At 47.3% G+C, this 49507-nt stretch carries 43 protein-coding genes (1 of these 43 cut by a window edge); 16 read left to right on the top strand and 27 right to left on the bottom strand.

What is annotated here, in order from left to right:
• Positions 1–522 precede the first annotated feature (522 nt).
• The 4 genes from FCL47_RS17055 (at position 523) to FCL47_RS17040 (ending at position 2890) form a co-directional block, all read left to right on the top strand.
• Complete coding sequence (locus FCL47_RS17055) at positions 523–1023, top strand: transposase (RefSeq protein WP_167496542.1); 501 nt, start codon at positions 523–525, stop codon at positions 1021–1023.
• Positions 1020–1331, top strand: a complete 312-nt coding sequence (locus FCL47_RS17050; RefSeq protein ID WP_136814740.1) for a hypothetical protein — start codon at positions 1020–1022, stop codon at positions 1329–1331. Before FCL47_RS17055 ends, FCL47_RS17050 begins: the two co-directional genes overlap by 4 nt.
• A gap of 12 nt (positions 1332–1343) precedes the next feature.
• Entirely contained in the window at positions 1344–1784 is a 441-nt protein-coding gene (locus FCL47_RS17045; RefSeq protein ID WP_136814739.1) for a DDE-type integrase/transposase/recombinase, read from the top strand.
• A 743-nt stretch (positions 1785–2527) separates the two neighbouring features.
• The gene (locus FCL47_RS17040; RefSeq protein WP_136814738.1) at positions 2528–2890 is read left to right on the top strand and encodes a fibronectin type III domain-containing protein; all 363 of its coding nucleotides are present in this window, start codon (positions 2528–2530) and stop codon (positions 2888–2890) included.
• A 514-nt stretch (positions 2891–3404) separates the two neighbouring features.
• Here FCL47_RS17040 and FCL47_RS17035 read toward each other — a convergent pair.
• From FCL47_RS17035 to FCL47_RS17010, 6 genes are all read right to left on the bottom strand, one after another.
• The gene (locus FCL47_RS17035) at positions 3405–4559 is read right to left on the bottom strand and encodes a glycosyltransferase family 2 protein (protein WP_136814737.1); all 1155 of its coding nucleotides are present in this window, start codon (positions 4557–4559) and stop codon (positions 3405–3407) included.
• 51 nt (positions 4560–4610) lie between these two features.
• Complete coding sequence (locus FCL47_RS17030; RefSeq protein ID WP_167496541.1) at positions 4611–5264, bottom strand: exosortase C-terminal domain/associated protein EpsI; 654 nt, start codon at positions 5262–5264, stop codon at positions 4611–4613.
• Entirely contained in the window at positions 5228–6064 is an 837-nt protein-coding gene (locus FCL47_RS17025) for an exosortase/archaeosortase family protein (RefSeq protein ID WP_167496540.1), read from the bottom strand. The genes FCL47_RS17030 and FCL47_RS17025 overlap by 37 nt, the downstream gene beginning before the upstream one ends.
• Before the next feature lie 38 nt (positions 6065–6102).
• Entirely contained in the window at positions 6103–6981 is an 879-nt protein-coding gene (locus tag FCL47_RS17020) for an XrtA system polysaccharide deacetylase (RefSeq protein ID WP_136814734.1), read from the bottom strand.
• A 120-nt stretch (positions 6982–7101) separates the two neighbouring features.
• The gene (locus tag FCL47_RS17015) at positions 7102–8508 is read right to left on the bottom strand and encodes a hypothetical protein (protein ID WP_136814733.1); all 1407 of its coding nucleotides are present in this window, start codon (positions 8506–8508) and stop codon (positions 7102–7104) included.
• A 24-nt stretch (positions 8509–8532) separates the two neighbouring features.
• Positions 8533–9249, bottom strand: a complete 717-nt coding sequence (locus tag FCL47_RS17010; protein ID WP_136814732.1) for a polysaccharide biosynthesis/export family protein — start codon at positions 9247–9249, stop codon at positions 8533–8535.
• Between the two features lie 258 nt (positions 9250–9507).
• On the opposite strand from FCL47_RS17010, the gene FCL47_RS17005 reads away from it, so the two are divergent.
• Entirely contained in the window at positions 9508–11787 is a 2280-nt protein-coding gene (locus FCL47_RS17005) for a tetratricopeptide repeat protein (protein ID WP_136814731.1), read from the top strand.
• Between the two features lie 54 nt (positions 11788–11841).
• On the opposite strand, the gene mnmE is transcribed toward FCL47_RS17005, so the two are convergent.
• The 6 genes from mnmE to rpmH form a co-directional block, all read right to left on the bottom strand.
• Entirely contained in the window at positions 11842–13230 is a 1389-nt protein-coding gene (mnmE, locus tag FCL47_RS17000) for a tRNA uridine-5-carboxymethylaminomethyl(34) synthesis GTPase MnmE (RefSeq protein WP_136814730.1), read from the bottom strand.
• A gap of 22 nt (positions 13231–13252) precedes the next feature.
• Positions 13253–14269, bottom strand: a complete 1017-nt coding sequence (locus FCL47_RS16995) for a protein jag (protein ID WP_136814729.1) — start codon at positions 14267–14269, stop codon at positions 13253–13255.
• A gap of 78 nt (positions 14270–14347) precedes the next feature.
• The gene (gene yidC / locus FCL47_RS16990) at positions 14348–16027 is read right to left on the bottom strand and encodes a membrane protein insertase YidC (RefSeq protein WP_136814728.1); all 1680 of its coding nucleotides are present in this window, start codon (positions 16025–16027) and stop codon (positions 14348–14350) included.
• Between the two features lie 41 nt (positions 16028–16068).
• Positions 16069–16296 (bottom strand): membrane protein insertion efficiency factor YidD, encoded by a 228-nt coding sequence (yidD, locus tag FCL47_RS16985; RefSeq protein ID WP_136814727.1) that lies wholly within the window; start codon positions 16294–16296, stop codon positions 16069–16071.
• A gap of 13 nt (positions 16297–16309) precedes the next feature.
• Entirely contained in the window at positions 16310–16585 is a 276-nt protein-coding gene (rnpA, locus tag FCL47_RS16980) for a ribonuclease P protein component (RefSeq protein WP_240744276.1), read from the bottom strand.
• A gap of 83 nt (positions 16586–16668) precedes the next feature.
• Positions 16669–16806 (bottom strand): 50S ribosomal protein L34, encoded by a 138-nt coding sequence (rpmH, locus tag FCL47_RS16975; RefSeq protein ID WP_136814725.1) that lies wholly within the window; start codon positions 16804–16806, stop codon positions 16669–16671.
• A 287-nt stretch (positions 16807–17093) separates the two neighbouring features.
• On the opposite strand from rpmH, the gene mnmG reads away from it, so the two are divergent.
• The 5 genes from mnmG (at position 17094) to FCL47_RS16950 (ending at position 25656) form a co-directional block, all read left to right on the top strand.
• Entirely contained in the window at positions 17094–19004 is a 1911-nt protein-coding gene (mnmG, locus tag FCL47_RS16970) for a tRNA uridine-5-carboxymethylaminomethyl(34) synthesis enzyme MnmG (protein WP_370459573.1), read from the top strand.
• A 25-nt stretch (positions 19005–19029) separates the two neighbouring features.
• Entirely contained in the window at positions 19030–19836 is an 807-nt protein-coding gene (gene lgt, locus FCL47_RS16965; RefSeq protein ID WP_136814723.1) for a prolipoprotein diacylglyceryl transferase, read from the top strand.
• A gap of 240 nt (positions 19837–20076) precedes the next feature.
• Positions 20077–22236: a SulP family inorganic anion transporter gene (locus tag FCL47_RS16960; RefSeq protein ID WP_136814722.1), complete on the top strand. Its 2160-nt coding sequence runs from the start codon at positions 20077–20079 to the stop codon at positions 22234–22236.
• A gap of 172 nt (positions 22237–22408) precedes the next feature.
• The gene (gene nhaD, locus FCL47_RS16955; RefSeq protein ID WP_136814721.1) at positions 22409–23833 is read left to right on the top strand and encodes a sodium:proton antiporter NhaD; all 1425 of its coding nucleotides are present in this window, start codon (positions 22409–22411) and stop codon (positions 23831–23833) included.
• A 20-nt stretch (positions 23834–23853) separates the two neighbouring features.
• Positions 23854–25656, top strand: coding sequence for a YgiQ family radical SAM protein (locus FCL47_RS16950; RefSeq protein WP_136814720.1), 1803 nt, complete (start codon positions 23854–23856; stop codon positions 25654–25656).
• A gap of 10 nt (positions 25657–25666) precedes the next feature.
• On the opposite strand, the gene FCL47_RS16945 is transcribed toward FCL47_RS16950, so the two are convergent.
• From FCL47_RS16945 to efp, 4 genes are all read right to left on the bottom strand, one after another.
• Positions 25667–26575: a polysaccharide biosynthesis tyrosine autokinase gene (locus tag FCL47_RS16945; RefSeq protein ID WP_136814719.1), complete on the bottom strand. Its 909-nt coding sequence runs from the start codon at positions 26573–26575 to the stop codon at positions 25667–25669.
• A gap of 173 nt (positions 26576–26748) precedes the next feature.
• Positions 26749–28359, bottom strand: coding sequence for a hypothetical protein (locus FCL47_RS16940; protein WP_136814718.1), 1611 nt, complete (start codon positions 28357–28359; stop codon positions 26749–26751).
• Between the two features lie 174 nt (positions 28360–28533).
• Positions 28534–29454, bottom strand: a complete 921-nt coding sequence (gene epmA, locus FCL47_RS16935; RefSeq protein WP_136814717.1) for an EF-P lysine aminoacylase EpmA — start codon at positions 29452–29454, stop codon at positions 28534–28536.
• Between the two features lie 6 nt (positions 29455–29460).
• Positions 29461–30024 (bottom strand): elongation factor P, encoded by a 564-nt coding sequence (gene efp / locus FCL47_RS16930; RefSeq protein ID WP_136814716.1) that lies wholly within the window; start codon positions 30022–30024, stop codon positions 29461–29463.
• Positions 30025–30277: 253 nt separating this feature from the next.
• Between efp and FCL47_RS16925 the strand changes: the two genes are divergently transcribed.
• The 4 genes from FCL47_RS16925 (at position 30278) to FCL47_RS16910 (ending at position 35935) form a co-directional block, all read left to right on the top strand.
• Positions 30278–30781, top strand: coding sequence for a metallophosphoesterase family protein (locus tag FCL47_RS16925; protein WP_136814715.1), 504 nt, complete (start codon positions 30278–30280; stop codon positions 30779–30781).
• Entirely contained in the window at positions 30778–31293 is a 516-nt protein-coding gene (locus FCL47_RS16920) for an HIT domain-containing protein (protein ID WP_136814714.1), read from the top strand. The genes FCL47_RS16925 and FCL47_RS16920 overlap by 4 nt, the downstream gene beginning before the upstream one ends.
• A gap of 5 nt (positions 31294–31298) precedes the next feature.
• Complete coding sequence (gene mutS / locus FCL47_RS16915) at positions 31299–33950, top strand: DNA mismatch repair protein MutS (RefSeq protein ID WP_240744275.1); 2652 nt, start codon at positions 31299–31301, stop codon at positions 33948–33950.
• Between the two features lie 167 nt (positions 33951–34117).
• Positions 34118–35935 (top strand): N-acetylmuramoyl-L-alanine amidase, encoded by a 1818-nt coding sequence (locus tag FCL47_RS16910; RefSeq protein WP_136814712.1) that lies wholly within the window; start codon positions 34118–34120, stop codon positions 35933–35935.
• Between the two features lie 186 nt (positions 35936–36121).
• Here FCL47_RS16910 and FCL47_RS16905 read toward each other — a convergent pair whose 3' ends face one another.
• The 9 genes from FCL47_RS16905 to FCL47_RS16865 form a co-directional block, all read right to left on the bottom strand.
• Positions 36122–36532, bottom strand: a complete 411-nt coding sequence (locus tag FCL47_RS16905; RefSeq protein ID WP_136814711.1) for a F0F1 ATP synthase subunit epsilon — start codon at positions 36530–36532, stop codon at positions 36122–36124.
• 158 nt (positions 36533–36690) lie between these two features.
• Positions 36691–38106, bottom strand: coding sequence for a F0F1 ATP synthase subunit beta (gene atpD / locus FCL47_RS16900; RefSeq protein WP_136814710.1), 1416 nt, complete (start codon positions 38104–38106; stop codon positions 36691–36693).
• A gap of 49 nt (positions 38107–38155) precedes the next feature.
• Positions 38156–39025 carry an ATP synthase F1 subunit gamma gene (gene atpG, locus FCL47_RS16895; RefSeq protein WP_136814709.1) on the bottom strand — a complete coding sequence of 290 codons (870 nt, stop codon included), beginning with the start codon at positions 39023–39025 and terminating at the stop codon, positions 38156–38158.
• 126 nt (positions 39026–39151) lie between these two features.
• The gene (gene atpA / locus FCL47_RS16890) at positions 39152–40675 is read right to left on the bottom strand and encodes a F0F1 ATP synthase subunit alpha (RefSeq protein WP_136814708.1); all 1524 of its coding nucleotides are present in this window, start codon (positions 40673–40675) and stop codon (positions 39152–39154) included.
• Positions 40676–41221, bottom strand: coding sequence for an ATP synthase F1 subunit delta (gene atpH / locus FCL47_RS16885; RefSeq protein ID WP_136814707.1), 546 nt, complete (start codon positions 41219–41221; stop codon positions 40676–40678). It lies immediately after the preceding gene.
• Complete coding sequence (locus FCL47_RS16880; protein ID WP_136814706.1) at positions 41218–41910, bottom strand: ATP synthase F0 subunit B; 693 nt, start codon at positions 41908–41910, stop codon at positions 41218–41220. The genes atpH and FCL47_RS16880 overlap by 4 nt, the downstream gene beginning before the upstream one ends.
• 2 nt (positions 41911–41912) lie before the next feature.
• Positions 41913–42338, bottom strand: coding sequence for an ATP synthase F0 subunit B (locus FCL47_RS16875; protein WP_136814705.1), 426 nt, complete (start codon positions 42336–42338; stop codon positions 41913–41915).
• Positions 42339–42625: 287 nt separating this feature from the next.
• A complete protein-coding gene (alaS, locus tag FCL47_RS16870) occupies positions 42626–45274 on the bottom strand; it encodes an alanine--tRNA ligase (protein ID WP_136814704.1) in 2649 nt (882 codons plus the stop codon).
• 223 nt (positions 45275–45497) lie between these two features.
• Complete coding sequence (locus tag FCL47_RS16865; protein ID WP_136814703.1) at positions 45498–46067, bottom strand: isochorismatase family protein; 570 nt, start codon at positions 46065–46067, stop codon at positions 45498–45500.
• Positions 46068–46420: 353 nt separating this feature from the next.
• On the opposite strand from FCL47_RS16865, the gene FCL47_RS16860 reads away from it, so the two are divergent.
• Together FCL47_RS16860 and FCL47_RS16855 are read left to right on the top strand one after the other, a co-directional pair.
• Positions 46421–46708 (top strand): helix-turn-helix transcriptional regulator, encoded by a 288-nt coding sequence (locus FCL47_RS16860; RefSeq protein WP_136814702.1) that lies wholly within the window; start codon positions 46421–46423, stop codon positions 46706–46708.
• Positions 46709–46724: 16 nt separating this feature from the next.
• Positions 46725–46937 carry a DUF2892 domain-containing protein gene (locus FCL47_RS16855; RefSeq protein WP_136814701.1) on the top strand — a complete coding sequence of 71 codons (213 nt, stop codon included), beginning with the start codon at positions 46725–46727 and terminating at the stop codon, positions 46935–46937.
• A gap of 16 nt (positions 46938–46953) precedes the next feature.
• Here FCL47_RS16855 and FCL47_RS16850 read toward each other — a convergent pair whose 3' ends face one another.
• On the bottom strand, positions 46954–47178 hold the full coding sequence (locus tag FCL47_RS16850; protein WP_136814700.1) for a hypothetical protein: 225 nt from the start codon (positions 47176–47178) through the stop codon (positions 46954–46956).
• 457 nt (positions 47179–47635) lie between these two features.
• On the bottom strand, positions 47636–49507 hold the 3' portion of the coding sequence (locus tag FCL47_RS16845) for a PEP/pyruvate-binding domain-containing protein (RefSeq protein WP_136814699.1). Its footprint extends 2406 nt past the window's final position; 1872 of the gene's 4278 nt are visible here — the last part of the coding sequence; its start codon lies beyond the right edge, outside the window; its stop codon occupies positions 47636–47638.

The following is a 49507-nucleotide window of genomic DNA, read 5'->3' as shown; positions in this document are numbered from 1 at the left end:
AAGAAAAAGGAGGGGAAGAAGATTGGTTTATTTTAATTTTTAGGAAGAAAATCAAGAAAAGGAAAAAGAGAGATTATACATTTTCAAACCGCTGAAGAAAATACACTTTCAGATCGCCGCTGACAGCTTGGTCCCTTTTTAAAAAGCAACTGTCGTGACTTTTTGGCGGTTAGCTGGAAGATCGTTTTAAGATGAAACATGCTAGACAGTCAGCGAAAAGAAGCGCAACGTCTTTGTGCCTTCAACCTTGGGCTTCTTTTTTCCTTTTCCAAAATGTGGATAGTGCTAAGCCAGGCGCACGGCAGCATTCTTTTTGCGCTAAATCGCTGTGCAGACGATCTTCAAGGTGTTGCCGTCAGGAGTGCCTGCTTTGACTCTTTCTCCATCTTCTGATTCACGGCTGACATGACATGCCTCCTGTATGTTTTGGCATACGTGAACATGTCGGTAATGGATGGGCCCCCAGTGTCAGGGAAGTTGCCGCATGAACTAAAACCCATGATAAAAGGGGGCAGGAGGTTCATGCATGAGATATTCACCGGAACGAAAAGAGAAGCTGTGTTGAAAAAGATGATGCGACCGCGCAACCGGTCCATCAGCCAATTGGCAAGCGAAGAAGGCATCAGCGAGGCGACATTATATAACTGGCGTAACGAAGCCCGAACAAAAGGCATCTTGTTACCGGATGGCGATACTGGCCCTGAAGGCTGGAATGCCCGGGACAAGTTTGCGGCTGTCCTTGAAAGTGCGTCCCTGAATGAAGAGGAGACTGCCGAATACTGCAGACGCAAAGGCATTTATCCTCACCACCTCAAACTGTGGCATACGGCCTGTGAAGCCGCCAACGACAGGGAAAAGCAGGTCAACATCAAACTGAAGTCGGAACAAAAGGCCAACCGCAAACACATTAAGGATCTGGAAAAAGAACTGCAGCGTAAGGAAAAGGCCCTTGCCAAAGCGGCAGCCTTACTGGTGTTGCAAAAAAAAGTGCAGGCGATCTGGAAGGACCCAGAGGACGAATGATCAGCACCCCTGATCGCCGCAGAATTGTTACGCTGATTGATACTGCACGCCAGGCTGGTGCTCGTCTCGCACCAGCCTGCAAGGTAGTAGAAATTGATGTTCGAACCTACCAGCGCTGGACGAAAAATGGCGAGATCAGGCCGGACAAGTGGCCGATAGTGCCACGTCCGGCACCAACGAACAAATTGACACCTGAAGAAAGGCAATCTGTGCTGGATACCTGCCATCATCCTGCGTATGTCAGTATGCCGCCCGGGCAAATAGTTCCTCGTCTCGCTGATGAAGGGTGCTATCTTGCCTCAGAATAAACCTTTTACCAAATTCTTCATGAAGCAGATGAACAACACCATCGGAATCGTAACGTAAAACCGCATCGCCATATTACTCCGCAGGGATATTGCGCTACAGATCCCAATCAGGTTTGGAGCTGGGATATCACCTGGCTGCCGTCACCGATCCGGGGTCTATATTTTTATCTGTATATGATTGTGGATATCTACAGCCGCAAAGTCGTTGGCTGGGAAGTTTATCCCGTAGAAAATGCTGATGTTGCGGCAAAGCTGCTGCACAAGGCAATCCTGGCTGAGGGTTGCCTGCTCGATCCCCCGGTATTGCATGTAGACAATGGTGGCCCGCAAAAGGGCTTTACCATGAAAGCCAAGCTGGAGGCACTGGGAGTTACTCCGTCATACAGTCGCCCACGGGTCAGCAATGACAACCCCTATTCGGAGTCCCTGTTTCGCACCTGCAAGTACCGGTGATATCAAGGGCGCGCAGCTTGCTGAGCGTTTATCTTGCCCTTGATATTGCCAATGCTGGAGCCTACCCCCGGTTGGTATCCGGGAAATCGTCTCCGAATTAGAGCTGTTTGATGAAAAAAATGCGGCAACTATCCTGAAAAATAGCGTGGGGTAGATGGTGTTACTGTAGCGCGTACTATATTAAAGGTCCTACCTAAATTTCCAGGGGAAGAATCGCTTCTGCCATTGAAACCCGACCTACCATTCTGTTACCCAAACCTTTCAATTACTATATAGTAATCCTTGTCCTGTTAAACTTGTAGGTATGTCTGGCGAGAGAAACGATTGCTACAATTTTGCTAACTTATTAAAATAACATATTTTATATATTTCTTCAATTACACCACTGAGCCCGATATTGACTGGCACAATTCATGCTTGTTGTAAGAAAAAGAATAGGCAGTGAGAGGTTTACTGAGCAGTAAGGGAAATTTCTTGCAACTAGAGCGTATTTTTTGCACTCTCTTAAGGAGCAAAAATGGCAATTATTTTAATGGCAGTTTTTAAGTTACTAAAATTAAATGATATTTATTTTTACAATTTTTTGGCACACTCTCTGCTTCCATTGCTTGAGAGTTTTAGTGTTATGTGTCACTTATATTTATTGGAAGAGAAGAATATTAGGTTTTTGAAACAATCGGTTCGACTACAGAGTAAGAGTATATATACATATTAAAATCCTAACCCTAAAGGAATTACAGACCATGAAAGTTCTTTACAAACATTTGGCCAATCTTACAAAAATAGTATTATTATGTCTTTCTTTATTTTTATTCCCCATCCAATCACATGCAACAGATGTTTCCTTTAAATGGACAACTATTCCGGATCCGTTGACAGGATACAATCTCTATTGCCAGGAGGGAGAAAAAGAAGTGGTTGCGCCCATATCGTTAGGGAAAGTTACCACACACACGCTAACTGGGTTATCACCGGACAAGACTTATCATTTCTGGCTCACAGCCTACAATCAATCAGGAGAAAGTGGATATTCCAAAATTGTCACGATTTCTCCAAACTCCTCTCTAAACCCAGCACCAATAATTATTAATATTTCTATGAAATAGCGTGTAGCCGTTCGCCGGGAGTTAGACCACCCACAACAAAATAAATTCGTTCAGGAATAGATTCTGGTACTGTCTGCTCCATGAATGCGATTCCCACTTACCGGATATGGATCATTACCCCAGACGCTCTCTCCTTAATCTGAAGGACGAGGATGGAACACGAAGCGAACCCCGTCCTCGTCCTTTTCCAGCAAGAAGTTGTCCCAAATCTAAACCATGGATCAACAGTTTTTAGTTGTGTAGTACAGATTCTGGAGTGCCCCGCTTTATTTGCCCGTTTTCCGCGCGCAAAGGGGGGGCTAAAGAAGTTGTACTGTTTCTCGACCAAAGTTCTTTTTTCTTTCCGGGCGTTTTTTGGACCAGAGTCAATAATAACTCGCTCCCCACGGATGGAATCCACACTATATTTAAAGTTTGCCAAATGAAGCAGATTACAAATGAGAGATAAGCCTCATCCCAAAGAACCGCACCGAGTCAAGATCGGCCGACATAGGGCTTTTCCAGCTTAGGGGATTCACCCTTTTCTGGGCTGCCATATTACCTGTTTTTTGCCTGAGATAAACTTCAGGAAGGCATGGGCCGCTGCAATATTCAGAAGGAGGAAATAATGTAGAAAATATAAAAATTCAATTTGACGATTTGCCCTTTCTAAAAGAGCAGAAACGAAAGCTCCAACGTAACATGCTGTTTGCACGACAAAAAACGATTTATACCAAATCATTTCACTCCAGAGAAAAGCATTTGATACATAAGCTCCCAGCAAAAAAACAAAACAAAAATACCGCAGCAGTTTATGCGACCAGAGCTGCCAAGCAAAAAGAAAACCAGCCCTCCCCCAAAGAAGTTCGTTCATATCCTTCAAGGCCCATATCGCCCGTAAGGAAACTCGGACACGCATCTTGTATTCTTCATCAGATTTTGAGAGTGATGACTCCTTCAAGAGAGCTTCAGGTTCATACACAACTCTAAACCCCTGCTCCGTTACTTTTAGCGGCTGGACAAAATCGGGCAATTGATCGGGGTTTAATTTACTGTGGATACTTTTTCGTACTGCATCAATTCCACCGTCAACACCGACAATAGACCCTATCTGTGATTCCATGCTTCTCAAAAAATTTTCGTATCGCATATAAGCAGAACACCCATCCCCAATAGGGCTGCCATCAGTATTTGTGTAAATCATTTTACCGGTAACATAGCCCACTTTCGGATCATGGAAATTTGCGACAATATGCTTCAGGGCATTCGAGTCATATATTGAATTTGCATCTGAAAATACTAAAATTTCCCCAGCCGCCTGAGAAATTGCGAGGTTAAGGGCCGCTGTTTTACCGGCTCTAGGCGATTGACGTATGAATTTTACATTTTTATTGTTGAAACTTTGTATTATACTATCAGTCTGGTCAGTCGATTCATCAGAAATAACAATGAGTTCCAGTTTTTTTTCCGGATAATCGAGCTGCAACTTGTTGGTAATAGTTTGCCCAATATGTTTATCTTCGTTGTAGGCAGCGATGAGGATCGTTACAGATGGCTCGTACGGGCCTTTATCAATACTTTTCCGCACTAATCGTGTTAAAAGCCAAACACAAATGGGATAACCGGCATAGACATAAAATATCATGAATAAGCTAAAGAAAAAGCATAACTTGCAAGTAATTAACAACATGTAGGTTTTGCTAGCTGGTTGTTTATTAAAACATTTAACGTTAACCGTTTTTTATTCACGAATGTATTTGAGAAAAATCGGATAAAAAGCTTTCGTGAAATCTTGCATCATTTCCATACACTCAGACTCAGATTTTTTGTTAACATCACATATCAAGCGAACAAACGCGTTATCTTCGCCTCCACCTGAAATTTTTTGCAACATGCCATTTATTTTCTGGGAAAAGGTATCGGAATTAGCGCTCTCATAGGCTTGAAACCAGTAAAGTATCATACTCTTATTTTCAGCGCCCTGCTCGACTATCATCGTAGAAAAGGATACTTTTTGCTCTACACCATCACCAATTTCAATGTTGCCTTTTTCTCTGTCAGAAACATTCCATCCCTGTCCGGGAAAGCAAACCAAAGGGTCATGTGCCGCTCCCACTTTTTCTGAATTCAAGTAATAGCCGATATACAAATTTACCGATTTATCACCCTTGGTAAATGTCCGATTCAGGTAATCATCCAAAGCAAGGCTATCTACAATTTCTTTTCCATAGGCGATACGGGGTCCTGCTTTCCAACCCCCTACTTCTGCTAAAGCCTGATTTAGGGTTCTTTTTTTTACTGAACGTACTGGTTCGGATTTGCTGTAAACAAATACTCCGGTCAAAAAAAAGATGATAATTACAGTAATAACTTGCTTCGTGCTGGTCTGTCCCAAAATGAAAGCACTCCTTTGACGAGGAAAACCAAGGCAACGGCTAACATAAAAACTACTACCCCTAATATTGTATGGCTGGTGCCATGAGTTAAGTCAAGATCAAGATAATAAAAACAAAGAATCATGATCAATACCCTGATAATATTGACTATAATTGCTACCGGAGCACCTGAAAGCAAAAGCAGCATTCGAAGCCAGTTCGAACGTAAGGTAAAATATGAAATTATCACGCTTAACGTTAAAAGCGTCATCAAAGACCTCAGACCGCTGCACGCTTGAACCATTTCCAGACTTTGCCCTGGTAGATGAATAACATTTCCTTCCCTAAAGATCGGTAATCCAAGAACCATTGCGACCCATACGCATGCCTTCGAGACAAAGAGTTGCAGAGGCATTGTAATTGCAGAAAATACCTGAGCCGGCACAGGGATCATAAAAAACAAAATAAACAAAATGAAAATAATTTCTCGACATATCGCCGAACCATAAAGATATAACACGACACTAACAATAGTAAAAATCATTGCCATAGAAGCAACCGTCTTAATCTCCGCGTATAACGCCAAGAAATACAAGACCAACGAGACAATCAACAGAACAAAACCAACGCTTGAAGATTGCACAGATATTTTCTGCAACTCACCTCGCTTTTGCCAGAGAGAATAAATTACTATCGGAACAATAAAAAAACCGTGAGAATAATCATCCGAACTATACCAGGCCAACAATAACTCTTTCCACACAGGGAAGTAAGCCCATATAAAGCCGAGCAACAGCGCTATAAAGAGGGAACCTTTCATACTAAGACCCCATTTGTGAAATCTCAACCAGTCTCCATTTATGAAGGCCATTGTTCAATAAACTCTCTACAGGTAAGAAAGGAACATCCAGCATTTTTGCTTATAAATTTTTCCAACTTATTTTTTGCGCTGCTCAAATTCACATAATGACGATAACGGTAAAAGGGTTTTACACCATTTATCCTCGGCTGATCCGGATCAATTTCCCATGGATGCATATAAAAAGTATAACAACCTGTTTGCAGAAGGATTTGTTTTACGCCAGCCAGATGCAGAAAAGATGGTAACAACCTAAAGTACCCACCTCCTCCCCATGGAATTACTCTGTTGCCAATCCTCAAATTACTCACTGGAATCTCATAAAAAGAGGGAGACAGAGCGTAAAGAGGAAGATCTTGTTGCATATTTTTAAGCTGCGTTAAAGCCCCATATCTCCCATGGCCCTCATAGGAGTTATAGCTCGAATCATAAAGATATCCAGCCTCCTGAACACTATTAATGGCATCATCTGTTATGGAAAAACTCGGCGCTCGATAACCTGAGACCTCACTCCCTATAATATCCTCCAGGATGCCTTTACTTTTTATTAAATCCCGCCGCAAAACGTTCGGTGTCTGTTTGTAGCAAAGATCATGGTTTATCCCATGGGATGCGACCTCATGACCTCTCTGATGTATTTCACGCACCAGATTTGGGCAACGTATTGCTATCCATCCGAGAATAAAAAAAGTCGCCCTTACTGGGATTGGAGCATCAGCTAATAGATCTAACAGTTCAATCGTGTTATTTTCCACCCGTAACTCTCGTAAAGGCCAAGTGGAATTGGATATACACTGCTTAAAATTCTCAACCTGAAACCAATCTTCGACATCAAAAGTGAGGAGAATTTTTTTATTGTTAATGGATGGTGGGTCCATCAATTCTTTTCTGGTAATACTAATTTCATCACATCTTCATCTCTGTTCAACCATTTTATGTGCGTTTTCTTAGCAACAATGAGGAATCCAACTCAATACATTATACATAGAATCAATGACTTACCAGTGGAACAATTCTTTCTCCCAGGAGAGCGTGAGTAAAATGCGATGGTCGTCGTAATCATCACCTACGACCTCAGAATTCTCTTTTGTGTAGGTGTATGCAATACTGGCATTGTAAAATTGCCAGAAACCATATTTCAGTACTGTTCCGGCAACGTAAATATCCTTGTGATATTTTTCCAACTGGGGAACCCCTCCACTGCTCTGAGATATCACGGGTTGTTGGCGGTCCTCATAAGTATAAGCGAGGACACCGGACAAGGTCAGATCTTTCTGTAACTGGTAACTCCCTGAAAGGCTGGAATTCCAGGAATCAACAACACCATTCTCATTTGACCCTGAGAAGTTATCAGTATCATATTTTTTTTCTACCAGAAAATTAACAAATCCATGCTCCAATGAATAATTCACCTCGGCGATCCCGTTTGAACTCCAATTAGCATCTGTGCCTTCGGTTTTTTCGTAGGATGGACCAGCACCGAGTCTTGTGTACATACGAGGCGAAAAATCCCGTCGCCAAGTTAAACGCGCCTGATGAACGTCAGTGTCATTCGACGAAGTTTCATCATATACAGTGCCAATATAATTGTAGGTGAGCGATAGCGGGTTGTGGACAATCGAATCATTATCAAGCCCAAGTAGCAAGTGGTATTCATCAAGATCCCCTGACTGCCCATATCCTGTCAACCCAGTCGTTACATTTGACTCAATTGCTTTATAAATACCCCGAACAAATTGCATATCCAGGGTAGATCGCCACCTCGGATTATATCGATGTTCATTTCTTACGCTGGCTGTATATCGATCGTAGTCCTGATCGCCACTGGCAATCGAATCATCATTTCTTAAGACATCATAACCAAGGCCCAATCGTATTGAGCTGTTCTCTCTATAGAAATTCTCAGAGAAGAGATTCAGCGTATTAAGCCAGTAGAGCGTCCTGTATCGGTTAGGAGAGAGCTGCGGCTCTGTTGACGGAGGAGCAACCACCTGTGGAGGATTTGCAGGATCGCTCAAGATTCCGGTCTCAGTATTTTGATAGTCAGATCTTAAAAAATTATTAGTGATTCCAAGCTGCCAGGATTTGGTCATGAACCTTTTTGCTGCGAGGTTCAGATTTGCGTCCCAGTCCGTGCCGGAATCAATAAGATCGTATCGGATGCCAGGGTTAACTTTCATTTCGAGACTGTCTCTCTCGCTGAGACTTGTGAATTGCATCATTGGAGTGAGCACGATACGCCGATAGTCGTCACTATAGTTATCGTAGCTTCGGTTATCGTTATCGAGACCTATACTTAAACCACCTTTCAAGCTGTTGTCCCGACTAAAAGAAGCTTCGGGAATCATGATCAGGACTATGACCGCCAGGGCAGTAATCGTTTTCAAATTTATTGTGTCAGACATCTGCGTTTTGTTGCCTCCAAATTATTAGTGTACGATGACTATATCGCCTGCCTTGATAAGGATATTTTTTTCTAATTCTTTTCCTTTTAGAAAATCATCATAATCAAATTGCAAAGTATTATTTTTGAAAGGTTCGGTTCCGGCGTCTTTTCTGACGACAGTGATTTCGGAATTAGCCCATTGATCGAATCCACCACACCGGGCGATTACCTGAACGAGATTGATGGGGTAATCAAGAAAAAATATCCCCGGCTTGGCCACTTTTCCCATAACTGTGTATCGCTGGCTATTACTTTGCGCGAGGACAACCGTCACGACCGGATCATCATAGACCGTTGCAAAGATTATTTTCAAATAGTCAGCAAGCTGCGTCAGGGTAAATCCAACTGCATCGACATCACCAACGTGTTTGAGAGAAATTTTTCCGTCCATGCGGACGGTTACTCCGCCAACGCTGCTGCGTGGACTGTCCTCCATAAGATCCTTCTTTGCCACCGCAGGCTCTTCTGTCGACATATCCCCCTCACCATAGACTTGGACGCTGAGTATGTCACCGGGACCAACGACATACTCGTTTGCTCCTTTCGCATTTGTTTTTGCTTGAGACATAACTTTTTCACGGGCTTTGGCCATTAACTCCTTCGATACAGGAACATCAATTGTAGATTGTGCCGCCATCGCACTGCTGCCGAAAAGCATCACGATTGTAGTTAATAGCAAAAAGTTTACGTATTTCGACATGGTTCCCCCTCTATCTATGAAGAATTTAACAATTAAAAAACCTATCAATGAACCAGTAAATCATATCCGCACTTGTTTGTCACTCCCCAGTATAAGCGGATGCCATTTTTCTCTTTAAAATAAAAATTATGTTTCCATGCCTTTTTCGATAGAAAAAGTCTTCCTTTATATATAAACTATCCTGATCGAAAAGTTTGCCTTTTACGTTCGGTGATCTTTTATCAATAAGTTATTCCAACTCTTTCATTAGGTTTGCCCATGACTGTCTCCCGTTTCACCGTTTTAATTCTAACTATACTCTTGATTTCTACTCTGACAGCCTGTTCAACTCCCGACGAAAAAAAAGAAAAACATTACCTGCGAGCTCTAGAGTACATAAAAATTAATGACGATAAAGCAGCCGCTCTTGAGCTGAAAAATGCCATTCAAATCGATGCCAAATTTGCCAAGGCCAGGTATCAGTTGGGCCTGCTGTACATGAAGGCAGGCAACGCGCAGGCTTCCTTCGGGGAACTGCAGCGAACAGCGTCTCTTGATCCTAAAAATCTTGATGCCGGGGTAAAAGTTGCGGAATTTTATCTCCTCTCCCGCAAAAAAGCCGACAGCCGCAGATTTGTCGAACAGGTCCTGCGTGTCGACCCCAATTATCAGGATGGATTGGCTCTCCTGGCTAATCTTGAACTTATTGAAGGCAATTTTGCCAAAGCCGAGGCGTCGATCGACAAAGCCATCGCTCAGGCGCCGGACAACGACCGATTTTACAATATCAAAGGGCGCATCCTTATAGCTCAGGACAAATGGGCAGAAAGTGAAAAATTATTCCAAAAGGCCATTCAACTCAATCCCGATAATATTGCCAACTATCGAACGATGTTGATGTTCTACGAGCAGAAAAAAGACGAGCCTGCCATACAAAAGCTTCTCCATACAATGATCCCCAAGTTTCCCAACAATCCCCAGATGCACATGATCCTTGCCAACCTCTATCAACAAAAAGGCGAGCTAGACAAAGCAGAAAAAGAAATGCTGAGAATTGTTGCAATTGACAAAAAATCAATCCCGTCCAGACTAATGCTGGCACATTTTTATACAAAACACCAACAATTCGATAAAGCTGAAAAAACACTTACAGCGGCACTGCTTGATTTCCCGAATGACTTGCAACTCAAGGTAGAACTTGCCGAGCTGCGTTTTGATTTGCAAAAATTCGACCAGGCTCATGCAATCATGGAGAGCGTTTTAAAAACCAACCCTGCCAACGGAGGAGCAAATCTGATCAAAGCCCGCTTTCTTATCAGGGATGGTAAAAACAGTGAAGCGATGCAGATTATCACCCCGCTGTTGGCTGACTATCCTAAATGGCCAGATCTCTTCTATTATACTGCACTTACCCAGCTACGACTCGACCAGGCGGAACTGGCCCAGAAATATATCGACCAAGCCTTGCAAAATGACCCGACAAATGATCGATACCATGCCCTCGCAGCGCAAATATACCTGATCCAGGGTAATAACATCGAAGCGGAAAAAGAGGCAGCTCTTGCGGTTCGTATTAATGGGCGTAATGCCATCGCAGTGAAAATTCTTGCCAAATCCCTCGTCCAGGCTAAAAAATACGCAAAAGCTATTGAATTTATAGAGAACTTAAACCAGGAAGCAGTTGCCGGCGATGCCGAACTGTTGGGAAGTCTCGCCGTCGCCTATCTTGGCCAGGATAACAAAGACAAAGCCAGACAGACCTTTGCCGACGTGATGGAGCTGGCTCCCGACAACTCCAGAGCCCTCGACTATCTGACGGCACTGACCTTCGGACCAGACATACCCGGGAGAATCAGTTTTGTGAAAGCCCAGATCGCCAAAAGCAACACGGCAGGACACTATCTTTTGCTTGGTGAACTTTTAACGAAAAACAAGCAGTATGAAGAAGCACTGCATGCTTACCAGAAAGTTCAGGAGCTGGCCCCCGACAATCCACAGGGATATGTCCTTGCCGCACGGCTTTTAAGCCATCTGGGCAGAATCGATGCGACTATTGCGCAGTATGAAGATTTACTGAGTAAAAAGCCCGACTCCATTGCCGGAATTATGGGCCTGGCAACCGCCTATGAAGTTCAGGGCGCACTAGACAAGGCTAAAAGACAATATACCAGAGCTCTGGAGCTCCAGCCTAATCTGCCCGCTGCATCCAATAACCTGGCCTGGCTGCTTGCCTCAGAGGAAGGGGCAGATCTGGGCGAAGCCCTTCGACTGGCAATGCAGGCCAAACAAGCTCTTCCCGAGCAGCCGGAAATTGCCGATACACTGGGCTGGGTGCACTATAAACGCAAATCATATTCGCTGGCCATCTCTCAATTCAGACAGGCTCTTGAGACAAGCCCGGATAATCCTACCATCCAATATCACCTGGCTCTCGCCCTGTATGGTAACGATCAAAAATTGGAAGCCATTCAGTCGATTGAAAAAATACTGACGAGCGAGAGTGAATTTGCCGAGCGCAAGGATGCAGAAATATTATTACAACAGTGGAAAAAGGGCTGAGACAAAGAGGGGCTTTGTCCCCGAATGCAAATGGGATATGTTTTGGTGCGCCGGTTATTTCCCCAGGCAGAACTGTGTAAAAATTACATCGAGTATATCTTCGGTTGTCGTCTCACCGACAATCTCCGCGAGAAAATCGAGGCATTCCTGGAGGTCGATCGCGATAAGATCATTGGTCAACCCGGTTTCACAGGCAAATCTAATCCGGGCAGCGGCCTCAACCGCTTTTGCAAGTGCCTGTTTATGGCGAACATTCGGTGCGCAACCGCCTTCTTCCCATTGCTCATTGCCGGAAGTCATTAGCGCAAAGATGGCCTGCTTCAGCTGGTCGATGCCGATCTGTTCTCTGGCGGATATTTTTACGCATCGGCCAAGATCAGCGAGACAGGCAAGATCAGGAAGACCACCGTCGCAGAGATCGATTTTGTTGAGTACCGGCAATAATGGCTTATGTTTTACCTGAGCGTACAGTTTACGGTCAGCGTCGGTCAACTCCCGAGAGCCATCAATCATGAAAAGGATGAGATCGGCTTTATTGATAAGATCCCTCGCCCGCTGTATCCCAAGTTCTTCGACTTCCCCGGCATCATCTCGAATGCCCGCAGTATCAATGATACGAACCGGCATGCCGTAAATATCGACAATTTCCTCTATCGAATCCCGGGTTGTTCCCGGAACAGCAGTGACCAGCGCGCGCTCTTCCTGTAAAATAGTATTGAGCAGGCTTGACTTGCCAACATTGGGCAGACCGGCGATGACCAGAGAAATTCCCTCCCGGTACAATCGGCCCCGGTCGGCACTCTGCAGAAGGTTGGTGAGGGGTTGTGTGACTTCGCTTTCCAGTTGATCAAGCAGAGCACTGTGATCGATTATCTCCACCTCTTCGTCCGGAAAATCGATGGCAACCTCTATGACCGCCCGCATGCGGACGAGACTCTGGCGAATCGGATCAATTTTGTTATATAGGGCACCGGACAGTTGCTCCTGGGCAAGATCAACCCCTTTTCGGGTTTTAGCCGACAACACATCGATTACCGCTTCGGCCCGGGTAAGATCGATTCGTCCGTTAAGAAAAGCTCTCTTGGTGAATTCACCAGGTTCGGCCAGAACGGCCCCACTGTCAAGAATCAGCTCAAGCACGTTCTGCAGTACCAGAAAACTGCCGTGGCAGTGGATCTCCACGACATCCTCCCGAGTATACGTGTGGGGCGCGGCCATATAGACGGCCAGGACTTCATCAAGAATTTTTCCGTCTACAGACTGTCGGATATGCCCATAGTACAGCTGGTGGCTGCAAAAACAACAGGATGTCTTCTTTGGCTGGAAAATGCTTTTGAGCAGGGGAAGGGCTTGACTGCCACTGATACGGATTATACCGATGCCGCCAGCACCCGGAGGGGTAGATATGGCGGCTATTGTCTCTTGCCGGGCAAGGTTGTTCATGCAGGAATTCCTGGAACAGCAATCAGTTGTTGCTGTCTTTTTTGGGCCCGGATTTGTTTTGCCGCCCTTTAGCCGGCGGACGTTTTCGGCCAGTCGGTTTATTGCCTTTTCCGGGTTTATAGATGAGAATTTTTTTAAACAGCCCGTCACCGACCGAACGGCTGCGAATAGCATTATCTTCCTGAAGAATCATATGGATGACCCGTCGCTCGGAAGGGTTCAGAGCCGGAAGCACCTGGGTTTTGCCGTCTTCTTTTACCTGCGCCGCCAGTTCGACAGCTCTGAGCTTTAAATCATCGAGCCTCTTTTCCCGAAAATCACCGACATTAATGGAGATTCTCAGTCTTTCAGGCACCTTGCGGCTGATTATTTTACGCAGAATATATTGCAGGCTGTCCAGCACCTTGCCATCCACCCCGGTTAAATTTTCCTCAAATTCACCGCGAAGCGTGCAAGCCACCGACTGACCAGCAGTTTCTATTTCAACAGTAGAGGGAAAGCCCATCAACTCGACAAGGTGCAGGATTTCCGTTTTGACAATTTCCAAACTTTCCGGACTCACCTCAACGCCAGTGTCTTTAGCCACTGGCATATCATCGTCATCATCATCGATAATATCCTGCTCCTGGTCCTGCTCGCTTCCCACTTCCGCCTTTTTCGTATCTACTGTATCCGTTGCTTTAGCCGCGACAGGTTTCGCAGCTTCATGCTTCACCTTTTCAGACTTCACCTTTTCGGGTTTTGTCTGTTCAGGCTTCACCGGTGCGGGTGTACTCGGTTCGATCGGCTCTGACTTCCTGTCGCTTTCCGAGTCGGTACTGAGAAAGTCCTCGACGGCAAAGAGGTCAGTCTCTTCATTGTCAGGTTTTACCAACACACGGATATGCGCCTTTTTACGGATAAGACCAAATATGCCTGTAGTTCCAGTTTCAACAACTTCAATCTCAAGTTTTTCCTGGGCGACCCCTAAAGTGTCACAAGCATTTTTGATTGCCAGCGCAACCTCTTTGCCGTAAAAATCTTTTTTTTCTAAAGACATTTAATTACCTTCTCAAATATATCTCAACCGCAAAATCCGGTGATTTAAGCTGCTTTTATTCGTGTCTGTCCGCCGATCTCAGCTGGCAGCTGATGATAGAGCCGTTTTCTTGCTTTCACGATTAATAAGCACCTGCTGAAGAATGGAAAGCAAGTTGTTGATAAACCAATACAAGACCAAACCCGATGCAAAATTGAGAAACATAAAGGTAAATACCACCGGCAAAAACATCATGATTTTCGCCTGAGTAGGATCTGCCGTACTGGGTGACAGTTTCTGCTGCAAAAACATCGACGCACCCATGAGCAGAGTCAATACCGGCAGCCCACCGAGGTAGGGCAGGTCAAATCCCAGGTAGAGACGATCAGGCGCAGACAGATCGGTAATCCACAACATAAATGGCGCATGGCGCAATTCAATACACTGCAGAAGCACTTTATACAGGGCAAAAAAGACCGGGATCTGCAGCACCATCGGCAGACACCCGCCAAGCGGATTGACCTTGTATGTCTTGTAGAGGTTCATGACCTCCTGATTCATCTTGGTCGGGTCACTCTTATATTTTTCCTTTATTTTTGCCATCTTAGGCTGCAATTTCTGCATGTTTTTCATCGATTTCATGCCCTTTTGCGAAATCGGCCAAAAAACCGCCTTGAAGAGAACAGTAACCAAAATAATGGACACGCCATAATTATGACAAAAGGAGTAAAACATGTTCAGCAGCCAGAGAGTCGGTTTGGCGATGACATCAAACCAGCCGAAATTAACCGAACGATCCAGGTTATAGCCAATACTCTGCAGCATTTTTAATTTTTTAGGTCCGTAATAGACATGATAGTCATAGCTCTTTTCCGTCCCCGGTTTAAGCGTCTCAAGTGTTCCTGAGAGCTGAGTGGTTGCCAGCATCTCATTCCCCTGCATGGTGAACGAATTGCCCGCCCCGTCTTTTGGGATGAGCGCGCAGAGAAAATAATTTCCTTCGTAGCCGGCCCACTCTATTGCACCCTGAAGCGTTTTTGGTGCATCAGCAAAATCTTTCGCCTTTACCTCCTGCAATCCACCATTAATAAAAGCTACTGGTCCACCAAACAGGAATCGATTCGATGGGCTGACGACCCCTTCAAAATGGGCATTGACCAGACCCAGTTGCGGAACTCCCTGGAGGATGTGATCGGCATGATTTTTAACGGTGACGGAAAGATCGATCAGATAGTTGCTGTTGTCAAATGTGTAGAGGCGTTCGACCACCAGTCCGTTGCCGGCATCTGCCGTCATCCGCAACTCAGCTTTGCTTTTGTCTGCAGATAATTTGAGGGACTGCACGGTACTGTCATAGAGTATTCTTGCGCCAACAGCACTGCCCCAGGCGAATTGCAGAGGATATCCTTCGGCGGCGGTAGTCTTAACCAGTTGCATGCCAGGTGAATCCTTGTCATGTGTTTCCTTTTGTTTTTTAAGGACAAAACTGGTAATTGTGCCGCCATCTTCAGACAGGGTCGCAGTATACAGGTCTGTGTCAATGGTAATATCTCTTGGCGTACGGTCAAAGGTCTGCGCCGGAAGCGGTGCGATTGCCGGTGCCTGGGCTGCAGTGGCGGCGGCAGGCTGCTGTACCGGTTGAGCCGGTGCGGGCTGGGCTGATTGCTCAGTTGTCTCGCTGACGGGAACCGGTTTGTCAAAGCCGACAAAAAAGTATTGATACCCAAGTAGAATAATAAAAGAGATAACGATTGCTAAAAAAGCTCTATATGTGTCCATGGACTGTCCGTAATTTTTTGTGAGACCGGATTACGGTCTGTTTACCGTACCGGATCATACCCACCTCGGGAAAATGGGTGGCATCGGAGTATCCGGCGTATTCCCATAAGGGACCCCCGGACAACCCCATATTTTTCAATTGCCTGGATGGCATACGTTGAACAGGTGGGGATAAAGCGGCAGGTAGGGGGCAAAAGTGGTGAAATAAGATATTGGTACCCTCTCACCAATCCAATGAAAACCGCCTTTGGAATATTGCTTATTGTCATCTCGTACACCTGCTCAACAAGTAAAACTATCAGCAGCAGGTGCTATCAGAGGTGCCAGGGCAGCGCAGATATCTTCGGGGTGGGCGAAAGAAAAACCGGGACGAACGGCAAAGACGATATCAGCTCCTGCCGGATAGCAGCTTTGCCCGAGTCGGAAAGATTCCCGAATAATGCGCTTGAGACGGTTTCGCTTCACCGCACCATGAATCTTTCGGTGCACACTGATTCCCAACCTGCTTGTACTGGTCGAATTTGTCCGGCAGATCAGAGTAAAACCTTTTCCGTGCAAACGCCTCCCCTTGCTGTAAACTTCGTCAAACTCCCAACCTTTGCGGATCAGGGAGCTTTTCAAAAGTCGATGCCCGGCCAAAGCTATGCCGATAGCCTTTTGCGGCCTTTCGCTCTGCGTGATCTGATGACTGCTCTTCCGGCACGGGTACTCATTCTTTCACGAAATCCGTGGGTACGTTTACGTTTCAGGTTGCTTGGTTGAAAAGTACGCTTGCTCATTCTTCACTTCCTCATCGGTACATTCTATGGTCAGACCATGGAATATTTTTAGCTTCTGAGATTCCGGAGAATCTACTCTTTATTATGTGATTTCAAACTATTCCTCGGGTCGACACCCTCCCTGCACAAGCGGTGTGTCCAACTACAAGGTGACAAATTGCAAAACACAAATATTAACCACAATTAATTATCTGTGTCAATTATTTTGTTCTACAGGATCACCCGTATATTGCACAACCCAATCGGCTGTGCTATTCTCTGCGCTGCTTGAGCCAGAATAAATCAAGGTGAAAAAACTCATGATCAATGAAGAATATGATATAGCGGTTATCGGAGCCGGCCATGCCGGCTGCGAAGCTGCGCTTGCCGCAGCGAGAATGGGCTGCAAAACCCTGCTCACGGTAATTAATGCCGATACGATCGGGGCAATGTCCTGCAACCCTGCAATCGGCGGGCTGGCCAAGGGCCACCTGGTTCGGGAAATTGACGCCCTGGGCGGCGAAATGGCCAGAAACATCGATGCCACTTCCATCCAGTTTCGCCGGCTCAACACCAGCAAAGGCCCGGCAGTACGCTCATCCAGAGCGCAGGCAGACCGGCTGCTCTATCGCCTGCGCATGAAATCGGTGATTGAGAACCAGCCCAATCTGACGGTAAAACAGACGGTAGTTTCAGGGCTTCTCGTTGAAAATGACCGGATTTACGGGATATGCACGTCGCTTGACGAACACATCCATAGCAAAGCAGTGGTTGTTGCCACCGGTACTTTCCTGAACGGTCTGGTCCACATCGGCATGAAAAATTTTCCGGCGGGAAGACTCGGGGACGCACCATCAAAAGGGCTCGCCGCCTGGTTTAAGGACCACGGATTTGCCGTTGGCCGCATGAAGACCGGGACAGTGCCTCGACTCGCGTCGCACACCATCAACTACGCAGAATTGGAGATTCAACACAGCGATTACCCTGCCGCGCATTTTTCCTTCTCCGGGCATGGTGAGAACCGCGGCTACACCCTCCCGCAATTGCCCTGCTATATAACGTACACCAACGAAAAAACGCACGAGATCATTCGTCAGGGCATCGGCCAATCGCCCATGTACGCCGGGGTCATAAAAGGAGTAGGCGCCAGATATTGCCCTTCCATTGAAGACAAAGTCATGCGTTTCCCGGAAAAAGATCGGCACCAGATCTTTCTCGAACCGGAAGGCCTTGACACCACAGAGGTCTATCCCAACGGAATACCAACCAGCCTGCCGCTGGCCACCCAGAAAGCCATGATCAATTCCATCAAGGGATTGGAGCATGCCCAAATAATAAGGCCTGGATACGCCATTGAGTACGATTATGTCGACCCCCTCGGCCTGCATCCCTCACTGGAAACAAAACAGGTACAGGGTCTTTTTTTTGCCGGACAGATAAACGGCACCTCAGGGTACGAAGAAGCGGCAGCCCAGGGCCTTCTAGCCGGAATAAACGCAGTCCGTTCCAGCCGCAACCAGGAACCATTGATTCTCGACCGCTCGCAGGCGTATATCGGGGTCTTAATTGACGATCTGGTTACCTGCGGCACCAAAGAGCCCTACCGGCTTTTCACCTCAAGAGCCGAATATCGGCTGTTGTTGCGTGAAGATAACGCGGACAGTCGTCTGGCCCAGATTGGTTACGAGTTAGGGCTGGTATCGGAAGAGGCACATAGTCAATTCCTGCAGAAGCAGCAATTGATCGCCAGCGGCACTCAGGCACTGGAACAGGTGTCTCTCAAACCAGGCCCGGCAACAAATGCGGCTCTTACAGCACTAAATAGCAGCGATCTCAAACAAAAATGTACCCTCGCCGATCTGCTGCGCCGGCCTGAGTTGTCTATCAGATCCTTTGCATCGCTGCCGATCACAGATGACGCGCTGCAAACAGTAGAGGAGCTCATTTCCAGTCCGGTCAGAGAAGAGATAGAGCTCCGGGTGAAATTTAAAGGCTACATCGACCGACAAACCGAACAGGTGGCCCGGTTCAAAAAAATGGAATCAGTTCTGCTGCCAAAAGACATTAATTACCGCTCTCTCTCCGGCCTTTCCAATGAGGTGGTGGAAAAACTGACCAGGATCCAGCCCCTCTCACTTGGCCAGGCATCAAGAATTTCCGGCATAACACCAGCGGCCATCTCGGTACTGCAGGTACACTTAAAGAAATTACAAAAATAGCATCAGACACCTTTCATCTGCCTCTATGACGCCTTTGTCCTTTCCGAATATCGACCCGATAATCTTCAGCCTCGGGCCGTTGCATGTACGTTGGTATGGACTGATGTATGTGCTCGGATTTCTGGCAAGCTATTTTCTCGTCAGGAAACAGATCCGGGAATACCACTACGACCGGCTTGCCGAACATTTTGAAAACCTCAATCTGGTACTCATCCTGGGAGTTGTGGTCGGCGGCAGACTGGGCTATGTCTTTTTTTATAATTTTTCTTATTACATGGCTCATCCTCTGGAAATTCCTGCAACCTGGAGTGGCGGCATGTCGTTTCACGGAGCTTGCCTGACCTTGTTGATAGCTGGCTGGGTTTTCTGCCGGAAGAACAAGCTCGATTTCTGGAAAAGTGCCGATATTTATATAGCCACCCTCCCTGTCGGCCTCGGTTTAGGCCGGATAGGCAATTTTATCAATGGCGAACTGTATGGACGAGTCAGCGACCTGCCCTGGGCCATGACCTTTCCGGGGGGCGGTCCTTTCCCCCGACATCCGTCACAGCTCTATGAGTCGGTGCTTGAAGGCGTTGTGCTTTTTATCATACTCTGGTCAGTACGAAAAAGGCCATGGCAGCAGAATCACTACTGGCCTCATGGCAGTATCACAGCCCTCTTTCTCATTGGCTATGGCTGCCTGAGAATTGTTGTCGAGAATTTCCGGGAACCGGATCAACAGGTGGGATATGTAATTGGCCTCTTTACCATGGGCCAGCTTCTTAGCGGGCTGATGGTAGGAAGCGGCCTGCTTATCTGGCTGCTCCGCTTGAAAAGAAACGCACACTGAAGATTTCCTGAGAAAAACCCTATCTATTAACCATATTTCCTTCGAAATTGCAATTCCTTGCTGATTTTGCACATATCTCCTTTTAATATTTCCAATTTTTCTTGACTTTCTTCGCAAGAGCGCTTTGATTAGCTGTGCTGAAAAGACAGGCAATTTCGACTCGGACTGTCCGCTGGTTATTGTAAGCTGAAGGGATAAATCCCTTTTAGAATATTGTAATTTTTTTAAGGAGCAGACACGATGATTCAAATGATTTTCCCGTTTCTTGCCTGGTTTAAGGATTATGACATCGGCAAGTTCAAGATTGATTTCCTGGCCGGCATTACAGTCGCCCTGGTTCTGATCCCCCAGTCAATGGCCTACGCCCAGCTTGCCGGATTACCAGCCTATTACGGTTTGTATGCCGCTTTTCTGCCGCCAATGATTGCCGCACTCTTTGGGTCGAGCCGCCAACTGGCAACCGGACCTGTTGCGGTGGTCTCTCTTATGTCTGCGGCATCTCTTGCCCCACTCGCCACTGCCGGATCAGCCCAGTTCATCGCGTATTCGATTACACTCGCGCTGACGGTTGGCATATTCCAGTTTTCCCTTGGGGTACTTCGACTGGGACTGGTCGTCAACTTTCTGTCTCACCCGGTAGTCAATGGCTTTACCAACGCCGGTGCCATTATCATCGCAACATCGCAATTATCCAAATTTTTTGGCGTCAATGTCGACTCGGCAGAACATCATTATGAAACAATGGTTCGGGTCTTCCAGGCGGCAATGGACTATACCCACCTGCCGACCCTTATCTATGGTGTCAGCGCGGTGATCATCATGGTGGTTCTTAAAAAAATCAACCCGCGTATCCCCAACGTGCTGGTTGCGGTGGCCATCACTACCCTGATTTCCTATTTCACCCATTACAACAACGATGCCAAGATCGATGTCTCCGCAATCCAGTCTCCTGCAATTGCCGAGAAAATCACCGCGTTCAACCAAGCAGCCAAAGAGCTTGAGTCCCTATCAACCGAACGATCGGAGATGGAGCATCACGTAAATGATGAGATCAGCAATCTGCCCAAAGGACATGGCGGCAAGAGTGTCAAGCTGATTGAACTGCAGAGCCAGGTGGAACTCCTCACCCTGAAAATAAATGATGCGAAACATCACACCCACACCCTGAGGGAGCAGCTTCGAGCGGCTAAGTTTGCCGGGGTCAAAACAGATAACACGCTGACCCTTTTTCCAAAAGATTCAATTCCCGATGGAGTAAAAACAGACGGCAATACCTGGAAGCTCAAGGTAGGCAATTCTCCATTAAAGACCGCCGAGCTTACAGTTATCGGTGGCGGTGAGGTTGTAGGCAAGATCCCTGAAGGCCTGCCTAAATTCACCATCCCTGAGCTCAGCGTCAAATCGTTCTTTAAACTCCTCCCTACGGCAATTATCATCTCGCTGCTGGGCTTTATGGAAGCCATCGCCATCGCCAAAGCCATGGCGGCAAAGACCGGTCAAAAACTCGATCCGAACCAGGAACTCATTGGTCAGGGATTGGCCAACATTTTTGGCTCAATTGGTTCCAGCTATGCGGTTTCCGGTTCATTTTCCCGTTCTGCCGTTAACCTGCAGGCAGGCGCCGTGTCGGGTATCTCATCGGTGGTAACATCGATAATGGTCGTCATCACCCTGTTATTTTTCACTCCGTTGCTGTATCATCTGCCCCAGGCCGTTCTGGCTGCGGTTATCATGATGGCAGTCATTGGCCTGGTCAACGTCAGAGGTTTTATTCACTCCTGGAAAGCACAATGGTACGATGGCGCAATTTCTGTTCTCTGTTTCGTGGTCACTCTCTATTTTGCCCCGCACCTCGACAAAGGCATCATGGTCGGTGTCGGCCTCTCCATGATCGTTTTTCTCTACAAGTCTATGCGCCCAGTCGTCGCCAGGCTGTCAATGAATGAAGAAAATGTTCTGAAAAGTTCAGAACACTACCGCCTGAAAGGTTGTCGCCATATCTCGGTCGTACGTTTTGACGGTGCCCTCTTTTTTGCCAACGCCAGTTACCTCGACGAACAGGTCGCCAAATTCAGAACCGAACAACCCGATCTTCGCTATATACTTCTTGACGCCCGGGGCATAAATGATATGGATGCCTCCGGCGAAGAAGCTCTGGATATGCTCTGTAAAAGGGTACGCAGTGCCAAACTCGGTTTCGCCATGTGCGGTGTAAAAGGACAGGTGCTGAAAGTCATGGAGCGAACCGGCTTAATTGAAGAAATTGGCAAGGAACATATGTATGCCGACAGTAAAGCCGCTGTCGCTGCTCTCATCAAACAGATTCATACCGGGACCGATCTACCGGTGGCCGGGTGCAATGATTGCCCATTGACGAAATATATACCAGCAGAGAGCTGATTTTGAGTTCCCCCTCCGGTCTGCTGCCTGACCGGAGGGATCCCACCTTCACCGTCACAATCGCAGTATTTTCCGAGATTATCCGACTCTTCTTGCGATGGTTCTTACCGGCTGGTATAATCTGCGGCGTTTGTCTGTTTTTTATTATCAATATCAACCAGGAAAGCCCCCAATGAAAAAACTGCTCTTATTGTTCTGTGCACTCCTTGCGTCCGGAACACTTGCGTTTGCCAGCAGCGGTTCAGGCACAGAGTTAGATACCGCAGGACTTACCGGCTCCATTTTTGGCATACTCTCGGTCTTTCTTTTCGTGGGTGCCTATTCGCTGGTCATTCTTGAGGAGAAGCTCCATTTAAGAAAATCCAAACCTGTACTTCTTGCTGCAGGTATTATCTGGATCCTGGTTGCTATCACCTTCAGCAGGATGGGTGATAATCATGCCGCAGAGATAGCCATTCGCCATAACCTATTGGAATACGCCGAACTGTTCCTGTTTCTTCTGGTTGCCATGACCTACATCAATGCCATGGACGAACGTAATGTATTCCAGGCTTTGCGTTCCTGGCTTGTCACGCGGGGATTCTCGCTGCGAACTGTTTTCTGGGTGACCGGATTCTTAGCCTTTATTATTTCCCCGGTGGCCGACAACCTGACTACTGCTTTGCTTATGGGGGCGGTTGCCATGGCGGTCGGGGGCAGTGACAAAAAATTTGTGGCGATTGCCTGTATCAACATCGTCATTGCGGCTAATGCCGGAGGGGCGTTTTCACCGTTTGGCGACATCACAACGCTTATGGTCTGGCAAAAAGGAGTGGTCCAATTCAATGAATTTTTCCATATCTTCATTCCGTCACTGGTAAATTGGCTGGTTCCTGCTATTTTTATGAATTTTTCCATCAGCAAAAAAACCCCTCAGCCCAGCAAGGACCAGTATGTCATGAAAATAGGGGCGAAAAGAATCATGCTGCTCTTTTTAGCCACCATCATAACTGCAGTCTCATTTCATAATTTCCTCCATCTTCCGCCAGCGGCAGGCATGATGCTCGGTCTTGGCTATCTTGGTTTTTTCTCCTATTATCTGAAGAAGAAGGAACATCGCAATTACGATATTGACGATAATCCCCTGGCACATCAGACATATCATTCAAAGCCTGATCCCTTCGACCTGTTCCGTAAAGTCGCCCGGGCCGAGTGGGATACTCTGCTGTTTTTTTACGGGGTCATCCTCTGTGTCGGCGGACTATCCCAATTTGGTTATCTCGCCGCGGTTTCCAAATTTCTGTATCTCGGCTTGGGCGCAACCACAGCCAATGTTATTATCGGGATTCTATCGGCCGTTGTCGATAATATTCCGGTGATGTTTGCCGTACTGACCATGCGCCCTGAGATGTCCCATGGACAATGGCTGCTGGTTACCCTGACAGCAGGGGTCGGAGGCAGTTTGCTGTCAATCGGATCTGCCGCCGGAGTTGCTCTTATGGGCGCGGCACGAAATGTTTATACCTTCAATGCCCATTTGAAATGGACTCCGGTAATCGCTCTTGGTTATGCAGCATCTATCCTCTGCCACATTTTCATCAATGCCAGATTTATGTAAAAGGTCTGTCAAGGATTCTCATGGATAAACCTGCCAGCACCACTCTTCCTTTACCGATTTCCTGGGAGGAGTGCAGGCGGAGGGGATGGTCAGGTATCGACATTCTGCTTGTGACCGGAGATGCCTACATCGACCATCCATCCTTTGGTGTCGCGCTTATCGGCAGGCTATTGGAAAGCTACGGTTTTCAGGTAGCTCTCCTGCCACAGCCGCGATTCGATTCAGCTGAAGATTTCAAAAGATTTCCCACGCCGAGACTGTTCTGCGGTATCACCGCCGGAAACCTTGATTCCATAGTCGCCAACTACACCGGTAACGGCAAAGTGCGCGACACCGATGCCTACTCTCCCGATGGCAATCCGTGGCGCGGAACGGAGCGGGTCAAGACAGAACGCAGAAGACCGGATCGTGCCAGTCTCATCTATACCAGCCTGGCCCGTTCGGCTTTTCGCAACATCCCCATCATCCTCGGTGGCATTGAGGCTTCACTCCGACGCTTTGTCCACTATGATTTCAAACAGGAAAAACTCCGGTCATCCTTTCTAACCGACGCCAAAGCGGACCTCATCGTATACGGGATGGCCGAAAAGGCTATCGTGGAGATCGCAAGAAGGTGTGCAGCAAATAAATCTCTGCACAATATTTCAGGGACCTGTCAAAGATTTACCGACAGGGAACTGCAGGAACATTTATCTGAGACTTTCCCGGCAGGAAAGATAAGCAGCTCACCCAACACACTCGTCCTCCCCTCCTGGGATGACATAAAACGAGAAGTCGCTTTATTCCTCGATACCGAGATGGCGATAAACAGGCACTCAAGCGCTGCTTCCTCGCAAACAATCCTGCAACGCCAACAAACGCACTGGGTGGTGCAGCATCCGGCACCCCCCCCACTATCACCGTCTGAACTTGATGCGCTCTACGCCCTGCCCTATACGAGACGTCCGCATCCTGACCATCAGCACATCCCGGCCTACCGGATGATTAAGGATTCAGTAACCATCGTTCGGGGCTGTTCCGGTAACTGCTCTTTTTGTGCTATCACCAGACACCAGGGACCAGCAATAATCTCACGCAGCCGAGAATCCATCGTCAAGGAATGTGAACGTATCACGCAGATGGACGATTTTACCGGCACTATAAGCGATCTTGGCGGACCGACGGCCAACCTCTTCGGTACGCACTGCAGCATAGGTTCCTGTAAAAAACGCGACTGCCTCTACCCGCAACCCTGCAAAAAACTGGAGATAAACGAAGAGCTGTTTCTCCAGCTGCTGAACGATGTCGCCGCCATCCCCAGCATAAAGAATCTGTTCATTTCTTCCGGTCTGAGAATGGAACTGCTCCTTCGCACCCCTCGACTGTTGCGAAGGATCCTGCAGCATCACACCCCCGGATCATTGAAAATCGCCCCTGAACATACCGACGATGAACTTCTCTGTCTCATGCACAAGGAACCCCATAGTCTTCTTAAGAAATTTATTGCCGAATGTCGGAAGATAGAAAAAGAGATCGGTAAAAAGATGGAATTTACGCCGTATATCATCACGGCGCACCCCGGATCAACACCACAGCATGCCCAAAAACTTACCCAGGACATGCACAAGTTAGGGCTGCAAGTAAGAAAATTCCAGGATTTTACCCCTACCCCCGGGACCCTGTCCACTGCCATGTATGTAACTGGCTTGAAGCCAGGATCCAAGCAACCGCTGACGGTCCCGCGCAAGCAATCGGACAGGCAGCAGCAGCGTCGCATTGTGGAACAGTCACTTCAGCAGAAAGCTTTTCGCCCCAAAGGGTTCGGCCGCAAAAAGAAAAGATGATACATCTTGCCTAAGAACTCATCCCGCTCTTTTGTCCAGTATTATTATAGTAATTACCATAATAATAATGACTTTTATCAACCAGCCGGGTGGATATAAAGTTGCTCTTGTGCCCGTTGAAGATTACACCGATAATCTTGTTTTTGCCGATTTCCGAGATAAATTTTTCTATGAGGTTTCGACTGGAAAAGCCTTGTCTTACTACCAGTACCACCCCATCAACCACTTGAGACAGCACTTGCGATTCAGAGGCGACTTCAAGAGGAGGGGTATCAAAAATTACATACCTGTCGGGATAGCGGCCTGCCAGTTCCGCGATGAGTTTGTGCATCCGTTCAGAGCCAAGCAGCTCCGCCGGATTGACCGGGGGCAAACCACTGGGTAAAATCGTCAGTTTTTCCATAGAGGTGTTGCGGATAACTGAGGAGATATCATCTTTATCAAGAAGATAATCGGCCAGTCCACGATCGGATGGGAGACCAAAGAGTTGAGCGAGAGAAGGGGCACGAAGGTCACAGTCAACCAGCAGCGCATGCTGATCCACTCCTTGAGCCAGGGCGATAGCAAGATTAGCCGACACAAAGCTTTTCCCTTCACGGGGCAAGGCAGAGGTCACCATGATAGTTTTAGGTGCTGGTCGACCATCTTGAGGGATGAGTATTTTTGACCGTAAAACACGAAATGATTCGGCGATCTTGCTAGAAAAACTGGCCACCTTCGTCAACCGCTCATCCCACTGCGGGGAATAAATCTCAGTTCGTTGCGGTTCGCGGACCAAAAACGGTTTTTCTTCATTGCCACCAGTCGCTGCGTTATCTGCCGATCGAACCAATCTTTCTGTTTGTGTATCTGTAGTTGATTGCAGCGGTACTTCCAGACTGTAGCCTGATTTCTTCAGCGCTTTTGAGGTCTTTCCCATTTTCTTGTTATCCCAGATTTAAAAATTGCATTTTATGTCGGCGACCGCTTTTCAACATACTTTGTCAAGAGGTTCACTCCTGCAAACTTTTTAAACAGCATCCTAGCCTTGGTATGCTCCAGTGCTCATATCCTAAAAATCATCTTTTATTGAGAGCACATTCGCAATGTGCGCTAAAAGATTATATCCCCTCTCATCCAAAAGAACACAAATAACGTCGTAATAAGAGCAATTGCTGCTAAAAGCAGACTCAGAAGGAGTATCCTTTGCCATTTCTGTCGTTTCTGTTCAGCCTCAATTTCAATGTACGGGATTGTGGTGAGCAAGGGTATTCCTAGAAAAGGTTCTATTGTTTCCGCGTCCCTGAAAGAGGAATCAAATACATCTAACGCCAGAACTCCTCCGAGCCCGACACCAAGTCCTGCAAGTACACTGAATCCCATAATTATAAAAAAATTCGGTTTGATAGGCTTCCCCGAAAACTGGCCGGGATCTTCTATTTTGAACTGACTCCCTTTCTGGCGTATCTCAAGATTCAACATTGATTCTGCCTCGAGATTTTGAGCCACGAGGTAGTCATAATGTTTTTTAAGTTGATCATATTCCCGAGTCAGAGAAGACCATTCTGCTTCCCGCACAGGAGAGACAGCAAGCCATTTTTCATATTGCTCTATTTTTTCCCGCAACTGGTTCTTTTCACTTTCAATATTGACAATATTCCGCTCAATATCTTTGCGCTGTGATTCCAACTGCATCATTGTCTGCAAATTAGATGAATTTTGTCTGGCCAGTCGCCGCCCCTGCGAAGAACCGGTTGAAGAAGATTGTGACAATTTAGCCAGACCTTTTCCAGAAGTTGACCCACTCCGAATTTCCACCTCGAGCTTCTCAATAAGCTTTCGAACCCTCTTAATTTCCGGGTGCTTTTCAGTGTATTTCAACAATAAGCTGTCCAACGTCGAGCGTAATCTGGCCAAGCGCTGTTCGCTAGTCTCTTCTACTACATTTGGTTGATTACCGTCTGTTGCATATGCAGGTGCACGCTGCGCCAACATTTTCTGATTATTCATTTGATCCCGGATAAGCACTAGAGTTCGTTCCAGATCCTGGATACTATCCTGCTTTCCCTGGTATTGTTCGCGAAGAGAAGCCAGGCTGGCCATATTCATTTCACGATGCTCAGGCATTTCATTATAATACTTCAGTTTATAGTCTCGCATGTCATTTTCTTTCGCGTCCATGACTTTTTTGGCCATCTGCAGTTCCTGATTCGTATAGGTCGAAGTTTCTGTCGCTCTATCATGGCGATATTTCAGATTTTCCTCTATAAATTTTGCAGCAATTGCATTAGTCACTCTGACAACGTCTCCTGGATTGTTGCCGGAATACGATATGGTGAAAACATCTCCACGGTCAGATGGCTGTATCACGATTTTTTTCCTTAATATTCCAATAACATCCTCTATCGGAATTTTTTTTCGTAATTCTGGATAAAGATCATTATCCTTAATTATCTCTTCCAGATTAGTCCTGCTGGTAACAATCTGACTGAGAGTGCTGACAATGTCGCCTACCCGTGATTCCACATCGGGAGACTGTTTGTTCGGGCTTATCTTCTGCGGTTCGTAACTGACAAGACTTGAAGATTGGTACACTTTGGGCGTACGAAGGTAAACGCCAAGACCTACAGGCAAACTTAAAAGTAACATGGTGATGATGAATACTTTTTGTCGTGAAAACAGATCAAGATATTTGTTTACCAGTTGTCGTTGTTGTATATCCATAAGTAAATATTCTCTAGATTATGAGATTTTAATAGTTGCGCACGTATCATTCCAGTGTAGCATCTTCAGGAACCGAACGGTTAGTTTTTTTTAACAACATAACGATAATACTGTTCGTTCTTTTCCTGATGCTGCGACAAGGTCCAGTTACCAACATATGACCCAGAAAATATTTTACCGAAAATCCTCCGGTGAAAAGGTTACTGCGTCTGCAATTCGCTGGTCATTGATGATGACCATAAAAAGTCGGTCAAGCCCCATGGCGATTCCAGCGGCAGTATCCAACTGTTGCAGATCAGAGAGAAACCGCTCCGGCATCAATACATCACCACCAGTATTCGCTTTTATTGCCGCTATCTCAAGGTTAAATCTTGCCCGCTGCTCATCGGCATCGGTGAGTTCAGAAAAGCCATTGGCAAGCTCTATCCCATTTATATACAGCTCAAAACGTTCCGCCAATGTCGGCCTGTCAGCCTTTTTTCTGGCAAGGGATCCGAGCTCCACCGGATAATCGTACAGAAAAACTGGTGCAACCGTTCCCAGATAAGGTTCGATATATTCAACGAGTATCTCATCGAATTGTCCTTCACGCAGAGCCTGGTCCAGATGCACCGGACTGTATCGGGCAAACGCATCGGCAACCGACAACCGTTCCCAGGTATGATCTAAATTGATACCTGAAAAAAAAGATGTAGCCGCAAAATTCTTCTCTGCCTGCAGTTCCAGCAGGTTTATTAGCAGAAATCGTAACAGCATCTCACAGTCTACCATCAGCTGGTAATAATCAGCACCGTTTCTATACCATTCCAACATCTGAAATTCTTCCAGATGCAATCGTCCCTTCTCTTCTTTTCGAAAACAGTGACAAATCTGGAATATCTTGCTGTGCCCTGCGGCCAACAATCTTTTCATACAGAGTTCGGGTGAGGTCTGCAGATACTCCTTTTCGGATTTAAGCGGCGTTATATTACTCTCCGGAATATATACCGGTTGACGGATGGGGGTGTCGACTTCAAGAAAACCATGGTGATCAAAGAACGATCTGATGAAACGAAAAAAGGCTGCGCGCAGGTGCAGCCTTTTTCTGTCAAGCATTTGAATTTACTCTTTTACCCGGGTAACATATTCCCCGGTCCGCGTATCAATCTGTATTTTATCCCCTTCTTCAACAAAGGGGGGTACCTGGAGTTCGTAACCTGTCTGTACGGTGACCGGCTTGGTATCGTTGCCGGAAGTATCGCCTTTGGCCCATGGATCGGCCTTCGTTACTGCCAGATTGACGAAAATAGGCAGGGTGACATCGATAGGCAGATTATTGTAAAACACCACATCCAGTTCCATATTGTCGATCAGAAAATGCGTATTATCACCAAGCTGTTCTCTGGTGAGCACAAGCTGTTCGAAGTTTTCCGTATCCATAAAGTGGAATTCATCTCCCTGGCTGTAGAGGAACTGCATTTTCCTCTCTTCAAGCTCGGCCTTCTCAAATTTATCATTTGAACGATAGGTTTTGACAAGTTGATTGCCGGTGATCATATTTCTCATCTTGGTTCGGTAAAGTGCCTGCCCCTTCCCCGGTTTAGAGAATTCAAAATCAGTCACAATATAAGGATTCCCATCTATTTGTACTTTTAAACCTTTTCTTAAATCAGAGGCCGTGAGCATCGTACTTCTCCATATCAACTTTTCTTTATGTGAATGGCATGCGCCATATATACGTTTTTCTTCAGAGGACAAAGGCAAAGCCGTATCCTTTATTGTCCTAAACGAAGCACTATACCTGTCTTCAGGTTTATTGCGCAACTGTAAAAAAAAGGTTTTTGGCATAGCATAACGGAATAAATTGAATTAATTTCACCGTGCGGACGGCTAACCTCCAACCATAATGAACCCCTTTTCGATACTGCGAGAAAAAACAATGTATATCGGCATCCTTTCGGATACCCATCTCCATGCAGTAGATGCATCCTTTATGCAGCAATGTGCCACAGCTTTTACCGGTTGCGACATAATCATTCACGCCGGAGATCTCACCGATGTATCCATCCTGCAAGCGTTTAAGGGCAAGGACATTCATGCGGTGTGTGGTAACATGTGCAATACAACAACGCGGCAAATTTTACCACCGCAGAAACATATTGTACTCGGCGGATACTCCATCGGCATTACCCACGGAGCTGGTCCTCGCCATACTATCGAAGAGAGAGTTTTGGAACAATTCCCCAACGCCGACTGTATTGTATTCGGTCATAGCCATCAGGCGGTTTGCCACAGAATCGGCAAGACACTGCTCATTAATCCCGGCAGTTTTTCTGGCACTGGGCGATATGGAGCCGCCGGAACTTACGCTCTTCTTAAAATCGACGGGAATTGTCCCGATCCCTTGTGCGCCACCCTGCATACGCTGCCCGAACAGATATGAAAAACTTATGGACCCCATGGCGTATTGAACATGTGCTCGGCGATGTACCTAAACCTGGTGGTTGTCTCTTTGAACCGGATACCTGCTGCAGCTACGACTACAAGGCCAGGAAAGCAACATTGATGCTCTATCGGGACAACCATTCAGTGGTACTTTTGAATCGTTTTCCCTATGCCAATGGTCATCTGCTTGTAGCTCCCCTCCGTCACCTGAGCTGTATCACCGACCTGACCGAGGTCGAAAACTGCGCCCTCATGGAGATGGTGAAGGCTGCAACGGCTATTTTAAAAATGCATCTTAAACCGGATGGTTTCAATATCGGCTGTAACATAGGGGCTACGGCAGGTGCCGGTATCGCCGATCACCTGCATTTCCACATCGTCCCAAGGTGGGATGGCGATCATAACTTTATCAGCGTGCTGGCGGAAATACGAACCATCCCCGAACATATTGAAGCGACCTTCGACCGGCTCTTCCCTGATTTTTTTGCTCTTAATCAAAAAAACGTATGACAACAATGACGCAACTCACACCCATGCTGCAACAATACCTTGAAATTAAGGGGCAGCATGAAGACACCATACTTTTCTATCGCATGGGTGATTTTTATGAAATGTTTTTTGACGACGCCATCGTCGCTGCAAAAATACTCGGCATAACCCTCACCTCAAGAAATAAGAAAAGCGATGCGGTTCAGGTGCCCATGTGCGGGATACCCTACCACGCGGCCCAAAACTATCTGGCTAAACTGATTAAAGCCGGTCGCCGGGTTGCCATCTGCGAACAGACAGAAAATCCGTCTGAAGCAAAAGGGATCGTTAAAAGAGAAGTTGTCCGCATCATTTCACCGGGAGTCATTACCGACGACCTGCTCCTCGACGATAAAAGCAATAATTATATCTGTTCCCTGGTGCTTAAAGAAACCAGTGGCCAAAAACTTTACGGCGCAAGCTTTCTCGATGTCAGTACCGGTGAATTTCTCGTCGGTGAATACGGTGATAAGAGCGAAAACGGAGAGGACATTCTTGACCAGTTAACCCGCCTCATGCCTTCAGAACTCCTCATTTCCGTCACAGAACGACATTGTCTGGCGTCCCTTATCGAACAGATCAGCATTCTCATTCCCAGCATCTGCATCACCGAACGTGATAGCGCGCATTACCATGGGACTGCCGCGAAAGAATTACTTTGTGATCATTTTGCGGTGGTCACTTTGGATGGCTTTGGCTGCAGCAGACTTACCGCCGGAATAATCGCCGCGGGGGTATTGCTTGAATATATTCAAGAAACCCAGAAGACTGCTGTCGATCATATAGAAAAATTATCCCCGCTGGACACCAATTGCATCCTGCATATCGACGATTCCTCGAGAAGAAATCTCGAACTGACCCAGACCATCGTCGGAGGCCAGCGGCAGGGATCTCTGCTGTCGGTTCTTGATCACACCTGTACGCCAATGGGAGCAAGACTGCTGAAACATAATCTACTTTTTCCTTTGCAGGATAAAGACCGAATTATCAATCGACTGGACGCCGTTTCTTTCTTTTTTAAGAACAGCTCGGTCCGTAAAGAATTACGTAGCCTGCTTGAGCAGGTATACGATCTGGAACGACTGAACGGCCGGATGATACTCGGCTCGGGAAACGGCAGGGATATGCTGGCCATGAAAAAATCCTTTGCCTGTCTACCGGCTATTTACACCCTGCTCAAGCAGTGCGACACCCGAAAATTGATCGATCTCCGAAATCAATTCGACCCTCTTACCGACCTCCATGCATTGCTCGAGAAAGCAGTGCACCCTGAAGCGCCTGTTACCCTGCGCGAAGGCCATCTCATCAAAAGCGGATACAACGAAGAACTGGATGAACTGGTCCATCTGCTGCGCGATGGCAAGCAGATGATCCTTGAGCTGGAAGGCAGAGAACGCGAAGCGACGGGAATTGGCAAGCTGAAAATCGGGTATAATAAGGTGTTCGGATATTTTATTGAGGTCAGCAAAATACAGGCTGACAAAGTACCCGATTCCTATATCAGGAAACAAACCCTGGTCAATGCCGAACGGTTCATCACTCCCGAACTCAAAGAATTTGAGAATAAGGTTGTCGGAGCGCAGGACCGACGAGTGGAGCTCGAATACCTGCTTTTTCTCGAAATTCGTGCACAACTGGCAGAAAACAGCAGCCGCCTGCTGCAAACCGCCCACCTTCTCGCCCAGCTGGATTTTTTGTCCGCCAACGGTGAAATGGCCCACCTGTTTAATTATCGCCGACCGGAGATGAATGATGGCGATGAGATTCAGATTGTTGAAGGGAGGCATCCCGTCATTGAAAGAAGCCTGCCATCCGGTAAATTTGTACCCAATGATGTCCATCTTGACCAGACATCCGATGAGGTGCTCATCATCACCGGTCCCAACATGGCTGGGAAATCAACGGTTCTCCGACAAACTGCGCTCATTGTCCTTATGGCCCAGATGGGGTGCTACGTCCCGGCGCAGAAAGCTGTTATCGGCATTGTCGATCGAATTTTCACCAGGGTTGGCGCCATGGACGATTTACGCCGTGGCCAATCGACCTTTATGGTGGAAATGAGCGAGACGGCTAATATCTTAAATAATGCGACCGAGAAAAGTTTAATAATTCTTGATGAAATCGGCCGGGGAACCTCTACCTACGATGGATTGTCCATAGCCTGGGCTGTAGCGGAAGACCTGGTACAGAAAAATAACAAAGGAGTAAAAACGCTCTTTGCCACCCACTATCATGAATTGACCGAACTGGCGAAAATCAATAAGCGAGTACAAAACTATTCGATAGCCGTACGTGAATGGCAGGGCAATATCATTTTTCTCCATAAACTGGTAAAAGGGGGAACAAGCCGGAGCTATGGCATCCAGGTTGCCGGCCTGGCAGGAGTTCCGGATAACGTCGTCCTTCGGGCCGGTGAGATACTCCGGGACATTGAACACGGCAAATTCGGCCAGACCACACATTCTCCGTCCATCCGCAAAAAATCGACCAGGACCAAAAAGCATCCGGATCAACTTACTCTTTTCTCCCCTCCTGACGATCCGATAAGGGACTATCTGCACCGCCTCAACCTTGACCAATGTGCTCCTCTTGATGCATTGCAGGCCCTGTATGCATTAAAGGATATGCTGAAAACCTGATGCCATTGCTCTTACCGGGTTCAGCAGCCGTCAAAAGCCACCCCACTATTTACTTTGCCATGGTCCCTGCTTTTAGGTATACTGAGAATAGTTCCGATTAATTATTGGATTTATACAATAAATTTTCACAATCATCCTCTGAAGCGTGGGGCACCACTTTTTTCACCATGAGCAGTAGACCCATTTTTCTTTACCTCGCAATTGTTTTACAGCTACTTCTCCTGCCGTTTGACCTCCTCGCTGCCGGTCATACCACCTGGAAACAGCAGCCTCCAGCCGATCGATACAATGCAGCCAAGTCATATTACCAGCAACTACAGACGGATACAGGCCTCTCCGCCTCCAGGGATAACTGGTTGAAAGGGGCGAGAGATTTCCGCCGGATCTATCTTTCCAGTCCAAAAACCGATCTGGCACCTGCCTGCCTCTATATGCTTGGGCGGATGTATGGTGATATGCATGATCATTTTCACAACAGCAATGATCTCAATGAAGCCATATCCTACTTTAAAGACACCGCACGACTCTTTCCCCGCCATCGTCTGGCAGACGATGCCTATTTTGCCCTCGCCCAACTCTACCTGGACAAAAAAAACGACCCCCGCAGGGCCGCAGATCCTCTCATTGAAATCGTAAATAAGTATCCCAAAAGTGACATGCGCCCGCAGGCGGAGGAACTCCTGAAAGGGTTATCCAGGGAGAATGATATCGCCTTGCCAAAATCAATACTGTCGTCTTTCGGCCATAACAAGCTCAGTGATGTACTTCCCGTTAAATATTGGTCTTCAGACAATTATACGCGGGTCGTAATCAAATCTTCCGCCCCGGTCAGCTATAAGGATTTCCAGAGAGAAGAGACGCCGAAAGCGCTGAACAAACTCTACATAGACTTCAATAAGAGCTACATTGCACCGCAGTATCGAGCGCCTGTTCCTATCAAGGGAGGGCTTCTTCGCGGTATTCACACCGCGCAGTTGAATCCGGATACAGTTCGCGTTGTTCTGGATCTTCAGTCCATTGGCGATTACAAAATATTTAACCTGCCGAATCCTTTCAGAGTGGTGATAGATGTCCGCGGCGAAAGTAAAAAATCCGCGCAGCTCCCATCTGGCAAAATCGTCGGCCACCGGCAGGATATCCCCGGAATAACAGAACACACCAAGAAAAGAGACATTGCCGTTTTGCGAGGTGCCAAAAAGATAGTACTTTCCCCATCCCCTTCTAAAAATGAGCCCAAGATAGAAGAAGTCTCATCCAGCGCGCCTCTTTCTCTGGCGCAACAGCTTGGCTTAGGGGTTAGAAAAATTATTCTCGATCCAGGTCATGGAGGAAAGGATCCAGGCGCCATGGCCTTTGGTTTGAAAGAAAAAGATATAGTGCTCGATCTTGCCACAAAGCTTGCCCCCATTCTTGAAAAAGAGCTCCATTGCCAGGTAATTCTAACCCGGAATCAAGATGTTTTTATACCTCTTGAAGAACGTACCGCAATTGCCAATACGCAGAATGGTGACCTCTTTGTGTCGCTTCATGTAAACGCGCATCCATCGGCACAAGTTCGCGGGCTTGAAACATACTATCTCAATTTGAGTACCAATGCAGAGGCAATGAGGGTTGCTGCCCTGGAAAATGCCACATCCACGCATCAGATGAGCGATCTTCAGGATATTCTGTCGGATATTATGAAAAATTCGAAGATCAGTGAATCTTCCAGATTGGCGCAGCAGGTGCACAGCACCATTGTTGAAGGGGCAAAGAGCAACGGCTATGCCGATATAAAAAACCTTGGCGTCAAACAGGCACCGTTTTATGTTTTGATTGGTGCCCAAATGCCGGCCATCCTGATTGAAGTAGCTTTCATCAGTAATGAACAGGATTCCCAAAATTTACAGGATCCGAGATTCATGACGATGATCACAGAGCAAATTGCCAGTGGCATCCGTGCCTATGTGAGTAAGACAACGGCGCAGCTCTCCCTCGATAAATGATACTGCTTTCTGACAACACTATTTGATGTCCTGAGCGCTCGTGCCGATCCATCAAATAAAAAAGGGCCGCTCTCTCGCGAGAGCGACCCTTTTTTATTTGTTTCTTCAGTATTCAGCTCATTACGCCAAAAACTTTTACCGAATCTTTTCAGTACCCCTTATGGAGGGATATGAATTTCTCAGTCACTAACGGTTTGCAACTTTCAATCGGGCAAGCGCACGCTGCAGAGCGATTTCCGCTCTTCTACGATTAAAATTGTCCGTTTGCTGAGCAGCCTGAGCAAGTCGCTTTTCAGCTCTTTCTTTTGCTCTCATTGCCCTTTCAACATCTATTTCACTGCCGGCTTCGGCACTCTCAACGAGAAAGGTGATCTTATTATTTGAGACCTCGCAGAATCCTCCACTGATCATGAGGGATTCTCTTTTTTTGCCGTTCTCATAGGTAAGAGTACCGATTTTAATTGTCGACAGAAAAGGCGCGTGATTAGCCAGTACGCCGAAGTCTCCGCCATAGCCGGGAGCATTAACGATATCAACATCTTCGTTAACCTTCGCGCCGGTCGGAGTAACGACCTCAAGTCTTATCTGTTGTCCCATCGGATATCCTCTTGAGCAAATTATTTGTACTTTAAATTTCTCTTTTCCGCTCCTGTTTGGCCGAAAAGCGGATTTTTTAAAAGTACCTGCACCCCGCAAGGGGCATAGCGCAAGGCGCTATCCCCCCTCGGGAGTAGTATCTAAAACTAGATTATCTTTTATGACTTGGATTTGGCGTCTTTCGCTACGGCTTCATCTATAGAACCGACCATATAGAAGGAGTTTTCATTGAGATCATCATGTTTTCCTTCCAGAATCTCTTTGAATCCCTGAACCGTATCGGCAACCTTGACGAATTTGCCTGGCATACCGGTAAAAACTTCTGCAACCGTGAACGGCTGTGACAGGTATCGCTGAATTTTTCTGGCCCTCGAAACGAGCTGCTGATCTTCCTCGGAAAGTTCATCCATACCGAGAATTGCAATAATGTCCTGAAGATCTTTATATTTCTGGAGGGAAACCTGAACCCCACGCGCCACCTGATAATGCTCTTCACCGATTACATTTGGATCAAGGATTCTCGAGGTAGAGTCAAGAGGATCCACAGCAGGATAGATACCGAGCTCAGAGATCTGTCGTGAAAGAACAACAGTTCCATCAAGATGCGCAAAGGTGGTTGCCGGTGCAGGATCGGTCAAGTCATCAGCGGGTACGTATACGCATTGAACGGCGGTAATCGACCCTTTGGTAGTGGAGGTAATCCTCTCCTGCAACGCACCAAGGTCAGTTGCCAGTGTCGGTTGATAACCAACAGCAGAAGGAATACGGCCAAGCAACGCGGACACTTCGGAACCAGCCTGGGTAAAACGGAAAATGTTATCAACGAAGAACAGAACGTCCTGTCCCTCTTCATCGCGGAAATACTCTGCTGCGGTGAGACCGGTCAAGGCAACACGAGCACGGGCGCCAGGGGGTTCGGTCATCTGCCCATACACCAGAGCAGCTTTAGGCAGAACGCCGGAATCCTTCATTTCGTGGTAGAGATCATTCCCCTCACGAGTACGCTCGCCGACACCACAGAAAACTGAAATACCGCCATGATGCTGGGCGATATTGTTAACCATCTCCATCATGATAACCGTCTTACCACAACCGGCGCCACCGAACAGTCCCATCTTGCCGCCAAGCGGGAAAGGCACGAGCAGATCTATGACTTTGATTCCGGTGGCGAGAACACGTACCTCAGTATCCAGCTCAGTGAATTCAGGTGCGTCGCGATGAATAGGCAGGGTTTTATCTGATACGATAGGTCCCAAACCATCAACAGGTCTGCCAACAACATTCATGATTCGACCAAGTGAAGCAGGTCCTACCGGAATGGTAATCGGTAATCCGCTATCTCTCACTTGCATGCCCCGTACCAGACCATCGGTCTGGTCCATGGCAATACAGCGACAGGCATTGTCACCGAGATGCTGGGCAACTTCGATAACCAGATTGTCCTCAACATCGTTTATGCCAGGATTGGTTACAAAACAGGCATTCATGATGGCAGGCAATTTTCCAGGCTCAAATTCCACGTCAACTACAGGTCCGATGACCTGGGTAATTTTTCCTATTTTTTGCTCACTCATTGGGCTTTACCCCTCCTCTAAAGTCGTTGATTATCAATTTGATAAATTATTATTTCAGGGCTTCTGCACCGCCAACGATGTCCATAAGCTCACTTGTAACGGCAGCCTGTCGAGCCTTGTTGTAGACAACTGTCAGGTTTTTGACAATATCCTTGCATGCATTGGTGGCATTATCCATTGCCGTCATACGGGCAGCATGTTCGCCTGCCCCCACTTCAAGCATTGCATGATAAATCTGTACGTTGAGATACAGGGGCTGGAGGACATCCATGATCTCCTCGCTGGAAGGCTCGTAAATATAGTCACCAGTGATTTTCTTCTCGGCACCTTCTTCCGCCGCAACAGGTTGAACAGGCAAAAAAGGTGCAACTGCGGGTACCTGACGAACGACTGACTGGAATTCACCAAATAATATTTCAACCTTATCAGTTGTACCGTTCAGAAAATTATCTGCGAGATCCGTAGCAATTTCCCTGGCATGAAACATCTGGAAGTTCCCCATTGTTTCATTATACCTTTTTCTGACCTTGTCCGTTTTTCGTAACAGCTGATATCCTTTTTTACCGACACAGACAAAACTTACTTTTTTGCCCTGTCCTTCATATTCCACCATCTTTTGCAACGCAAGTTTAATGATGTTGGCATTGAAGGAGCCGCACAGCCCACGATCAGAGGTAACAACCACCAATTCCACTGCCTTTACATCTCGATTTTCCATCAATGGAAAGGCATTGGTGTTCGCACCACCAGAAAGATTGGACATCGCTTCAACAAATTTTGCCGTGTACGGTCTAAAGTCCTCCATCTTTTCCTGGGCACCACGCAGTTTCGCCGCAGCCACCATATTCATGGCTTTGGTGATCTGGGCTGTTTTTTTGACACCCGAGATTTTGGTTTTTACTTCCTTTAGAGTCGCCATATTTTGACCTATATGAAATTAGTGACTTGGAAATGAGTTCCTTAGTATTTTTGGTAAGTAGTCATTTCGTGAAGGAACTTACCCCCCTCAGGGAGGTGCTGAAAAGCACCTCACACTTTTAATGGGTTAGTTAAGACCTTTTGTCGCCTTGAAAGTATCGCCAAAGCTCGTCAGTACCTTGTTAAGTTTCTCCTTGATTGCATCGGTAAATTTCTCTTCCGCAACCAGATCACTGAAAATACTCGACTCGTTGGATTCAATATAATTGTACAATTCTCTCTCATAGTCAGCCAGGGTATCAATAGGCAGTTTGTCAAGATAGCCGTTGGAGCCAGCGTAGAGAATAGTGACCTGCTTCTCCATTGGCAGCGGTTGATATTGCGGTTGCTTGAGAATTTCAACCAGCCTTTCCCCGCGGGTCAGTTTGGCCTGGGTACTGGCATCGAGATCTGAGCCGAAAGCAGCAAACGCGGCGAGCTCACGATACTGGGCAAGATCCAGCCGGAGGGTACCTGCAACCTGCTTCATCGCTTTTACCTGGGCGGAACCACCGACGCGGGATACGGAAAGACCTACGTTGATAGCCGGACGAACACCAGAGAAGAACAGGTTCGGCTCAAGATAGACCTGACCATCGGTAATAGAAATAACGTTCGTCGGAATAAAGGCGGAAACGTCTCCAGCCTGAGTTTCGATGATCGGCAGGGCGGTGAGGGAGCCCGCTCCGAGCTCGTCATTGACCTTTGCCGAGCGTTCCAGCAGACGCGAATGGTTAAAGAAAATATCACCAGGATATGCTTCACGTCCCGGCGGGCGGCGCAGCAGCAGAGAAAGTTCACGATAGGCAACAGCCTGCTTGGAGAGATCATCGTAAATGATGAGAGCATGCATCCCGTTGTCGCGATAATATTCGCCCATGGAGCAACCGGCAAAAGGCGCGATATACTGCATTGGAGCCGGATCGGAGGCACATGCGGAAACCACGGTGGTGTATTCCATCGCGCCATGCTTTCTGAGGGCCTCTACAACCAGAGCAACGGTTGATTTTTTCTGGCCGACAGCCACATAGATGCAATGTACGTCAGTATTTTTCTGTGCAATGATAGCATCAACACAAAGAGAAGTCTTACCAATCTGACGGTCACCGATAATCAACTCACGCTGCCCCTTGCCAACCGGGGTCATGGCATCAACAGCCTTGGAACCGGTATAACAGGGCTGATGAACACCTTTTCTGGCGATAACACCAGGAGCCAGCACTTCAATTTTTGAGGTGAATTCAGAGTTGATTGGCCCGAGTCCATCGATGGGTGAGCCAATGCCATCAACAACACGACCAGCCATGGCGGGTCCTACTGGTACCTCGGCGATTTTTCCGGTACGTTTGACAATATCGCCCTCTTTGATATTGGACACGTTGCCAAGAACAGCACAACCAACGTTGTCAGCTTCAAGGTTCAGGGCAAGGCCCATAATTCCACCAGGAAATTCCAACAGTTCCATGGCCATACAGTTCTGTACGCCATAAACACGGGCAATACCGTCGCCTACGGAGATAACGGTACCAGTCTCGTTCAGATCAACGCTGGTCTCATAGGCCCCAATCTGATCTTTGATAATCTGACTAATTTCTGCGGCTTTAATCTGCATCTATTCTCTCCCCTTAATGGAATCTTTTAAACCTGCAAGCTGGGTCTTTATACTCCCGTCCAAAACCAGATCACCAACCTGGGCAATGATACCGCCAATGATGGATTGGTCGACACTGGTTGTGAGTTTAACTTTCTTGCCTGTTAACTTTTCTAAAATTGTTTGTACATTTTCTTTTAACTCATCACTCAGCTCAATTGCTGAAATAACATTGCCATGGCTGATGTTTTTTGCTTCATCAACCATGGTCTGATAGGCTACAGCTATTTCCGGCAATATTTCTGCCCGTTTTTTCTGAACTAAAAGATTGAGAAAGTTGCCCATGATCGTATCAACCTTCATGGAACCTACTATCCCTTTCATGACATTTTCTTTAACATCCATTGGATAGAGGGGATTAGTCAGAGCGTCAACAACCTCCGGATGACTCAAATATAAATCGGCCAGGCCTTGGAGAACCTCTCCGTACTCTTCGTATTTTTTCTGCTCCTGACCGACGGTGAATATTGCCTTGGCGTATCTTTTTGCGAGGATAGTCTGTTTCACTGTACGGCCCCCACTTTATCTAAATAAGTTTCGATGATCTTCACCTGGTCATCCATGGTGAGATTCTTGACGATGATTTCTTCGGCAATAACAGCCGCCTGGTCGGCCACCTCGTTTTTGAGGGTTCGCCGAGCTTCAGTGACCTGATTCTGCACAGCCATTTCAGCTGAACGCATTAAATCGGCGGCTCCCTGCTCAGCCTTCTCGAGAATCTTGGCTTTCTCAACTTCGGCTTGGGCGATAGCCCGTTCCACAATCTTGTCTATTTCTGATTCGACCGTGGCCAGTTTAGCCTGAAATTCATTGTATGAACTCTCAGCTGCCGCCCGTTTCTGCTCCAGAGTCTCAATCTCATCCTTGATTTTCTTGCGGCGTGAGGAAAGACCGGAACCAATCGGTTTGGCACCAAACTTTACCAGAATAATCATCAGGGCGATGAAGTTGACCACCCGCCAGCCGAGATCTTTGACCTTGGCGGCCGACAGGCTGTTGCTGACTGCATGACCACCTTCGCCGTGCGCCGGGGCAGCAGCATCGCCGGCATGTGTGGACTCAGCGGTCATCGCCTGATCACCGGCCGGTGCATGGGCTCCAGTTTCAGATGCGAAAACCGTTCCGAAAGACAGAGCGAACCAAAGAGTCAATGTCAGCAGGCTTATCAGCCGTGCAATATGCTTCTCTCCATTCATTATTAGATACTCCTCCCCAGAATTTTGCTTGCCATTTCGGTTGCAAACCCACTCAAATCGGCCTGCAAACTAGTTCTGGCTGTACCAATCTCTGCCTTAAGTTCGGCGAGTTTGCCTTCCTTGACCGCATCAGCCTCTGCCTTAATTGCCGCCAGCTTTTCGTCGCCGGCTACTTGTGCTCCAGCTCGCGCGGTGTCGAGTGCGGCTTTGGCCTTACCAGAAGCCTGAGCCATCTTTGCATCAACCTCTTCCTGCCGGAGTTTTGCGTTTTTCTCGAATTTCGAGATCTCTTCCTGCATTCCCTGCAGTTTTCCAGATCTCTCCTTGAGAATCCTCCGAATAGGCTTATAGAGGACTCCATTAAGGAGAAACATGAGTACAATCATGTTAACAATCTGAATAAACAAAGTGATATCCGTCGTAATCATGTCAGTAGCTCCTGCTTAACTAGGATAACGAAAAAAAAAATTGACATTCATTGAGGCAATGAATGATGACCGCATTACAGTTTTTCTTGAAATTAAAGGTCTAAAATCACCAGAAATAAAATGAACGACCATTCACTAACAGCAAAAAATTCTTACTGTAAATATGTTGTGCTGTCAACTAATTTATATATTTCGTCCTCCGTAAAGTTGAAAGGCAAGTCCTCCATAAAAATGCAGGCAGATGCGCGTGATGCGCCGCATAATTTCAATCTGGCCTGTGTACATTTTTATTGCAGCAGATTCTGCACAGCCTTAGGAACGGACCTGATTGCTTCGCTGAGCTTATCGACCATAGGCCCGCCAGCCTGAGCCATATCAGGCCGCCCACCGCCTTTACCACCAACGATTTTCGCTATGCTGTTGACGAGATCGCCCGCTTTTATCCGCAGAGTTAAATCACTGCTGACGATTGCCAGAAGCGCGGCTTTGCCGTTAATAGTCCCCCCCAGAACAGCGACCCCGGAACCGAGACCCTCGCGCACTTTATCACCAACGTCGCGAAGTGTCTTCGGACTGTCAAGGGGGATCTCCGCACCTATCACTTTCAAGCCGTCCACCAGCACGGCATTGTTAAAGACTGCATCCAGGTCCGAACTCGCCAGCTGTCTGGACAAATCGGCGACCTGTTTCTCCTGGGATTTGAGATTTTTAAGCAAGGTTTCAATCTTCCCGACAATTTCTTCGGCGCTGCCGGCATTCAGCAATGCCCCTGCCAGACGCTCTCTTCTCGTCATAGCCTGTATTTCGGCAAAAGCCGCGCGTCCGGCCAGAGCTTCTATACGCCGAACCCCGGAAGCTATACCACTCTCTGACTGGATCTTGAAAACACCTATGTCACCCGTGGCTCGGACATGAGTACCGCCACACAATTCTTTACTGAAATCGGCCATAGACACAACACGAACGTTGTCGTCGTATTTCTCACCAAAAAGAGCTGTGGCCCCGCCTTTAATTGCGTCTTCCTTGGCCAGAAGCTGTGTTGTAACCGAGCTGTTTTGTCGAATTTTCTGGTTGACCAGATATTCAATTTCTTCGGTTTCCTCGACAGATAATGGTGAAAAATGAGTGAAATCGAATCGCAGTCGATCCGGCCCAACTAAAGAACCTGCCTGTTTGACATGATCGCCAAGGACCTTGCGCAACGCCGCCTGGAGCAGATGCGTTGCCGAATGATGCGCCGCAATATCCCCCCGCCGATCCTCTGCAACAGACAAGACCACTTCAGTCGCGACGGCCAGTTCTCCTTGTTCTATTTCTACCTTATGGAGGAAAATTTTTTCTCCCTCAACCGATGTGCCGATCACTTTCGCCCGGCCACCTGGCCAAGCCAGCTCACCACAATCACCGACCTGCCCCCCCGACTCCGCGTAAAAAGGGGTCCTGCGGACAAAGAGATGGCCGCTCTCGCCTGCCCGCAAACGTTCCACCCTGTCCCCTTGCATATTGAGCAGGCCCTCGACACTGGTATTCACCGATGATGCATCATAGCCGATGAATTCTGTTTTTTTGCCTTCTTCGGCAAGACTTTTCACCCCCTCGCCAAGAAGTCGTACACCTTCATCCTTGCGCGAATGCCTCGACTTGCGTCGCTGGTTGTCCATCTCAGCGCTAAAACCGGCTTCATCGAAACCGAGACCTCTTTCCAGAGCAATATCTCTCACAATATCAAAGGGAAAGCCAAAGGTGTCATAGAGCTTGAAGATAAAGCTCCCCGAAATGACCGGGGAGGCATCCCCCGCACGTCGGGCGATTTCCTCATCAAGCAATGCCAGGCCATGCTCCAGGGTTTCCCGGAAACGCTCTTCTTCATTGTCGACAACCTTCGTCAACAGGGCCGTTGCATCGGCCAGATGCGGATAGGCGCCGATCATTTCGGCAACAACCGCGCTGGTGACCTGTCCCATAAAGGGTTTGTCCAGACCCAGATATTTTCCATAACGAACTGCCCGGCGCATTATTCTGCGCAGGACATACCCCCGGCCCTCGTTCGATGGCAATACCCCGTCAGAAACCAGAAAGGTCGTTGCCCGGGCATGATCGGCGATAACCCGCATAGCGGTATCGTCCTGTGCATTAACACGGTAGCTTTTTTGGGAAAGCTGTTCAATCTTGGCTATAATAGGAAGAAAAAGATCTGAATCGTAATTGTTGAATTTGCCCTGCAATACAGCTGCCACTCTTTCCAACCCCATGCCGGTATCTATACTCGGTTTTGGCAGAGGTGTCAGTGTCCCGTCCTCAGAGCGATTGAACTGCATAAATACCAGATTCCACAGCTCTAAAAAGCGATCGCAGTCACAGCCCAATGCACATTCCGGCCGACCGCATCCGGCCGCCGCACCCTGATCAATATGAATCTCTGAACACGGCCCGCATGGTCCGGTATCTCCCATTGCCCAGAAATTATCCTTTTCACCCATCCGGACGATTCGACCTTTGGGGAGCGCTTCAATCTTCTCCCACAGACCATGTGCTTCATCGTCATCATCATATATGGACACCCAGAGATCTTGAGGGTTCAGGCCAAGTTCTCCCGTCAAAAAATCCCAGGCATATCGTATGGCATCCTCTTTGAAATAGTCGCCGAACGAAAAATTTCCCAACATCTCAAAAAAAGTATGATGTCTGGCCGTATACCCAACATTTTCCAGATCGTTATGCTTGCCGCCTGCCCGGACGCAGCGTTGGCTGGTAACTGCCCGTATATAATCTTTTTTTTCTTCTCCCATAAATACAGTTTTAAACTGTACCATGCCTGCATTGACAAAGAGCAGGGTCGGATCGTCCTTGGGCACGAGAGAAGAACTGTCAACAACGGTATGGCCGCGATCCTTAAAGTAATTCAAAAATCTGCTGCGAATTTCATTTCCTTTCATAACTTTCTGGCAAAACCTGTTAAATTAAATATTTACGAACTCGTCAAAAACCAAAATTCATGATGGATTAGTAAAAGTTTTTCATACGTAAGCCGTAAGATTTTTCTTTCAGCGCAGTGTACGGGAAAACGCCGCAATGTAAGAAAAATTGCACCAGCGACACAGACAACAGCAGTTCTCCCTTTTGGGGTTTTTAGGACGCCATCGTAAATGAGGCAGGCAGCTATTCGTTCCGAGCGATAATAATGGGCAGAATTTGCTTGAATTCCGGACTTCCCGCCTTGCCAAGCAATTCATAAATCAACATTTCCGACGATCCAATCGTCGCTCCTATAGCCTGCAGCCTTGTGAGACCGATCTGATGATCATCCATTTTCCTCGATGAAACACCATCGGAGACGACCCAAACATTCAATCCTCTTGCCAGGATCCCCATAGCCGTCTGATAGATGCAGATGTGGGTCTCCACACCAGCAAGAATTACAGTATCCACCTCTTTCGGCAAGCAGGCGATACGCGCTTCTGTTTCTTTATTGGCCAGGGCATTGAATTCGGATTTATCAAGGTAATCGATTTCGCCAAGGAGCGCCTCAATGCTTGGCACATAGGGGCCCAGTCCCTTTTTATACTGGGTGTTGGCAATAATCGGAATACCTAGAATTCTGCCGCAGCGAATCATAAATTCAATAACCCCAACAACATGGTCGACAGCTATGATTTTGGCCATAAGGCTTTGCTGCACATCAATAATTTGCAGACAGACATTGCCTGGAGTTAGAAGCCGATTTTTCATTGAACATTCTCCATAAATGTAAACTCCCCGTGTTGTCACTTTTTCCAATAAACTCAATTCTCCCGTGAGATTCAAGTTTATCCTTTCATCCGGCTAAAAATAATGGCACCTCACAGGGATGCCTCACAGGTCGAAAGTCTGCTCTGTTAATTGCAGAGGCAGCAGGGAACGGCTTTATTTATGAATGGAAAATATATATTGCGCGACAACTGTCTTGGGCGGTATTGTGCGGCGGAACCAAGTGGAAGATGACTGGGCCATCATAAAAAATAAGCTACCATGTGCAAAAAGTGCTTTACAAAGTCGGCACAGCTATTACACTTAAAAATTAAATACTTTCACAGAGAGAGACGATGCAAGACGAACAGATTGAGGCGATGTCAAAGCTGCTCAAATCAATGTCCCATCCCATCCGCCTGAAAATTCTTTGCCTGCTCCAGGATAAAGAGCTTTCCGTGGGTGAGATCAGGGACCAGGTCAAGACAACCAATGCCAATGTTTCTCAGCACCTGAACATCCTGCGTGGTCAGGGGATAATTGACTACCGCAAGGACGCTAATTTTATATTCAATAAAATTACCGACAAACGCATCCTGGAGCTCATCCAGAAAATGCGCGCTTTATTCTGCCCAAATTTCTAACTCAGGACACAAGACAATGATCGTTTCAGATTGGATACATGTTCTAGCCGGATCGTTTATCCTGCTCAGTCTTTCATTAGGCGTCGAGGCCAGTCCAATTTTCCTCAGTAAATACTGGCTCTTTTTTACTGCTTTTGTCGGCGTCAATCTTTTGCAGTTCGGCTTTTCCAAGTTCTGCCCATTAGGATTCATTTTGAAAAAGCTTGGTGTTGCCGAAAGCCGTCAGTAACCGCCGAAACCACTACCTACTTCCTCTCCATACGCGCGTCACAGGAAGCCTGCCAGCAACATGCTGTTTCGGAACAGACCTCTTTTTTGCGAAAACAGGAGGGGTTGCCCTCTTTTTCCTGAATCCGGCCGATGAGTTCTGCCAGCTTGACGCCCTTCTCCTGCGGGATACCAAGCATAAGCGCCCTTTTCCTGGCCAGAGAAAACAATTTAGGGCCTTTTTTATATTTTTTATCTGACATGGAGTCCCCCGTTTTGTCTATGATCTATTGTGCAAAATGTACTCCCCTGTTGCGTTATTTCAATACATTCAGATAACATTATTTCCAAACAGTACCATACTATTACTGCCCCCGGGAAGAAACGCACCAAAAAACCGGCAGCTAAGTCCGGCAAACAAAAAATGATCCGCAAGAAATTCCCCCATCAATAAGCTTTGCGGGATTTTTTTCAATACTCGCGTGCCGGGTCCTCTGTTCAGTCTCCGTGCTGTGCGGGGACTTTGTTCAGTACCCCCTTGAGGGGTGTAAGTTCCTTCACGAAATAATTTTCTTGTAAAAAACACAAGAAGGATTGATAGCAAAGCACTAATCCCGCCCAAAAGCTTTGCGGGACTCAGTTCAGTACCCCCTTGAGGGGTGTAAGTTCCTTCACGAAATAATTTTCTTGTAAAAACACAAGAAAATTATTTCTAAGTCACTAAATAGGCAGAATATGGTATTCCTCAACAGTAGCGTGCATGCCGTTTATGACCTGCCCGTTTCTCCCATCTATTGACACCGGATCGCCAAAACCTATGCGCACCCCGGCGATTTCACAGTATTGATCAGCTTCGTAGACCTTCAGGCTGCTGCATCCGACGACACAGGTCTTCTCAAGCCGGACGGCTACTACCGAGGCATGAGAAGTTTGTCCCCCTCTTGACGTCAACAGCCCATCCGACTGACTGACCACCTTGATGTCTTCCGGTACGGTGTCCTGACGAATGAGAATGAGCGGGGTGCCCGGGTCCGTTTTTCTGAGCATGCGGATATTGTCCTCGGTAAAAACGGCCCGTCCGGAAAGCGCCGACCCCGAAACCCCAACGCCCTTGCCAAGATGGGAAGTGGCCAGTGTCGGGCTTTCGATAAAGACGTTGAGATGTTCTTTTTTCTTGATGGTGATCATGTCCCGTGTCTGCAGGAGATAGAGTTCCTCCGGCTCCGGTCCCTCAAAGGTAAACTCGATTTCCTGAGGATTCCACCGCTTGTCGTAGACCAGCTCCCGGGAGATCTCCAGCAACTTTTTATAGATTTTCGGAAACCGCACCTCCATGGTTTCATCCACCGACCGGCCATCGAGTTTTGCCTGCTCCACCGAGACAGCACAGCTGGATACCAGGCCGGAAACGATATCCTCCCCCTGGTCGCCGTAGGCGTAATCGCCCCACAGCGCCACCCGCTGCACCTTGCGGTAGGGGTGCGCAGTAAAAACTACCCCCGCCCCTGAATTGCCACTCTTGTTGCCAAACACCATGGCCTGGACAATGACTGCAGTGCCCCAGGAATCCGACACATCCATTATTTTACGATATTCAACGGCCTTCTGGGTTACCCAGGAGGCGAGAACCAGCTGGATAGCATTAACCAGCTGCAACCACGGATCATCGGGAATACCGTGCCCTCTCTGGCGGATCAGCCGTTGATAGGACAGGGCGAGTTCCTTCATCTGTTCCGGTGAAAAATGCCGTTTGAGGCTCACATTATATTTGGCCTTGGCATTGTTCATCAGAATCTGAAATTCCTCTCTGCCGATACCGGAAATCATTGCCCATGACTGCAAGAATCGCCGATAATTATCCCAGGCAAGATAGGCGTTGCCGTTATTGGCAATGAACTCTGTGATCAGTTCTTCATTAACGCCGACGTTACTGACGGTGGCCATCATCCCCGGCATGGAAATGGCGCCGCCGCTGCGCACCGACAAAAGCAGAGGAGACTCCGGCGAGCCAAAGACCTTGCCCGTGAGCTGTTCAATTTCCGTCAGAGCCCGACGTATTCCCAGCATGAACTCTTCACGTGTTTTGGCATAGCCAAAGACTATCTCCTGGCAGCGAAAAATCTCGGTGGTGATAACGAAAGCCGGTGGTACCCGTTTCCCGTCTTCAGTGAGGGTGGCCAGATTATATCCCTTATTGCCCAGATGAATCAGGTTATTGGTGAAAGGGTTGGGCTTATGCAGCAGAGACAAGGCCCGTTCCGGATTATAGGTCATCAACAGGTCGAGTTTTCTCTGATCAAGAAGATCCTTTTGATTCTCCAGGGTCTGCAGGATCCGCATGATAAAATTATCAAGATGCTGCAGACCGAAGGTTGAAGAAATCAATTCCCGTAAAAAAACCTCTGACAAACGCTGTACCGTCGTGCCGATTTCGGATTCATCATACAGGTTGCTATATTTATCTAGAATATTCTCACGGCCGATCTGGGGAATGATGATTGACAGGTTGTTCTGGTGAATGTTGGTGTAGAAGGCATAAATTATATCCTTGACGCCTTCGGACATCCCACGAAAAATATCCAGGTACTGGGT

The sequence above is a fragment of the Desulfopila sp. IMCC35006 genome (assembly GCF_005116645.1).
GTDB lineage: Bacteria > Desulfobacterota > Desulfobulbia > Desulfobulbales > Desulfocapsaceae > Desulforhopalus_A.
Note: the sequence above shows the minus strand (reverse complement) of the source record. Positions and strands in the feature narration are given on the sequence as shown.

Excerpts from the sequence above, each read along its gene's own strand:
- rpmH (WP_136814725.1), bottom strand. The coding sequence starts at position 16,806 with ATGAGCAAGCGTACTTTTCAACCAAGCAACCTGAAACGTAAACGTACC.
- FCL47_RS16940 (WP_136814718.1), bottom strand. The coding sequence starts at position 28,359 with ATGGATATACAACAACGACAACTGGTAAACAAATATCTTGATCTGTTT.
- FCL47_RS16855 (WP_136814701.1), top strand. The coding sequence starts at position 46,725 with ATGATCGTTTCAGATTGGATACATGTTCTAGCCGGATCGTTTATCCTG.
- FCL47_RS16850 (WP_136814700.1), bottom strand. The coding sequence starts at position 47,178 with ATGTCAGATAAAAAATATAAAAAAGGCCCTAAATTGTTTTCTCTGGCC.
- epmA (WP_136814717.1), bottom strand. The coding sequence starts at position 29,454 with ATGCTTGACAGAAAAAGGCTGCACCTGCGCGCAGCCTTTTTTCGTTTC.
- atpG (WP_136814709.1), bottom strand. The coding sequence starts at position 39,025 with ATGGCGACTCTAAAGGAAGTAAAAACCAAAATCTCGGGTGTCAAAAAA.
- atpD (WP_136814710.1), bottom strand. The coding sequence starts at position 38,106 with ATGAGTGAGCAAAAAATAGGAAAAATTACCCAGGTCATCGGACCTGTA.
- FCL47_RS17015 (WP_136814733.1), bottom strand. The coding sequence starts at position 8,508 with ATGTCTGACACAATAAATTTGAAAACGATTACTGCCCTGGCGGTCATA.
- FCL47_RS17025 (WP_167496540.1), bottom strand. The coding sequence starts at position 6,064 with ATGAAAGGTTCCCTCTTTATAGCGCTGTTGCTCGGCTTTATATGGGCT.
- FCL47_RS16860 (WP_136814702.1), top strand. The coding sequence starts at position 46,421 with ATGCAAGACGAACAGATTGAGGCGATGTCAAAGCTGCTCAAATCAATG.
- FCL47_RS16920 (WP_136814714.1), top strand. The coding sequence starts at position 30,778 with ATGAAAAACTTATGGACCCCATGGCGTATTGAACATGTGCTCGGCGAT.
- FCL47_RS16950 (WP_136814720.1), top strand. The coding sequence starts at position 23,854 with ATGGATAAACCTGCCAGCACCACTCTTCCTTTACCGATTTCCTGGGAG.
- FCL47_RS17035 (WP_136814737.1), bottom strand. The coding sequence starts at position 4,559 with ATGTTGTTAATTACTTGCAAGTTATGCTTTTTCTTTAGCTTATTCATG.
- efp (WP_136814716.1), bottom strand. The coding sequence starts at position 30,024 with ATGCTCACGGCCTCTGATTTAAGAAAAGGTTTAAAAGTACAAATAGAT.
- FCL47_RS17020 (WP_136814734.1), bottom strand. The coding sequence starts at position 6,981 with ATGGACCCACCATCCATTAACAATAAAAAAATTCTCCTCACTTTTGAT.
- FCL47_RS17040 (WP_136814738.1), top strand. The coding sequence starts at position 2,528 with ATGAAAGTTCTTTACAAACATTTGGCCAATCTTACAAAAATAGTATTA.
- FCL47_RS17050 (WP_136814740.1), top strand. The coding sequence starts at position 1,020 with ATGATCAGCACCCCTGATCGCCGCAGAATTGTTACGCTGATTGATACT.
- atpA (WP_136814708.1), bottom strand. The coding sequence starts at position 40,675 with ATGCAGATTAAAGCCGCAGAAATTAGTCAGATTATCAAAGATCAGATT.
- FCL47_RS17005 (WP_136814731.1), top strand. The coding sequence starts at position 9,508 with ATGACTGTCTCCCGTTTCACCGTTTTAATTCTAACTATACTCTTGATT.
- yidC (WP_136814728.1), bottom strand. The coding sequence starts at position 16,027 with ATGGACACATATAGAGCTTTTTTAGCAATCGTTATCTCTTTTATTATT.
- lgt (WP_136814723.1), top strand. The coding sequence starts at position 19,030 with ATGACGCCTTTGTCCTTTCCGAATATCGACCCGATAATCTTCAGCCTC.
- FCL47_RS16880 (WP_136814706.1), bottom strand. The coding sequence starts at position 41,910 with ATGAATGGAGAGAAGCATATTGCACGGCTGATAAGCCTGCTGACATTG.
- yidD (WP_136814727.1), bottom strand. The coding sequence starts at position 16,296 with ATGACAATAAGCAATATTCCAAAGGCGGTTTTCATTGGATTGGTGAGA.
- nhaD (WP_136814721.1), top strand. The coding sequence starts at position 22,409 with ATGAAAAAACTGCTCTTATTGTTCTGTGCACTCCTTGCGTCCGGAACA.
- FCL47_RS16905 (WP_136814711.1), bottom strand. The coding sequence starts at position 36,532 with ATGGGACAACAGATAAGACTTGAGGTCGTTACTCCGACCGGCGCGAAG.
- FCL47_RS16945 (WP_136814719.1), bottom strand. The coding sequence starts at position 26,575 with ATGGGAAAGACCTCAAAAGCGCTGAAGAAATCAGGCTACAGTCTGGAA.
- FCL47_RS16925 (WP_136814715.1), top strand. The coding sequence starts at position 30,278 with ATGTATATCGGCATCCTTTCGGATACCCATCTCCATGCAGTAGATGCA.
- FCL47_RS16960 (WP_136814722.1), top strand. The coding sequence starts at position 20,077 with ATGATTCAAATGATTTTCCCGTTTCTTGCCTGGTTTAAGGATTATGAC.
- FCL47_RS16995 (WP_136814729.1), bottom strand. The coding sequence starts at position 14,269 with ATGTCTTTAGAAAAAAAAGATTTTTACGGCAAAGAGGTTGCGCTGGCA.
- FCL47_RS16875 (WP_136814705.1), bottom strand. The coding sequence starts at position 42,338 with ATGATTACGACGGATATCACTTTGTTTATTCAGATTGTTAACATGATT.
- FCL47_RS16910 (WP_136814712.1), top strand. The coding sequence starts at position 34,118 with ATGAGCAGTAGACCCATTTTTCTTTACCTCGCAATTGTTTTACAGCTA.
- FCL47_RS16865 (WP_136814703.1), bottom strand. The coding sequence starts at position 46,067 with ATGAAAAATCGGCTTCTAACTCCAGGCAATGTCTGTCTGCAAATTATT.
- alaS (WP_136814704.1), bottom strand. The coding sequence starts at position 45,274 with ATGAAAGGAAATGAAATTCGCAGCAGATTTTTGAATTACTTTAAGGAT.
- mutS (WP_240744275.1), top strand. The coding sequence starts at position 31,299 with ATGACGCAACTCACACCCATGCTGCAACAATACCTTGAAATTAAGGGG.
- FCL47_RS17055 (WP_167496542.1), top strand. The coding sequence starts at position 523 with ATGCATGAGATATTCACCGGAACGAAAAGAGAAGCTGTGTTGAAAAAG.
- FCL47_RS17010 (WP_136814732.1), bottom strand. The coding sequence starts at position 9,249 with ATGTCGAAATACGTAAACTTTTTGCTATTAACTACAATCGTGATGCTT.
- mnmE (WP_136814730.1), bottom strand. The coding sequence starts at position 13,230 with ATGAACAACCTTGCCCGGCAAGAGACAATAGCCGCCATATCTACCCCT.